Origin of the sequence: Bradyrhizobium sp. WD16 (assembly GCF_024181725.1) — a bacterium.
Taxonomy (GTDB): domain Bacteria; phylum Pseudomonadota; class Alphaproteobacteria; order Rhizobiales; family Xanthobacteraceae; genus Bradyrhizobium_A.
In genome coordinates, this window is the sequence record NZ_CP028908.1 from 2394607 (window position 1) to 2451514 (window position 56908).

Here is a 56908-nt window from a genome sequence, read left to right on the forward strand (position 1 = left end):
ATCCCGACAGAATAATCGCATCGCGTTGCGAAAGACTTAGGGCCGGGCCGCAGTGCTGCAAGTCTGGTCTGAAAAGAAAGACGTCGCAAAAGCCCCTTGAGGCCGGTGCCGGGCACGTGGCACTGCTCGTGGGGCAGGATAGGAGATGGGGAGGCGCGAAATGGTCGAGCCGGATTGGATCGCAGTGGATTGGGGCACCTCCAGCATGCGCGCCTGGGGCATCGCCATCGACGGATCAGTGCTGTTCTCGGTGGCCAGCGATCGCGGCATGGCGCGCCTCGCTCCGGGCGAATATCCGGCCGTGCTCACGGCGCTGGTCGCGGATCATCTCGAGAGCGCCGGGCCGCGGCGCGATGTGGTGATTTGCGGCATGGCCGGTGCCCGCCAGGGCTGGGCCGAGGCCCCTTATCTCGATGTGCCGGTGGCACTCGACGAACTCCTCGCCGGTGCGGTCGCGCCGGTGCCGGCCGTCGGACGCCTGTTGCCGCGCATCCTGCCCGGGCTTTGCCAGCGGCGCGCGGGCGCAGAGGACGTGATGCGCGGCGAAGAAACCCAGCTACTCGGACTGGCGACCCTCCTGCCGGACTTCGACGGGGTGGTGGCACTGCCCGGCACGCACTGCAAATGGGTGCGGCTAGCTGGCCGCCGTGTCGAGGGCTTCTCGTCGGCGATGACCGGCGAGATCTTCGAAATCCTGCGACTGCATTCGGTGCTGCGGCACTCGCTCGGCGGCGAGATCGATCCAGCAGAACGTTGGCGGGGCATTGCCGAGGGGCTTGCGGCGGGTGTCGCGGCGCCAGAGAAACTGCTGAGCCAGCTATTCCGGGTGCGCGCGGCGGCACTCCTCTCCGGCAAGACGCCATCCTGGTGTGCGGGGTATCTTTCAGGTCTGCTGGTCGGCGCCGATATCGGGGGCCAGCAGTCTGCGCTGGCGGGAATGCCGGTGGCGCTGATCGGCGCGCCGGAATTGTCGCGGCTCTACGCCGAAGGCCTGAAGCTGATCGGTGGGACCGCGCAGATCGTCGACGCCAGCGCCGCGGTGCTGGCAGGGTTGACGGCGGCGCGGCGGGCTGCGACGTGAAACACGCCAGCTGATCGCCCGCGTTGGCCAGTGCGGTGGATCTGACGCTCGTATCAGCATTGCCGCGAATTCGTCGTACGCGCGTCAGATCCAAAACCGCATTAGAATCATAATGATGCTAGTGTGGCGTCTCGCAATTGCCTATGCCCTTTGCGGCAAGCCCCTGTAGGCAATTGCGAGACATAAGCCGCACTAGCTTTTTGATTTTGCTAGTGTCCTGATGTCTCCGAATTACCGTGCGAGGGTGAGGCAAATGAAGCGGTAATTCGGAGACAGGACACTAGTGTCCCCTTGTTTCCAACGTTCGTATGAGCGCCTGCTGCAAATGGGATACGAACGTTGGAAACGCCACACTAGGGAATTGCCGCCAGGGATCGTTTCGGGGAATCGTCATGACCGGCCATCGTCGTCTCGTCGCCATCCTGCGCGGTATCTCGTCCGCCGAAATCGTGCCGGCCTGCGAGGAATTGGTCGCGGCCGGCATCACCATGATCGAGGTGCCGCTGAATTCGCCGCGGCCGCTGGAGAGCATCGCCTTGGCGGCGCGCAGCATGACCGGACGGGCGGCGATCGGTGCTGGCACGGTGCTGGAGCCGGCCGAGGTTGAGGCGGTCGCCGCAGCAGGCGGCAGCTTTGTCGTGTCGCCGGATTGCCACGACGAGGTGGTGCGGCGAACGCTGGCGCTCGGGCTGAAGTCCTATCCCGGGGTGATGACGCCAAGCGAAGCCTTCCGCGCGATCCGTCTCGGCGCTACGGCGTTGAAGCTCTTCCCCGCCGAAATTCTCGGCGCCGCCGGAGTTCGCGCCATCAAGGCAGTGCTGCCGCGCCAGATGCCGCTTTACGCGGTCGGCGGCGCCGTACCGGGCAATTTCGCGGATTTCGCCGCGGCCGGCTGTCATGGCTTCGGCCTCGGCAGCTTCCTCTATAAGCCGGGCGTCACGGTGGCGCAGATCGGCGCCGCCGCCCGCGCCTCGGTCGAGGCCTATGATGCCATCAGCTTCCCGGACGAGCCGCGGCCGGAGTGAGTGTGTTGACCGTGCGCGGCGCGCAGGGCCGGGCACGACGATCTGAATGAGTGGCAGCCGAAGAGCTTGGGTCCCCAGCTCCTGATCATATCAATACGTCGCCCGCCCGCCCGAGATGTCGAAGACCGCGCCGGTGGTGAAGGCGCATTCCTCCGATGCCATCCACGCCACCATGGCGGCGAGTTCCTCGACCAGCACGAAACGGCCGCGTGGAATCTTCGACAGCATGAAGTCGATATGCGACTGGGTCATCTGGTCGAAGATCGCGGTGCGCGCCGCCGCCGGCGTCACCGCATTGACGGCGATCGGCGTGGCGGCGAGCTCCTTGCCGAGCGACTTGGTCAGCGCGATCACGCCCGCTTTCGAAGCGGAGTAGTGCGCCGCGTTAGGGTTGCCCTCCTTGCCGGCGATCGAGGCGATGTTGATGATGCGGCCGTAATCCTGCTTGATCATCACCGGCACGATCGCCTTGCAGCACAGGAACGGGCCGTCGAGATTGATGCGCATCACCTTGCGCCACTCGTCGACCTCGGTCTCCCACACCGTGCGATTGATGCCGGCGATACCGGCGTTGTTGACGAGGATGTCGATGCGGCCGAACGCGGCGAGGGTCTCCTCGCGCGCCGCTTCGATGGCGGCAAAATCGGCAATGTCCGCATGCACCGGCAACACCGCATCTCCGATCTCCTGGGCGGTCTTGTCCATCAGATTGCGGTCGAGGTCCCAGATTGCCACCTTGGCGCCGGATGCGACGAAGCGCTCGGTGATGGCGCGGCCAAAACCCTGGGCGCCGCCGGTGACCACGGCGCAACGACCCTTCAGATCGATGTCATTCACGTTCGTTCCTCCTTGCGTCCGGGGCAAGCCGGTGACGGATCAAAGCGTCCAGCCGCCGTCGATGATGTGGGCCACGCCGGTGGTGAAGGCGCTTTCGTCGCTGGCGAGATAGAGCGCGAGCGCCGCGATCTCCTCGGCGGTGCCGAGCCGGCCCATGGGCTGACGGCTGATGAACATTTCGCGACCGCCCGGCCCGGCCGCCGCGGCGCGGCCGAGCATCGAGGGGGTTTCGATCGTGCCGGGGCAGATGCAGTTGCACCGGATGCCCTTGGCAATGAAGTCGACCGCGATGGCGCGGGTCAGTCCCGCCACCGCCGCCTTGGTGGCGCTGTAGACGTAACGGTTGGGCGCTGCCTTGGTGACCCCGGCAGCCGAGGCGATGTTGACGATGCTGCCGCCTCCGCCCGTCAGCATTGCCGGCAGGAAGGCGCGCAGGATGCGGTGCATCGACTTGACGTTCAGATCGAAGGAGAAGTCCCAGTCCGCCTCGGAGCAGTCCAGGATGGTGCCGTTGTGGACAAAACCGGCGGCATTGAGCAGCACATCCACCTTGCCGACCCTGGCGGCCATGGCGTCAACCGCGGCGGTGTCACGGACATCGAGGCGGGCGACTTCGGCAATGCCTTCGCTCTTGAGCGAGGCGAGGGCCTCCTCGTCGATGTCGGTTGCGAAGACGGTGGCGCCCTCGCGGGTGAAGGCGATGGCCGAGGCGCGGCCGATGCCGGCGGCGGCGGCGGTGACGAAGGCGCGCTTGCCCTTGAGGCGATCTGACATGGACTTAATCTTCTCCCTGGGAATCCGGCCCATGAGACGCCGTCGTGGACCGTGACGGCGGCCTGGACCGGTCTTGATGCGAGCTGGTCATCGCACCCACGCTCGAGCTCACGAGCCTCGAAGGATGAGCCGCCCGCCGCTGAGGGCCACGTCGTCCTTCGAGGCCCGGCTCCGCCGGGTGCCTCGGGACGACGTGAAGCGGATCGGGCGGGCCATTCCGTCCGCCGGCGCGCTCAATGGTTGTCGCGGGCGACGCCAAAGTGGCCGGCGATGTCCTGGTAGCGGGTGGCGAGTTCCATGCACGCTCCGGTGGCATGCTGGCCCACGGTGTTGCGATAGAGTTCCTGCCACGGCGTCTGGTTCTCCGGGTGGCCGAAGCCGCCTTTGGCCTTGAGCGCGGCGCGGCGTTCGGCAAGCTCGGCGTCGCTGATCAGGAGATTGGCCTCGCCTTTGTTGAGGTCGATGCGGACGCGGTCGCCGGTCTTGAGCAGCGCGAGGCCGCCATCGGCCGCCGCCTCCGGCGAGGCGTTGAGAATCGAGGGCGAACCGGACGTGCCGGATTGCCGGCCATCGCCGATGCAGGGCAGGGCGTGAATGCCGCGTTTGATCAGTGCCGCCGGCGGCTGCATGTTGACCACCTCGGCGCCCCCGGGGTAGCCGATCGGGCCGACGCCTCGGATGAAGAGCATGCAGTTTTCATCGATATCGAGCGACGGATCGTCGATGCGGTGGTGATAGTCCTCCGGGCCCTCGAAAACGATGGCTCGGCCCTCGAAGGCATTGGGCTCCTTGGCGTTGGACAGATAGCGGTCACGGAACTCTTTGGAGATCACGCTGGTCTTCATGATCGCGGAATCGAACAGGTTGCCGCGCAGCACCAGGAAGCCGGCGTCATTCACCAGCGGCTTGTCGTAGCTCCAGATCACGTCGCCGTCGGGCAGAGCGGCGTCCTGGCAATTTTCGCCGATGCCCTTGCCGGTCACCGTCAGTGCGTCGGCATGAATACGCTTGTGCTTCATCAGCTCGCGCACCACTGCCGGCACGCCGCCGGCGCGGTGATATTCTTCGCCGAGATAGACGCCGGCCGGCTGCAGATTGACCAGCAGCGGTACGTCATGGCCCACCGTCTGCCAGTCCTCGATAGTGAGCTCGACGCCGATATGGCGAGCCAGCGCATTGAGGTGGATCGGCGCATTGGTCGAGCCGCCGATGGCGGAATTGACCACGATGGCGTTCTCGAAGGCCTTGCGGGTGAGGATGTCGGACGGCTTGAGATCGTCCCAGACCATCTCGACGATGCGCTTGCCGGTCTCGTAGGCGATCTGGCCGCGCTCGCGATAGGGCGCCGGGATGGCGGCGCAGCCCGGTAGCGACATGCCGAGCGCCTCCGCCAGCGAATTCATGGTGGAGGCGGTGCCCATGGTGTTGCAGTGGCCGACGGAGGGCGCCGAGGACGCCACGATCTGCATGAATTCCTCATAGCCGATCTCGCCGGCGGCGAGGCGCTCCCGCGACTTCCAGACCACGGTTCCCGAACCGGTGCGTTCGCCGTTGAACCAGCCGTTCAGCATCGGCCCGCCGGACAGGACGATGGCCGGCAGGTTGACGGTCGCCGCGGCCATCAGGCAGGCCGGCGTGGTCTTGTCGCAACCGGTGGTCAGCACCACCCCGTCGAGCGGGTACCCGAACAGGACCTCGACCAGACCGAGATAGGCGAGATTGCGGTCGAGCGCCGCGGTCGGCCGCTTGCCGGTCTCCTGGATGGGGTGGGTGGGAAATTCCATGGCGATGCCGCCGGCGGCGCGGATGCCCTCCCGAACCCGGTGGGCGAGTTCGATGTGGTGGCGGTTGCAGGGCGACAGGTCATTGCCGGTCTGGGCGATCCCGATGATCGGCTTGCCGGACTGGAGTTCCTCGCGCGTCAGCCCGTAATTGAGATAGCGTTCCAGGTAGAGCGCGGTCATTCCGGGATTGGTCGGATCGTTGAACCAGCGCTCGGACCGCAGCGTGCGTTTTTTTGAGGCAGTAGCCGGCGTCGTCATCGTTTCTCCCGCAGTGCACACGTCGTTTTTTAAGATGCTGGATGTTCGCATTTCGATTTTGTCTTCGCAACGCTTGCCAGCGGGCGCGCTTTAGACTTTTATCGAGCTGCGCGAAAGCGATATTCGGGCATGCTAGCCATCGGTTCGGATGCCGGACGGATCGGATCGAATGCGGTTGGTGCTGCACCTTCCGAACGGGATAGCTATCTGAAGTCGTATTTTCGCCAAGCAAACAAGAACGACACCACAAACAAAACAAGCAAATAACAATAGGTCAGAACAGCTCGCGGCGACGTCGGCTTCCGTCACGCCTCGCCTGGACCAATTGGAGGAAATGAATGGCGCCAGTGCAGATTCACGACGTTCGCAAGTCGTTTGCCGGATTCGAAGTCCTTCACGGGGTCTCGATTCCGATCGAGGACGGCGAGTTCGTCGTGTTGGTCGGGCCGTCGGGCTGCGGCAAATCGACCCTGCTGCGCATGCTGGCGGGGCTGGAAAACATCACCTCGGGCACGATTTCGATCGGCGAGCGGGTGGTCAACAACGTCCATCCCAAAGAGCGCGACATCGCCATGGTGTTTCAGAATTACGCGCTCTACCCGCACATGACCGTCAGCGACAACATGGCCTTCTCCATGAAGCTGCGCGGCGCGCCCAAGGGCGAGATCGAGACGCGGGTGGCGAAGGCCGCCGACATCCTCGGGCTCAAGCCGCTGCTCGACCGCTATCCGCGCCAGCTGTCCGGCGGCCAGCGCCAGCGTGTCGCCATGGGGCGGGCCATCGTTCGCGATCCGCAGGTCTTCCTGTTCGACGAGCCGTTGTCGAACCTCGACGCCAAGCTGCGCGTCGCCATGCGCACCGAGATCAAGGAACTGCACCAGCGACTGAAGACGACGACGGTTTACGTCACCCATGACCAGATCGAGGCCATGACCATGGCCGACAAGATCGTGGTGATGCACGACGGCATCATCGAGCAGATGGGCGCCCCGCTCGAGCTCTATGACAGGCCGGCCAACCAGTTCGTCGCGGGCTTCATCGGTTCGCCGGCGATGAATTTCATCGATGGCAAGGTGGTCGGCGGCGCGACGCCGGCGGTCGAGACCGCCAACGGCACCCGCCTGCCGCTCGCCACCGCGCCTGCCGCCTCCGAGGGCAAGCCGGTGGTCTACGGCATCCGCCCCGAGCATCTCGAACTCGCCGACGACGGCGTCCTGGCCGAGGTGGTGGTGGTCGAGCCGACAGGCTCGGAGACGCAGGTGGTCGCGCGTATCGGCAATCAGGACATCATCTCGGTGTTCCGCGAGCGCCAGCATGTGGGGCCGGGCGAGAATATCCGCTTGCGGCCGCGCATCAGCGCCGTCCATCTGTTCGACAAGGAGAGCGGCAAGCGCCTCTGAGATCGGATGCGCGCCGATGTCTCGCAACGACGGCTCTCGGAACGCCCTTGAGGTCGTGGTCGAGGCCGGTCGTTGCGGCCGTTTCTGACTGCAACGCCGGACATCATCAACGATCCGGACACTGGAGGATACCTAGGATGACCGATTTTATCCCGAGCCGGCGTTCCCTGCTGCTGGGCGGCGCCGCCGCAGCAGCCGGCCTCACGACGATGTCCGCCGACCAGTTGTTCGGCTTCGCCAAGGCGTGGGCGCAGGCCGCACAGTGGAAGCCGGAGGCCGGCGCCAAGATCAACCTGCTGCGCTGGAAGCGCTTCGTCGAGGCCGAGGACGTCGCGTTCATGGCGATGGTCGAGGCCTTCAAGAAGGCGACCGGAGTAGAGGTCAGCGTCTCCAATGAATCCTACGACGACGTTCAGCCGAAAGCCTCGGTGGCGGCCAATACCGGGCAGGGGCTCGACATGGTGTGGGGCCTCTATTCGCTGCCGCATCTGTTTCCCGACAAGTGCCTCGATGTGACCGACGTCGCCGACTACCTCGGCAAGAAATATGGTGGCTGGACGCCGTCGGCCGAGGCCTACGGCAAGACCGGCGACAAATGGATCTGCATTCCCGTCGCCACCACCGGTTCGCTGATGAACTACCGCATCTCGGCGATGGAGAAGGCCGGCTTCAAGGAGTTCCCCAAGGACACTGCCGGCTTCCTCGAGCTCTGCAAGGCGCTGAAGAAGAACAACACCCCGGCCGGCATGGCGCTCGGCCACGCTTCGGGCGACGCCAACGGCTGGGTGCACTGGGCGCTGTGGGCTTTCGGCGGCAATCTCGTCGATCGCGACAACAAGGTGGTGATCAATTCGCCGGAGACCGCCAAGGCACTTGAATACGTCAAGCCGCTCTACGACACCTTCATTCCCGGCACCGCGTCGTGGAACGACTCGTCGAACAACAAGGCATTTCTCGCCGGCGAGCTCTACTGCACCAACAACGGTATCTCGATCTATGTCACCGCGAAGAAGGAGAACAAGGCGATCGCGGAGGACATGAATCACGCCTATATGCCGGTCGGCCCGATCGGCCGGCCGACTGAGCTGCATCTCGCCTTCCCGATCCTGACGTTCAAATTCACGAAGTATCCGCAGGCCTGCAAGGCGTTCTCCGCCTTCATGCAGGAAGCGCCGCAGTTCAATCCCTGGATCGAGGCTGCCCAGGGGTATCTGTCGCCCTTCCTGCTGGACTACGACAAGAACCCGATCTGGACCTCGGATCCGAAGGTGACACCTTATCGCGATGTCGCCAAGCGCACCCTGACGCCGGCCGGCCTCGGCACGCTCGGGGAAAAGGCTGCGGCGGCAGTCGCCGACTTCATCGTCGTCGACATGTTCGCCAATTACTGCACAGGACGTGAGGACCTGAAGGGGTCGATCGCCAATGCCGAGCGCCAGGCGAAGCGCATCTATCGCTAAGAATTGAAGCCGCCGGCGCGGAACAATCCGCGTCGGCGGGCGGTTTCTTTACGATCAAGTATCGCATTCGGAGTTGTTCGCCCTATGGCCGTTCTCGAAGTCATGCCTGCATCCCGCCAAGGCTCGTCCGGGCTGCAGCATGCCTGGCAGCGGTTGCGCTCCAACCGCAACTGGCTGTCGTTCTGGTTCATGCTGCCAGCGGCGGGCTTCCTGATCCTGTTCCTTGCCTATCCGCTCGGCCTCGGCCTGTGGCTCAGCCTGACCGATGCCCGCATCGGGCGGGGCGGCGAATTCATCGGTCTGGAGAATTACGAGTGGTTGTGGGACGACAGCGTCTTCTGGCTGTCGGTATTCAACACCCTTCTCTATACGATCGTCGCCAGCGCCATCAAATTCGCCGTCGGGCTCTATCTCGCGCTGCTGCTCAACCGCCACATGCCGTTCAAGGCGATGATCCGGGCCGCGGTGCTGATCCCGTTCATCGTGCCGACCGTGCTGTCGGCAATCGCCTTCTGGTGGATCTACGACGCCCAGTTCTCGATCATCTCCTGGTCGCTGCGCAAGATGCACATCATCACCGAGAACATCAACTTCCTCGGGGACGGCAACTGGGCGCGCGGCAGCGTCATCTTCGCCAATATCTGGCGCGGCGTTCCCTTCGTTGCGATCACGCTGCTGGCCGGCCTGCAGACGGTGTCACCTTCGCTCTACGAGGCGGCGACGCTCGACGGCGCGACGGCCTGGCAGCGCTTCCGCTATATCACCTACCCGCTGCTCACCCCGATCATTGCCGTGGTGATGACTTTCTCGGTCCTCTTCACCTTCACCGATTTTCAGCTGATCTGGGCCATGACCCGCGGCGGCCCGGTGAACGCGACGCACCTGATGGCGACGCTGAGCTACCAGCGCGCGATTCTTTCCGGCCGGCTCGGGGAGGGCGCGGCCATCGCCACGGCGATGATCCCGTTCCTGCTTGCCGCGATCGCCGTATCGTGGTTCGGGCTGCAGCAGCGCAAGTGGCAGCAGGGTGGAAACAACAATGACTGAAACCGCCGCCGGACATATCGTCGAGGGCCGCCCCGCGATCGACAACGCTGAAGGCATGTCCTACCTGGAGTCGCTGCCGTCGCGGCTGATCACGCTCTATTTGCCGCTCGGCATCATCCTGGTGATCCTGCTGTTTCCGTTCTACTGGATGGCGCTTACGGCGATCAAACCCGATGCCCAGCTGATCGATATGGACACCTACAACCCGTTCTGGGTCGTCCACCCGACGCTCAAGCACATCAGCAAGCTGCTGTTCGAGACGGAGTACCCGCGCTGGCTGTGGAATACGATGTATGTCGCCACCGGTGCCACGGTCATCTCCATCGCCGCCAGCGTGCTTGCCGCCTATTCCATCGTCCGCCTGCAGTTCAAGGGCGCTCGAGTGGTCGGCGCGGCGATCTTCTTCGCCTATCTGGTTCCGCCATCGATCCTCTTCATTCCGATGGCGACGGTGATCCAGGCTTACGGGCTGTTCGATTCGCCGCTGGCGCTGATCCTCGTCTATCCAACGCTGCTGATCCCGTTCTCGACCTGGCTGCTGATGGGCTACTTCAAGACCATCCCCTTCGAGCTCGAGGAGTGCGCCCTGATCGATGGTGCCAGCCGCTGGCAGATCCTGGTCAAGATCATCCTGCCGCTGGCGGTGCCGGGCCTGATCTCGGCCTTCATCTTCTCCTTCACCCTGTGCTGGAACGAATTCATTTACGCGCTGACGCTGTTGTCCTCGACGCCGAACAAGACGGTGCCGGTGGCGATCGTCAACGAATTCGTCGATGGCGACATCTATCGCTGGGGTGCGCTGATGGCGGGAGCGCTGGTCGGTTCGCTGCCGCTGGTCATCCTTTACGCCTTCTTTGTCGAACACTATGTGTCGGCGATGACCGGAGCGGTGAAGGAATAGCGGGTTCAGCACCGGTCGTGCGGTGGATTCGACGCGCATGGCAGCTTTGCGCTGCGTCCGTCGTACGAGCACCAAATCCAAAACCGGACTACAGTCTCAACCATGCCGGTGGCGTTAGAACCGGGACACCAGGACGCAAAAGGGCAGGACCTTGCATATTCTCATTCTCGGCGCGGCCGGCATGGTCGGTCGCAAGCTTACCGAACGATTGGTGCGTGACGGGCGTCTCGGCGACGCGGCGATTACCAAGCTGACGCTGCAGGACGTCGTGGCCCCGGCCAAGCCGTCGGGCGCGGCCATGCCCGTCGACTGCATCACCTGCGATTTCGCCGAGCCCGGCGCCGCGGCACCGCTGGTCGTCGGCCGGCCGGATACCATCTTCCACCTCGCGGCGATCGTCTCCGGCGAGGCCGAGGCCGATTTCGACAAGGGCTACCGTATCAATCTCGACGGCACGAGGCAGTTGCTCGAGGCGATCCGCGCCGTCGGCGGCGGCTACAGGCCGCGGATGGTCTTTACCTCGTCGATCGCGGTGTTCGGTGCACCCTTCCACGAAAAGATCGAGGATGAATTCTTCCATACCCCGCTCACCAGCTACGGCACCCAGAAGGCGATCTGCGAACTTCTGATTACCGATTTTTCGCGGCGTGGCTTCCTCGACGGCATTTCGATCCGTCTGCCGACGGTCTGCGTGCGGCCAGGCCGGCCCAACAAGGCGGCGTCAGGCTTCTTTTCCAACATCATCCGCGAGCCGCTCAACGGCGAGGAAGCCGTGCTGCCGGTCGCGGAGGACGTCCGCCATTGGCACGCGACGCCGCGCTCCACTGTCGGATTCCTGCTCCATGCCGGAACCATGGACCTCGTCCAAATGGGTTGGCGCCGCGGCCTCACCATGCCGGGCCTGTCCTGCACGGTGGGCGAGCAGATTGCTGCGCTCGCACGGGTCGCCGGGTCCAAGGTCGCCGCGCGCGTCCGCCGCGAGCCCGATCCCACGATCATCGGTATCGTCGCCGGCTGGCCACGCGATTTCTCCCCGGTGCGCGCCCGCGAACTCGGCTTCACCACCATTGAGAAGACGTTCGATGACATCATCCGCATTCATATCGAGGATGAACTGCAAGGCCGCTTTGTCAGCTGAGGCCGCGCCGGATGACGCCCACCTTGTGTCGATATCGGCTTGGCTGGCTTCGTCGCCGCTTCGGCGCTGACGACTTGGCGCGACGGCATCAGTCGGCATCGGTGCGCGGCTTCAATCCGACATGAAGATCGCCTGCATCGGCGAATGCATGATCGAGCTGACCCCGGCTCCGGCTGGGCAGCTGCAGCGTGGCTATGGCGGCGATACATTGAACACTGCGATCTATTTTGCCCGCCTCGGCACCGAGGTCGATTATGTCACCGCCCTCGGCGACGACGTCTGGAGCGGGGGGATGGTCGCAGCCTGGACGGCGGAGGGTGTCGGCACCCGGCATGTCGCCCGCATTCCGGGCAAATTGCCCGGGCTCTATATCATTGAGACAGCGGCCGATGGCGAACGGCGCTTTCATTACTGGCGCGACAGTTCGGCCGCACGCGCCCTGCTCGATCTGCCGGGCAGTGCGGCCATGCTGGCAGACCTCTCGGCTTACGACCTCATCTATCTCTCCGGGATTACGCTGTCGCTTTATGATGCCGGTGGCCGGGCTCGCCTGCTCGCGGCACTGGCTGCGGCGCGGCAGGCCGGTACCCGCGTGGCCTTCGATACCAATTTCAGGCCGCGCAACTGGCCGGATCGCGCGGCGGCGCAGATGGCCTATGGCGAAGCGTTTGCGGTGAGCGACATCGTGCTTGCCTCGATCGAGGATCTCGATCTGCTCTACGGCGGCGGAGAGGGAAACAAGGCGGCGGATCGTCTCGTGGTCGGAGAATTGGTGCTCAAGCTGCACGAGCCGGCGTGTCGCGTGCGGCTTCCTGGTTTCGACACGGTCGTCACGGCGACGCCGGTCGAGCGGGTGGTCGATACCACGGCGGCGGGCGACAGTTTTGCCGCGGCCTATCTCGCGGCACGGCTCGGTGGTGCCGACCCCGTCGTCGCCGCCACTGCCGGTCACCGGCTTGCCGGCATCGTGGTCGGTCATCGCGGGGCGATCATTCCCCGCCCCGCGATGCCGGCCGACCTCGCAGGTCCGCGAGACCAGGAAAAGGAGGTCTCGTCATGACCACGATTCATAGCGACCGCGGTCCGCTGCTGCCATTGCTGAAAGCGGCGCGGGTCATTCCCGTGATTACCCTTGAGCGTGTCGAGGATGCGGTGCCGCTCGCTCGCGCATTGGTCCTCGGCGGCATCAGGACGCTGGAAGTGACGCTGCGCACCGCCGCGGCGCTCGAGGCGGCGCAAGCGATCATGGCGGAGGTGCCGGAGGCCATCGTCGGTCTTGGTACCGTGCTCGACGCCGCCGCGTCCAACGGGTTGCCTTTCGTCCCCGGCATCGCCACGGCAGGCGGAACTGATGGCGGCGCTGGCGCGCGGCTTTGACATCTTCAAGTTCTTTCCAGCCCGCGAGGCTGGCGGTATCGCGGCGCTGCGGGCGCTTGCCGGCCCGTTCCCGCAGGCGTGGTTTTCTGCCCGACCGGCGGCATCAATGCGGGCAACGCCGCCGACTGGTTTGCCGAGGCCAATGTGGCGGCGGTGGGCGGCTCCTGGCTGTGTCCCGCGGCCGAAATCCGTGCCGGAAACTGGGCAGCGATCGAGCAGCTCGCCCGTGCCGCGAGCGGGCTCTAGTGTGGCGTCTCGCAATTGCCTACCGCCTTTGCGGCAAGCCCCTCGTAGGCAATTGCGAGACATAAGCCACACTAGCACTTTGATTTTGCTAGTGTCCCGTTTCCAACGTTCGTATCCCATTGCAGCAGGCTGCTCGTACGAACGTTGGAAACAAGGGGACACTAGTGTCCTGACTCTCAATTGCCTTGCAATAACTCACGCTGCCTCGATTTTGTCGAGGGCGGCGCGGGCGCGGTTGATTTTTTCGAGGATGGCCGCGCCCTCGGCCCTCCACGTGTAGGGCTTCGGGGCGGCATTGCGATCGGAGAGATAGGCTTCGATGTCGCGGACGAGTTCGCCGATGGAAGCGAAGCTGCCCGAGCGTATCACGTCGGCGGTTAAATCAGCGAAGAAGCGTTCGACGAGGTTCATCCAGGACGAAGATGTCGGCGTGAAGTGCGACTTGAAGCGCGGGTGACGGGCGAGCCAAGCCTTGACCTTTGGATGCTTATGCGTGGCATAGTTGTCCTGGATCAGATGGATGTCGAGTTCCTCGGGCGTTTCGCGATTGATCTGTTTCAGGAACCTGAGCCATTCGATGTGAGTGTGACGCGCCTCGGTGCGCGCGATCAACTTGCCTTTCATCGCATCGAGGGCAGCAAACAACGTAATCGTGCCATGCCGGGTGTAATCGTGAGTCATTGTCCGGGGACGCTTCGGGGCAAGCGGCAAGCCAAGTTGAGTGCGTTCCAGAGCCTGGCATTGGCTCTTCTCGTCGCAGCATAACACCAGCGCCTTCGCTGGCGGATCGAGGTAGAGCCCGATCACGTCCCAGAACTTTTTCTCAAACTCCGGATCATTCGAGAGCTTGAACGTCTTTACAATGTGGGGCTTCAAGTCATTCTTTGACCAGATCCGCTGCACAGTACTGTGCGATACTCCGGCATGGCGGCCCATGCTGCGCACGCTCCAACGCTTGCGGTTCTTCGGCGGACGCGTGGCATCGGTGATGACACGCTCGATTTTCTTCTCTGTAATCGAGGGCTTGCGTCCGCGTCCGCCCTTGTCGTCGAGGCCGTCGAGCCCGTGTGCCTCGAACCGGCTGGACCATGTCGACACCGTTGGCATCGATGTATCCATCTGCTCGGCGACGAGCTCGATTTTCACCCCCTCCAGACGCAGCAGAATAATTTTTGCTCGAAAACGATCGCGATGCGCACTGGTCGGAGCATTGGCCCTCCGTTGGAGTTCAGCCCGTGTCTCCGCATCGGCGGTAAGTACCTTGACGGGACGCGCCATCCTCTCAGCTCCTGCTTGCCCGAAGCAACCAAGATTATTTAAACTGATTTGCGAGACGGAACACTAGCATCATTATGATTCTAGTGTGGTTTCGGATCTGACGCTCGTTCGAAGAACTCGCTGCAATACTGAAACGAGCGTCAGATCCACCACACTAGTGTCCTTATGTCTCCGAACGACCGTGCGAGCATGAGGCAAATGGAGCGGTAATTCGGAGACAGGACACTAGTCTGTTGAAATTAAACGGACACCAGCATCGTTATGATTCTGGCGCGGTTTTCGATCTGGCGCTCGCCCCTGAGCGCTCGATCAGGACGCGCGGACCGACGCCAGAAAGCTCTCGACCTCCGACCGAAGCAGACCGCTGTCAGCCGAAAGCGACTGCGCGGCCGCCAGAACCTGCGCCGTTGCCGAGCCGGTCTGCGTCGCACCGAGCTTCACGTCCGCAATGTTCGACGCCACCTGATTGGACCCATGCGACGCCTGCTGGACGTTGCGGGAGATCTCCCTTGTCGCCGCGCCTTGCTCTTCGATCGCCGCCGCGATCGCCGAGGAGATCTCCGCGAGCCTGTCGATGGTCCGCGATATGGCTGCGATGGCTGCGGCCGACTCCGCCGTTTCGCTCTGGATTCCCGAAATATGCTGTCCGATCTCACTGGTTGCGTTTGCGGTCTGGGTCGCCAGCGCCTTGACCTCCGATGCCACGACCGCAAATCCACGGCCGGATTCGCCGGCCCGGGCGGCCTCGATGGTGGCATTCAGGGCGAGAAGATTTGTCTGGCCCGCGATGGCATTGATCAATTCGACGACGTCGCCGATTCGGCTTGCTGCGCCTGACAGGGCGGTTACGCGATCATTGATGCGTAGCGCCTCTGCGACGGCTGCGGCCGCGATCCGGGCTGATTCCTGAACCTGACGGCTGATCTCGTCGATCGATGACGACAGTTCTTCCGTCGCCGATGCGACCGATTGGACGTTGACGGATGCCTCCTCGGAGCCCTGGGCGACGGTCGCGGCCAGTCTCTCCGAGTTGCTTGCCGTCGACGCCAATGATCGCGCGGACGATTCCAGCTTGGCGGAGGCTGAGGAAACCGTATGGACAATGTCGCCGATGGCTGACTCGAACGTCTCGGCGAGGCGCTGTGTGTCCGCCTTCCGCTGTGCCGCGGCCACGACGACATCCCGCGCCTTCTGCTCGACGTCGTTGCGGGCCTTGATCTCGGCGTTCTGCCGCACCATGCCGATGGCGCAGGCGAGTTCGCCGACCTCATCGGACCGATCTCGACCCGGAACAGTGGCGTTGAGATTGCCCGAAGCGATGTCGGTCACGGCGGACGTCAAGCGGACTACCGGACGGACAATGCCGAACACGATGGCGCCGATACCCAGGGCGATCACGAGGATCGCCACACCGCAGATTGTCCAGGTCAGATAGATGAACACGGAAATCCGCGCGGCCGCCGAGTTCTCGAGGTCGGCATCGTAGGCCTTGGCTCTATCGACGAGGTCGTCGATGATCGCTCGATGGCTGGCGTAGATGCCCGCGAGGCGGCTATAGGCCGATTTGGCCTGGGCGATATCCTGCCTTTCGAGCGCCGGCACCAGCTCTCGCTCGACGACGCTCCAGAACTGCCGGACCTGAGCCGCCGAATCCTGCGTCAGCCGGCTCTTGAGGTCAGGGCTGAGAGAAGAACTCTTCCAAAACGACTGCCGATCTTCGAAATCGCGACGCAGCTGCTCAAGGCGCCGCTTGTGCTCGGCCGACTTCGCCGGCTCCTGAACGGCGAGCGTCGCCTCGAGATAGCCCTCGACCACATACATCGGCGGCGGCAAAATGTCGGCCAACAGATCGGCGCCGAGCTTGATGTCGCCATAGAGCGGGCCGCCCACCCGCAACTGGCTGTTCGAATAGGCGCATATGCCGAGAATCGACAGAAGGGCGACGGTCGTAAACAGGCCGAACAGCAGCACCTTCGCCAGGAGAGACATACGCGGCCTCATCACGAATCCTTTGGTCGGCGTCGGAGACGCGTGCTCGCCTGACATTTGCTTCACGAGCTCGCGCCCGGGTGGGCAGCGAATGTCAAATCCGACAGTGCGGCAAGTGATGCGGTCATTCGAAGACAGGACACCAGTATAGTTATGATTCCAGTGCAGTTTTGGATCTGACGCGCGTACGACGAATTCGCTGCAGTGCTGATACGAGCGTCAGATCCACCGCACTCGCCGCTCTGTTGCGACGGCCTGTCGGCTTCTGAGGTAAAAGCCTTTAAGTTGGGTTAGCAAAAAATACACGCGGTGCAAGAAAATCGCTTCTGTGCAACTGATGATAATAGGTCCGGCCTCGCATGCGAGTTCACACGCCTTCGGCGGCATGCCGCTCGACTTGGCTAGTGTCCCGTCTCCGAATTACCGCTTCGTTTGCCTCACTTTCGCACGGTCATTCGGAGACATCGGGACACTAGCAAAATCAAAGCGCTAGTTTGGCTTATGTCTCGCAATTGCCTACGAGAGGGTTGCCGCGAAGGCGGTAGGCAATTGCGAGACGCCACACTAGTGCGGTGGATCTGACGCTCGTATCAGCACTGCAGCGAATTCGTCGTGCGCGCGTCAGATCCAAAACCACACTAGAATCATAGCGATGCTGGTGTCCCTTTGGTCCTAACGTTCGTACGAGCGCTCGCACGATCGGCGCTGTCGGCAGCCGCGCATGCTCGCCTGCCGGCCGAGTGGATCAGTCCGAGGTATCGGCAGGCTTCCAATCACGGTAATAGGTCGCCTGGATACTGGTGGTGAGCAGGCGGCCGTCCGGCGCCCACAGCTCGACCGACTGATCGCCGAAGCCGTTGCGGAAGACGCTGGCGCCGGCGCGCCCCAGCACCCAGTCGTTCTCGGCCACCATGTCTTGGGCGCCGCCGTGAAAATAAGTGGTCAGCGTCACCGTGCCGAACGGCACCAGGACGCCGAGGATGTGGAAGACGCGGCCGAAGAAGGCGTCCGACATGGAAACCAGCGATAGATAATCAAGTCGCCGCGGCTCGGCATCGCGCAGCCAGAGTAGCGTGTCGGCCGGTTGCGGCTCGCTCTGCGGTGTGGCGCCGAAGGCCGGGTTGCCGCCGACGAAGCGCATGTCGTAGCGGTCGATCCAGCTCGATCGGCTGAGCTTGTTCTCGAAGCGCGCCAGCGTCTGCGGCGCCGGCGCGTGCGGTATGCGCGCTACCGCGTGATTCCAGGTCGGTCGCCGGACGGCAAATACCGCAGTGGCGGTGGCCAGCGCCTCGCCATCCTGCTGACAGAGCTCCATGGTCCAGTGCTGGGTCGAGCGGTTGGTTTTTGCGGCCCTGATCGCAATCTGGAATTGCCCCTCGGCGATCGGCGCACAGTAGTTGACGGTCAACGCCAGGGGATCGCCGATGCGATCGGGATGGTCGAGCACGGCGCGCAGCAGCGTTGCGGCGGTGGCGCCGCCGAACGGGCCGATGAAGGCCCAGTAGTCGGGGGAGGTGTGCCCGCGCCAGTGTCCGTCATGCCAGGTGAGGCGTGTGGCGTTTTCGAGCGGATGAAGATCGTTCTCGCTCTGCGACATCATTTCAACCTCGATGAATGCAGCGAAATCTAGTGTCCTGTCTCCGAATTACCGTGCGAGGGTGAGGCAAATGAAGCGGTAATTCGGAGACAGGGCACTAGCGCGGCGGTGAGGTCGTGCAAAATTCCCGGCATGGAGAAAGAATTCCGGCTGCCGGCATAATCGCGCCGGCAGCCGCATGCTACGCCTTAGCCCGGGATCTGGTCGAGAAACCCGGTAACGCTGCGGATTCGCCCCGCTTCGGTGACGACGAAATCGGTGCCCTTGATCGGGCCATCGGCGCCACGAGGGCCAAGAGCCCACGAAAAGCGCAGATAAGCGCCGTGTCCGTCCGGCTTGCCGGTCAGGGCGAAGGAAAAATCGGGAAAACGCTGCTGCACGCCGGCGATCAGCGCGTCGATGCCTTCGCAGCCGGTGCCCTGCATCAGCGGGTCGGCATATTTCGCGTCTTCGGTCCATTGGCTGGAGAGCTTGGCGCGGCGACGCGTTGCATCGCGCTCGTTCCACAGTGCGATGTAGTTGTCGGCAATCCTCATGATGTCGAGAGCGTCGATCATCGTGGTTTCTCCTGTGTGTTGTATTGGGTTGTGCCGTCGAGGCGGTGCGAGCGTGACATCGGCAGTGGCGCCGATCGATTACGTGACAGGTAAGGGAAGGGAAATTCAGGCAGGCGCGAACGAGACGGCGTGATCGGCAGCAGGTTGAGCCTGCGGTACGGGCCATGATGGCTTGGCCATGCGCCCCGGGCGGCTTCCAGCCCTTTCTCGCAGATGTTAGGATTCGTCGGGCGACTGAAAACAACGTGTGTTGGCGCTGTCCGGGAGGGGAACGTTGCGGATGAAGTTAACGCCGGTGCCGCTCTTCGTCGACGAGATTTCGATCCGCCACAGCGGCTGGCGCGTGGTCGCCGTCTGCTTCGTCATGGCCGCCTTCGCCTGGGCCCTCGGCTTCTACGGCCAGGCCGTCTATCTTGCCGAGTTGCAGAAGCTCCATGGCTGGCCAGCCTCGACGATCACCGTCGCCACGACCTTCTTTTATCTCCTCAGTGCCGCGCTGGTGGTCTTTGTCGGCGACGTGATTCGTGCGCTCGGTCCCAGGCCATGCCTTGCGATCGCGTCGTCAGCTTCGGCATGGCATTCGCGTCCGTCGTCAGCGCCTTCGGTCCGGTGCTCTCCGGTTCCCTGCATGATCTGAGCGGTGGCTACGCGCTGCCGTTCGGGGTCTGTATCCTGCTCGAAATAGTCGCGGCGATCGGCATTCTGATCCGCGGTCGCCGCATCCCCGACGTCTAGTGCCCTGTCTCCGAATGACCGCTTCATTTGCCGCACGGTCGGACGGTCATCGCGCGAGCGATCCTGCTTGATGAGCCGAGGCGCACGGGCACGAGCGTGTTGAAATCCGCCGGCCGGCAGGTAAAGTCGCCGCGCGCACGCAAAGACTATCAAACGCGCGTTTAAAACAATCGTCGCGTCTCGGCGCGCGAGCAGGACATGCGAGGGGAAAACGCCATGGCCGATCTCGAACTCTTCCGTCAGGAAACCCGCGTCTGGCTCGAGGCCAATTGCCCGCCGGAAATGCGCCGGCCGATGACGCGGGAGGACGACACCTTCTGGGGCGGCCGCAATGCCCATTTTGCTTGCGAAGCTCAGCGGGTATGGTTCGAGCGCATGCGCGACAAGGGTTGGACCGTGCCGCATTGGCCGACCGAATATGGCGGCGGCGGTCTCGATGGCGAGGAAACCAAGATTCTGCGCCAGGAAATGGCGGCGATCGGTGCTCGCTTGCCGCTGGTCAGCTTCGGCATTTCGATGCTGGGGCCGGCGCTGCTGAAATACGGCACCGAGGCGCAGAAGCGCGAACACCTGCCCAAGATCACTGCAGGCCTGATCCGCTGGTGCCAGGGCTACTCTGAGCCCAATGCCGGATCGGATCTGGCGTCGCTGCAGACCCGTGCCGTGCTTGACGGCGACGATTTCATTATCAACGGCCAGAAGATCTGGACGTCCTATGCCAACTATGCCGACTGGATCTTCTGCCTGGTACGGACCGACACCGCGGCCAAAAAGCACGAAGGCATCAGCTTCATCCTGTTCGACATGACCACGCCCGGAGTCTCGACCAAGCCGATCCTGCTGATCTCGGGCAAGTCGCCGTTCTGCGAGACCTTCTTCGACAATGTCCGGGTGCCGCAGGCCAATGTGCTCGGACAGCTCAATCGCGGCTGGGACGTGGCGAAGTATCTTCTGCAGCACGAGCGCGCCATGATCAGCGGCATGGGCGAGCGGGCCGGCGGCCGGCCGCTCGGCCAGGTGGCGGCGGATTGCGTCGGCACCGACGTGGAGGGCCATCTCGACGACCCGGTGCTGCGCGGCCAGATCGCAATCTTTGATATCGACGAGGCGGCGCTCGGCTGTGCCGCCGAACGCGCCGTTGATCTCGCCAAGGCCGGTCTGGCGCATCCCGCCTTCTCGTCGGCGCTAAAATATTACGGCACCGAACTCAACAAGCGCCGCCACGAGATTCTGATGGCGGCCGGCGGCATCGAAGCCCTCGAATGGGAGAGCGAACGCTCGCGGGATGGTGAAGCGGCCCGCGCCTGGCTTCGCACCAAGGCCAATTCCATCGAGGGCGGCACCAGCGAGGTAATGCTCGGGATTATCGCCAAGCGCATCCTCGATCTGCCGGGTGCCTGATGCGCTGCGCTACGCGGATCTGACTGCACCTGCGACCCGTTTTCCTGCGACGATCGGACTCTTAGCAAATGGCTCTCGTCCTCACCGAAGAACAATCCATGCTGCGCGATAGCGCCCGCGGCCTGATCGGCGGCAAAGCGTCCGTGTCGCATCTGCGCCAGCTCCGCGACAGCCGCGACGCGACCGGCTTCTCCCGCGAATTGTGGAAGAGCTTCGCCGAAATGGGGTTTGCCGGGCTCCTGGTGCCCGAGGAGTTCGGCGGCAGCGCCCTCGGCTGCGTCGAAGCCGGAGTGATCATGGAGGAGATCGGGCGCACGTTGATGCCATCACCGTTCCTGTCGACCGCCGTGGTTGCCGCCTCGGCGCTGAGTCGCGGCGGTTCCAGGGCGCAGAAGTCCGAACATCTCGGCCGGATCGTCAGCGGCGACCTTGTCGCCGCGCTCGCCGTCGACGAAGGCCCGAAACACCGTCCGCTGCGCACCGCCATGGGGGCGATCCGCGCCGGCAACGGGTTCCGGCTCTCCGGTGCCAAGGGCATGGTCGTCGACGGCCATGTCGCTGATCTCTTGATTGTCGTAGCACGCACCTCCGGCGCACCAGGCGATGCCGCGGGCCTGACCCTGTTCCTGGTCGATCCCAAGGCCAAGGGTATCGAGGTCGAGCGCACCATCATGGTGGATGCCCACAACGCGGCGCGGGTCACCTTCGACAGCGTCGACGTCACCGCCGACAGCGTGCTCGGCGAGGTCGACCAGGGCGGGCGGCTGCTCGAAGGCGTGCTCAATGTCGGCCGTGGTGCGGTCGCCTCCGAGATGCTCGGCGCCGCCGAGGAGGCGTTCGGCCGGACCGTCGGCTATCTCAAGGAGCGCAAGCAATTCGGCAAATATATCGGCGAATTCCAGGCCCTGCAGCATCGGGCGGCCCATCTCTATTGCGAGGTCGAGCTGACGCGCGCCGCCGTGCTCAAAGCCCTGCAATGGCTCGACCAGGATTTCGACGCGGCCGGTCCCGCGGTGGCGGTCGCCAAGGCGAAGGCCGGCACCACCGGCACCCTGGCGGTGCAGGAGGCGGTCCAGATGCATGGCGGCATGGGCATGACCGACCAGTTCGACATCGGCTTCTTCATGAAGCGAATGCGGGTTTGCCAGGAATTTTTTGGCGATTCAAACTTTCATGCCGACCAACTTGCGCGGCTGAAGAGTTTCTGATCGGCGGGCAACGCCAAGCCGCGACTCTAGTGTCCTGTCTCCGAATTACCGTCCCATGTGCCTCACGCTCGCACGGTAATTCGGAGACATAAAGGACACTAGCATTGATCATGATTCTAGCGCGGTTTTGGATCTGACGCTCGTATGAAGAGCTCGCTGCAACGCTGATACGAGCGTCAGATCCATCACACTAGCGGATCGGCGGCGCGTACTGGATGCCGCCGGCGTTCCACAGCTCGTTCATGCCGCGCGGAATGCCGAGTTTGGAGCCGGTGCCGACATTGCGCTCGTAGACCTCGCCGTAATTGCCGACGTGACGGATGATGCGCGCCGCCCAATCCTTGGTGAGATCGAGTTCCTCGCCATAAGCGCCCTCGGTGCCCATCAGGCGCTTGACGTCCGGCTTGTCGGATTTGAGCGCCGCGTCGATGTTCTTCGAGGTGATGCCGAGCTCCTCGGCATTGATCATGGCATAGAGCGCCCAGCGTACGATGAGCTGCCATTCGTCGTCACGCTGACGGACCACCGGGGCCAGCGGCTCCTTCGAGATCACGTCCGGCAGGATGGTGTGGTCGCCGGGCTTGGCGAATTTCAATCTGATCGCATAGAGCTGCGACACATCGGTGGTGATGGTGTCGCATTGGCCGCTTTCATAGGCCTTCAGAAGATCGTCCAGGTGGTCCATCTTGACCTCCTGATACGTCATGTGATTGGCCCGGAAATAATCGGCGAGGTTGAGCAGTGTCGTGGTGTTGCTCTGGACGCAGACCTTGCTGCCGTCGAGTTCGAGCGCGGAATCGATCTTGCGCGTCTTGGGCAGCATGAAGCCCTGGCCGTCATAGTAGGACACACCGGCGAAGTGCAATTCGTAGCCGGTCTCACGCGCCATGCTCCAGGTGGAATTGCGCGACAGGACGTCGATCTTGCGGCTCTGCAATTCCTTGAAGCGCTCGTTGGCGTCAAGCGGCACGAATCTGACCTTGGTGGGATCGTCGAAGATCGCCGCGGAGATGGCGCGGCAGAAATCGACGTCGAAGCCGCTCCAGTTACCCTTGTCGTCGGGATTGGAGAAGCCGGGCAGGCCGGTATTGACGCCGCACAGCAGTTCGCCCCGGCGTTTGACCCGCTTCAGCGTCTGAGTGTCGTAGCGTTCATAGGTAATGGCGGCAGCACCCACCGCGACAGCAATGGTGCAGCCGATCAGCAGGCCGGTTCGAAACGTCCACATCAGTCGCCCCGTTCAATGAATGGCGGAATGGATTTGGCGGGAAGTCTTACAGTTCAGGCCTCTGCCGAACGACGACCTTGGTGCCGACCGGCACACGGCCGTAGAGATCAACCACGTCGGCATTGACGAGGCGGAAGCAGCCCGACGAGACGGCGGTGCCGATCGTCTGCGGCTGGTTGGTGCCATGGATGCGATAGACCGTGGCGCCGAGGTAGAACGCGCGTGCGCCGAGCGGATTGCCCGGACCACCGGCCATGAAACGTGGCAGATAGGGCTGACGCTCGATCATTTCCGGTGGTGGCGTCCAGTCGGGCCACTCGGCCTTGCGCGAGATCTTGAGCAGCCCCTGCCATTGGAAGCCGTCGCGGCCGACGCCGATGCCGTAGCGCAGTGCGCGGTTGTTGCCCTGGACCAGATAGAGATAACGTTCCGACGTCTGGATGACGATCGTGCCCGGGGGCTCCGCCGTGCGGAAGAACACCATCTGGCGCTGGAACTGCGGCGACAACTGCTCGTCGGCGTCGTCCGCAATATAGCCTGGTTGGTCGGCGCCGCTCATGTCGACCTGTTGCGCCGAGGCGGCGCCGGGCAGAGTGATGAGAGCGAGAATGGCGAAGGCTAGGGTGGGAAGAAGCCGGCTGGCAGTCATTTTAAATTCCGTCCAATCAATAGCGGTTCGGGTGCCAGACGAGATTAAATTGTGCATCGCCGAGCAAAATCATCAAACCCCAGCCGTCCGGAGCTGGCAAGCCGCTTTGCCGAATCCTTTCGCTGCCTCAAAGATGAACGGAACCGTGGTGGTCATTCGCGGGGATCGTCAGTGCGGCGCGATCCACTGCCGCAGCACAAACGACAGCAGGGCAACGCTGCCGACCCCGCCGCACCACAGCACGACGAACCACATGACGCGACTGCGCCACCCTGCCGGCAAAAGTCGCGCCATCAATGGTATCCGGATTCCGCGTTGACCTTGCCGCGAAACACCCAATAGGCGAACCCGGTATAGATCAGGATGATCGGGATCATGATCGCGACGCCGACCAGCATGAATTGCTGGCTGTTGGCCGGAGCCGCGGCCTGCCAGATGGTGATGCTCTGCGGCACGACGTAGGGATAGATGCTGATGCCGAGGCCGGCATAGGACAGCGCGAACAGCACCAGCGTCAGGAAGAAGGGCCGCCGGTCGTCTCGTGCGGCGAGGCTGCGCACGATCAACGCGGCGACAATCGCCACTGCGATCGGCACCGGCGCGGTCGCCAGGATATTCGGCCAGGCGAACCAGCGACGCCAATAGGCGACTTCCAGGAACGGTGTTGCCGCGCTCACCAGGACGATGGCAAGCAGGGTGGCGACGAGGAAACGCCAGGTCATGGCGTAGGCCCGCTCGCGCAGGTCGCCTTCGGTCTTCATCACCAGCCAGGCTGCCCCGAGCAGGCCGTAGCCGGCGACCACCGAGCAGCCGGTCAGAATGCTGAACGGCGTCAGCCAGTCCCACCAGCCGCCGCCATACAGCCGGCCGTCGACCTTGACGCCTTGCAGGATGGCGCCAAGGGCGATGCCCTGGGCCAGCGCAGCGACGAACGAGCCGCCGGCGAAGGCGAGGTCCCACAGGCTGCGTTCGTGCGGACTGCGCCATCGGAATTCAAAAGCGACGCCACGAAACACGAGGCCGAGCAGCATGGCGACGATCGGCGTATAGAGCGCCGGCATCAGCACGGCATAGGCGAGCGGGAACGCGGCGAATAGCCCGCCGCCGCCGAGCACCAGCCAGGTTTCGTTGCCGTCCCATACCGGTGCGACTGAATTCATCATCAGGTCGCGATCGCGCTTGTCCCGGAAGAGGGGGAACAGCAGGCCGAGCCCGAGGTCGAAGCCGTCCATCACCACATAGGCAAATACCGCGAAGGCGATGATGAAGGCCCAGATGGTGGCGAGGTCACCGGGGATATTCATGCGCGCCTCCCCACGCCTGTGCCGCTGAGCGCCACGGCGGCCGCCGGCGTCAGCCCGGCGCTGCGCCCCGGCATGTGGCTCTCCGGGCCCCCCTCGCCCCGATGCGGTGGCGCAGCCATCAGGCGCAGGATGTAGATCACGCCAGCGGCGAAGACGATGAAATAGACGACGACGAACGCGAGCAGCGACGACGCGATCGCGGGAGCGGCGAGCGGCGAGGCGGCCTCGGCCGTGCGCAGCAAACCATAGATAGTGAAGGGCTGACGGCCGACCTCGGTGGTGACCCAGCCGGCGAGCACCGCGACGAAGCCCGACGGGCCCATGGCCAGCGCGAACCAGTGCAGTCGTCGCGATTGAAATAACGAGCCGCGAAGGCGCGCATAGAGGCTGGCAAGTCCGAGTGCCAGCATCAGCAGGCCGATGCCGACCATGATGCGGAACGACCAGAACACCACCGGCACGTAAGGCCAGTTCTCCCTCGGCACCGTGTCGAGCCCGGCGAGCGGCGCGTTGGGATCGTGCTTGAGGATCAGCGACGAGGCCTTCGGGATCTCGACCGCGTAATCGACGGTGGCGCGGCTCTGGCTCGGCAGCCCGAACAGGATCAGCGGTGCACCGCCGCTGCTGCTGTGAAAATGGCCCTCCATGGCCATCACCTTGGCCGGCTGGTGGGCGAGCGTATTGAGGCCGTGCTGGTCGCCGGCCAGGATCTGCACCGGCGCCACCAGAGCCGCCATCCACATCGCCATCGAAAACATCACCCGCGGCCCGTCGCTGACGCTGTCGCGCAACAGATGGAAGGCGCCGACAGCGCCGACGACGAAGGCGGTGGTCAGATAGGCCGCCAGCACCATATGGACCAGGCGATAAGGGAAGGACGGATTGAATATCAGCGTCCACCAGTCTGCGGCGATGAACTGTCCCTCAGCGTTGACCGCATAGCCCGCCGGTGTCTGCATCCAGGAATTGGCCGATAAAATCCAGAACGCCGATAACAGCGTGCCCACCGCCACCATCAGTGTGGCGAAGAAATGCAAACCCTTGCCGACGCGCTTGAGGCCGAACAGCATCACCCCGAGAAAACCGGCCTCGAGGAAGAAGGCGGTCAGGACCTCGTAGGCCATCAACGGTCCGATCACCGCGCCGGCCTTGTCGGAGAAGCCCGACCAGTTGATACCGAACTGGTAGCTCATCACGATTCCCGAGACGACGCCCATGCCGAAGGCCACCGCGAAGATCTTCAGCCAGTAGTGGAACAGGGTGATGAAAACCTCGCGACCGGTGATCAGCCACAGCGCCTCCAACACGGCGAGGTAACTCGCAAGGCCGATCGAAAAGGCAGGGAAGATGATGTGGAACGACATTGTGAATGCGAACTGCGCGCGGGCGAGGACGATGGCGTCGAGACCAGAAAGCATCGGGAAGCAACCGTTGGTTGGAGGACGAAGACGCAGCGCCACGCTGCGCCGCCCTGTGGTGATCCGATGCGCGGGCGCGGCGGGACATCGAACGATCCGGCCGGGCGGGCGCTGCGTGGTCTTATCATGCTCCGACCCCGATGGGGATGGCAGGAACGCGCGGCCGCCCGCCGCAGCGGCATTGCAGCCTTGCCATTGCGGCCGACGTAAGTCGACACATGCGCTCACCATGTAACGGCTGCGCTCCAGAGGCGATCTCAACGGAAATTGAACCCGGTCCGCTCGCGGGGCGTCGTCTCCCGGGGCATCGTCTTGCGCCCAGGACAAAACGACAACCTGGGGCGAAGCCGCGGGTTGTCTTCGATCGATCCGATGTGGCGTCGCGGCTCACGCGGCCAGACTGTCGATGCCCTCGTTCCTGAGCAGCCCCGCCAGCGCCTTGCGAGCGTAGAACATGCGGGTCTTCACCGTCGCCTGCGGGATGCCGATGACGCGGCCGGCCTCCTCGACGCTCATCTCGTGATAGTAGACGAGTTCGATCACTTCGCGGTGAGCCGGTGACAGCTTCTTGAGGCAGGTTCGCAGCACGTCCGAGGTGCGGGCGCGGTTGAAGGCGGTCTCCGGATCGTCGCGGTCGTCGGCGATCTGCAGCACCTCGTCCTGTTCGATGTCCTCGAAGCGACGCTGACGGAGCGCGCTCAGCGCCTTGAAGCGAGCGATGGACAGGATCCAGGTCGAGACCTGACAGCGGCGCTCGAACTGGCTGGCGGTCCGCCAGACATCGAGAAACACCTGGCTGACGAGGTCCTCGGCGAGGGTGGTGTCACGCACGATGCGCAGGATGAACCGATAGGTCCGCACATGATGGCGGGCATAAAGGATGTGCATCGCGCTCTTTTCACCGTCGGCGATGCCGTCGATCAGCATTTCGTCCGACGTGGCCTGCACAGCCAGGACGCAGTGGCGAGCTGCGGTTTTGATGGCGAAAGCGGTCTGCATTGTCATCTCCCCCAACGCGTAACCAGCACGTTGCAGGGGATTGATAGGACCACCTGGTTTCCGGCCGTTGGCGTGCCAAGTGGAAAATGGTTTCGTCGGTCGGGAATTTTGTTTCGTCGGGCCGGGCGACGACATATTAGGCCGAAAAACCAAACGATTTCAGTGCCCGGCCCGGCGTTCGGCGGTATGTTCGGAGGCGTTTTTTCGTCGCCGGGCCGGGTCCCATGTCGCTCGAGAAGGCTCTGCTCAGGCCTTCTCGTCGACGGGCGCAAACAGGTAACCGCCGCCCCGGACGGTGCGAATCACCGAGGGTCGGGCAGGGTCGGGCTCGATCTTGCGCCGGATGCGCATGATTCGCAGGTCGACGGCGCGGTCGAAGGCCTCGGCGTCCCGGGCATTGGCGAGTTCGAGCAGCCGTTCGCGGGACAGCACCCGTTTCGGGTTAGCGGCGAACACCTTGAGCAGGCCGAATTCGGACGCCGTCAGCGGATGTTCGATGCCTTCCTCGTCGCGGAGCGCCTGGGCCTCGAGGTCGAGCCATTTGGTGCCGAAGCGGACCAAGGCCGGCTTCTCGGTCTTGGCCGGCGGCTCGGCGGCGCGTGGCGGTCCGCTCCGTCGCAGCACCGAACGGATGCGCGCCATCAATTCGCGCAGCTCGCACGGCTTGGCCAGATAGTCGTCGGCGCCGAGCTCGAGTCCGACGACGCGATCGATCGGGCTCGCCGTGGCGGTGAGCATGATTACGGGAACGTTGTCGCGGCTCTTGAGATCGCGAATGATCGACAAGCCGTCCTCTTCGGGCATATTGAGATCAAGGACCACGAGATCGGGCTTGGCGCCGTCGATGGCGAGGCGCAGGCTCTTGCCGCCATCGCACAAGGTCACGCCGAAGCCGTGCATGCGCAGATAATCGCCAACCATTTCGCGCGCCGGCGCCTCGTCGTCGACGATGAAGATATGGGGTGACTGGCTCACGGTCTTGCTTCCGGCCTCAAGTCCTTCAATGACTCGCCTATCATGTCGGGGACAGTCGGAAGAGTGATGGTGAAAGTCGATCCGAGGCCGGCTCCGTCGCTGTGCGCGGTCACCGCGCCGCCGTGCATGTCAACGATACGCTTGACGATCGACAGACCCAGTCCGGTCGAGCTCTCGCCCGCGGTCGGCTTGGCGGACAGCCGCTGGAAACGGCCGAACAGCCGGCCGATATCTTCCGGCGACAGCCCCGCACCCTCGTCGCTGATGCTGACGACGATGCCGTCGTCGGTCTGATCGACAGCGACGCCGATGCGGCCGCCTATCGGGCTGTATTTGATCGCGTTGCTGATCAGATTGTCGATGGCCTCGCGCATGCGGTCGGAATCGCACATCGCGATCCGGTCAGAGGGCGCGCTCACCGCCAGCCGTTGCCGCTTGTTGAGGGCCGAGGGCTGATTGGCTTCGACCACCTCGGTCACCAGCGCGGTGACATCGACCGGCTCGCGGCGGATGGTGATGTCGAAAGCATCGGCCATGGCGTCGGCGATCAGATGGTCGACCATGGCGGTCAGGCGCTTGGTGGCATGCCGGATATGTTCGACCTGGGCGGCGATCTGGTCGCGATCAGCGTCCAGGCTGATCAACTCGCTCAGCATTTCGGTGCGGCCGAGGATCACGCCGAGCGGGTTCTTGAGGTCGTGCGCCACCGTGCCCAGCACCTCGTTCTTGAAGGCATTGGCGCGCTGCAGCCGCAGCCATTGCGCCGACAGGCGGCGGTTGGCGGTCATGAGAGCCCGGGTGCGTTCGGTGACCCGGTCCTCGAGCTGGGTATTGGCGTCCTGGAGCTGCTGGTAAAGGATCACGTTATCGAAGGCGATCGACAGGCGACTGCCGAAGATTTCGATCAGCGAACGGTCGGTCTCCGACAGTTCTCGCGCCGATTCGATCAGGACCACCACCTCGCGGCCGCTGCCGGTGCGGATATAGAGCACGGTGCGGTGCCCTGCGAACTCATGTTGGCGGCGCAAAAAGGCCATTTCGACGGTGCGGCGCAGGTTATCATCCAGCCCCGGTCCGTGGTCGCCGGTATATCGGCTGTAGCACCCCGAGCCGGCCAGCACCGAAAAGGCGTCGCCATGGTCGCTGCCGTCGCGCAGCACGAGGATGCCGACGCAGTCGATGTTGAGCAGGGAGGCGATCTGGGTCAGCACGCCTTCGGCGAGGCGCTGCATCGACTTGAAGTCGTAGAGGGTCGAGGCCGCGTCAATGATGATCTCGAGGCCGCGTCGCGTCTGCAACATGCGCTCGAGCTGCTGATAGCTGCGCAGCGCCGCCGTGAGCGAGGTGAAGAGCTTGTCCGCAGTGAGCTCGGTCTTCGCCTTGTAGTCGTTGATGTCGTAGTCGACGATGATCCTGCGTTCCGGCGCCTGGCCGGGCTGGCCTGTGCGCAGGATGATCCGCACCGTCTCGTTCTTCAGCTCGTTACGGATATATTGCACGAGTTCGAGGCCGGCCGCATCGGTCTCCATGATGACGTCGAGCAGCACCGCGGCGATGTCCGGGTGCTGGCGCATCAGCTCGCGGCCTTCGGCGGCGGAATAGGCCGACAGGATCTCGAGCCTCTGGCCATTGAGGGCGTAATCGCTTAGTGCGAACCGCGTGCCCTCGTGCACCGCACGATCGTCGTCAATGATGGCGATCTTCCAGCGCCGGCAAGGGCCGGTGTCGGCGGCAACGCCGGTATCGTCGATCAGGTGGAGGACGTCGTCCTGGTCGGCCATGATGCTGTTCCGCGTTCGGTAATCTTGCCGGGCGTTCCGCGGCTCGGGTTCCGCGGCATGATAATGCGAAAGATGGTCCCCTGTCCCGGTGCCGTTTCCATCCTGATACGACCGCCGAGCTGCTGGGCAATCAGATTATAGACGATATGCAGGCCAAGCCCGGTGCCGCCCTCGGCGCGTCGGGTGGTGAAGAACGGGTCGAAGGCCTGGCGCTGTACCTCGGGCGCCATGCCGACACCGTCATCGCCGAACTGGACCTCGATGGTGTCGTCGGGGAGCGGGGCTGCGGCAATGCGGATGGTGCCGACCCGACCGTCCGGGAAGGCATGGCTTGCGGCGTTGAGAAAGAGATTGGTCAGCACCTGGCCGTAGGATCCGGGATAGCTGTTGACGGAAAGATCCGTAGGCACTTCGATCGCCACGGTGACCGGGGCTTTTTTCAGCACCGGCCTGAGGCTGGCGACGATCTGGTCGGTGGCCTCGCGCAGGTCGAAGATGCGTTGCTCTGCCTGGGAGCGATCCACCGCGACCTGCTTGAACGACTGCACCAGTTCGCCGGCGCGCTGCAGATTTCCGACGAGCTGCTGCGCGGCGTCGCCGGCGACGCGCACGAATTCGTCGAGCTGTGAGCGTCGGAGCGGCCGGCCGGAGCCGATGTCGTCAGCGAAGGCTTCGCTCCGCCGGGCAAGGCTCGAGGCGACGGTCAGACTGATGCCGATAGGATTGTTGACCTCATGCGCGACGCCGGCCACGAGACCGCCTAGGGCCGCGAGGCGCTCGGCGTCAATCAGGTTCTGCTGCGCGGCGCTGAGCTCGGCGAGGGCGGTTTCGGCCTTTTCCTTGGCGGCGCGCAATTCGTCCTCGGCAGCGCGCTTGGCGATGGCATTTTCCCGGAACACTTCCACCGAGCGCGCCATGTCACCGACCTCGTCCTGGGCCTGGGTGTCCTGCACCTTGCGTCCGAGATCGCCGGACGTGATGGCATGCATCGCCGTCATGATCTGTTGCAGCGGCAGGCGGATGCTCACCGCGATGACGACCCCGACGCCGATGACGACGGCGAGAAAGACCAGCGAGATCGTCAGGACCTTGCGCGAAATGTCGGTCAGGGTCTGATCGAAGGTGGTCTGAGCCTGTTGTTCGCGCTGGCGCATCTTCACCGACAACTCGTCGATCTCGCCGATCGTCTCCGCTTGATTGGCGTCGATGGCGTTGCGCAAAAGCGCGGTCCGCGTCGCGAATTGCTCCGCGAGCGTCGCCAGCCCGCCGCGCAGCGCCTGGGAGCGCTGCTGCAGGCGTTTCAGCGCCGATCTCTGCACATCATTCTCGGCGAGATTCATCATCACCGGAATCGTGTGCTCGATCGTTTGCGAGTTCTTGCGAGCCTCCTCGGCCGCATCGGAGGCGAGCGAAAGGTAATAGGAATTGGCTGCTACCAGCAGCGCCGTGAAAGCCTCGCGGGATTTGCCGAGCGGCGGCCAGATCGGCGCGTCGCGGCGTTCGGTGGCGCCCTCGATGATGGCGTAGAGCCCCGCGATGTCCTTGGCGGGGGCCAGGACCTGCTGCTCGTAGGTCTTGCTGATGGCGGCCTGAACGCTGCGCAATTCGCCGAAGCCGTTGAGAAACGATTCGGTGACGCGTTCGAGTTCGGCCACCGAGCCCGAGAGCATAGGGTCGGTTGAGGCACGATTCTTCAAGGTGCCGAGCACCGCTTCGCGGAGCAGCAGGATTTCAGCGAACAGGTCCGGGCTTGGCTGGTTGATGTAGCGATGGATGAGATTTTGCAGCCGGCCGGTTTCGCTTTCGAGCAGGGCCAGGATCTTGTCGGATTCGCGGACCTGGCGGACGTCCTGCCAGGCGGAATCCAGCACTCGGGCACCGCTCCAGATCAGGCCCGCAAGGATCACCACCACCGCGGAATTGAGCGCTGCGATCGAGAGGATGCGCCAGCGGATCGGGACTGCGCGGACCAGCCTGACGATGCCGAAACGGCCGCGTGCAACGAGGCCGTCAGCCTTGGTTTCCCGGGTCGCCTCCCTGGTCGGCACCACGGACAAGTCAGGGCCTTTCATGCCGGCCCGGCGAACCGGAGCACGGCTGCCCGCCGCCCGACTGCAGCGCCGCAACTGATCCGTTCGGCCCGTCGCCGCAAAGGCCATCGTTCCCCGACCGCACCACGTCTCCTCGCCTCGATCGTGTCAAAGCCGAAAATCGCTGATAAGTATGTACTTTACCAGAAAGTCCCGGAGACTGGCTATCGTGCGTCCCGGGCGAGGAACGGTGTGCCGTGAAGGTGGCGGAAGCGGGGAGATCATCGATGAAGGCCGGGTTTGCGGGATCGCGGCGCGGGGCGCGCTGTGGCTTGCAATCCTTGGCGCAGCCCTGTCGGCCGCCGCCGTCTCGGCGCGGACGGCAACCACGGTCTACTGATGGTAGGCCAAGCAGGGCGAGCTCGGCCGGGAGGTCGACAAGCTGGCTGCAGACTTCAACGCTCGCCAGAGCGACTATCGGGCCGTTCCCGTCGACAAGGGCAGCTACACGGAAACCGCCGGCGCAGGCCGCGCTTGATGCCGCGATCGAGAAGCGCAACCGGTTGCTGCGCTAGTGTCCTGTCTCCGAATTACCGCTCCATTTGCCTCATGCTCGCACGGTCATTCGGAGACATAAGGACACTAGCAAAATCAAAGTGCTAGCGTGGCTTATGTCTCGCAATTGCCTACGAGAGACTGGCTGCAAAGGCGGTAGGCAATTGCGAGACGCCACACTAGTGTCCCGGTTCCAACGTTCGTATTCCCTTGCAGCGAGCACTTCTACGAACGTTAGAATCAAAGGGACACTAGCATCATGATGATTCTAGTGCGGTTTTGGATCTGACGCGCGTACGAAGAACTCGCTGCAATACTGGTACGAGCGTCAGATCCACCGCACTAGTTCGAGCGCGCGGATCAGTAATGCGGCATCGGAATTCCGTGCGCTCAACGGCAGGCTAAATTTCAGGCAAAACTATCTATTTGTATGCAATTCGGTCAGTTGGCGTGCCGCCAAGAGTCATCGGCGAAATTCCGGATTGTCTTTTTATTTCAATTGATTGAGCGACGGCTGCCGGCTCGTGGCGCGGTGGCACAAAGCTTGCGAAGTCATGATCAGCTGTTCCGCTGGAGATGATCATGAAGCGTCGCGATTTTCTGAAGATGTCCGGCCTCGCCGCCGGAGCTCTCGTTCAGGCTCCGGCCGTCTTTTCCCCGGCGAAGGCAGATGCCCGGTCCGAGACGCTGCTGGTCATCTCGGAGAGCGGACCCAACAATCTCGATATCCATGGCGTCGGCACCAACGTCCCGAGCTATGAAGTGTCGTGGAATTGCTATGACCGCCTGATCAGCCACGAGATGAAGAGCGGTCCGGGCGGCGTGCCCTATTATGACCGCGACAAGTTCAAGCCAGAACTCGCCGAGGACATGAAGGTCGGCGACATGTCGGCGACCTTCAGGCTGAAGAAGAGCGCAACCTTCCATGACGGCACGCCGGTCACCGCCAAGGACGTCAAGTGGTCGCTCGACCGTGCTGTCAGTGTCGGCGGTTTTCCGACCTTTCAGATGAGCGCGGGCTCCCTCACCAAGCCCGAGCAATTCGTCGTCGTCGATGACCATACGGTTCGGGTCGATTTTGCCCGAAAGGATCGCCTTACCATCCCCGATCTCGCGGTGATCGTGCCCTGTGTCGTCAATTCCGAGCTGGTGAAGAAGAACGCGACCGAGAAGGACCCCTGGGGTCTCGAATACACCAAGCAGCAGACCGCCGGCTCCGGCGCCTACAAGGTGACCAAATGGACCGCCGGCACCGAAGTGATCATGGAGCGCAACGATGCCTGGGTCGGCGGCCCGCTGCCGAAGATCAAGCGCGTGATCTGGCGGATGGTGCCGCAGGCCGGCAATCGTCGCGCACTGCTGGAGCGCGGTGATGCCGACGTGTCGTTCGAGCTGCCCTATCGCGACTTCGCCGAGCTCAAGCAGGCCGGCAAGCTCAACGTCACCTCGCTGCCGATCAGCAACGGCATCCAGTATATCGGCATGAATGTCACCAAGCCGCCGTTCGACAATCCTAAGGTTCGGCTCGCCGTGGCCTATGCCATTCCCTATCAGAAGATCGTCGACGCGGTGATGTTCGGGCTCGCCAATCCGATGTTCGGTGCGCCCGCCGACAAGCCCACCGAAGTGGCCTGGCCGCAGCCCCACAAGTTCAACACCGACATCGCCAAGGCGAAGGCGCTGCTGGCGGAAGCCGGCTATCCGAGTGGCTTCGACACCACGCTGTCGTTCGATCTCGGCTTCGCCGTGGTCAACGAGCCGCTCTGCGTCCTCGTGCAGGAGAGCCTTGCCCAGATCGGCATCAGGACCACCATCAACAAGATTCCCGGCGCCAACTGGCGCACCGAACTGAACAAGAAGGAGATGCCGCTCTACACCAACGTGTTCTCGGGCTGGCTCGATTACCCCGAATACTTCTTCTACTGGTGCTATCACGGCAACAATTCCGTCTTCAACACCATGAGCTACAAGTCGCCGGCCATGGATCAATTGATCGACGGCGCCCGTGCCGCAGCTGCGGTGGGCGACGCAGCGGCCTATGACCGCGACGTCAAGGGCTTCGTCGACCTCGCCTTTACCGACATGCCGCGGGTGCCGCTCTATCAACCCTATGTCAACGTCGCGATGCAGAAGAACGTGTCCGGCTATCAGTACTGGTTCCATCGGCGGCTCGACTATCGCGCGATGGTGAAAGGCTGAAGGCGGCACAAGCCATGCTCGCTCTCATCGGCAGGCGCCTGATGTTCGCGATCCCGTCGCTGGTCGGGGTCGTGATCGTCACCTTCCTTCTGACCCGTGCTCTGCCCGGCGATCCGGCGGCCTATTTCGCCGGTCCCGCGGCTACCCAGGAGGCGATCGAGCAGATCCGCAAGAAGCTCGGCCTCGACCAGCCGCTGATGCAGCAATTCGTCCGCTACACCACCGACCTCGCCCATGGCGATCTCGGCTCGTCGCTGACCACGGGCCAACCGGTCGCGACCGAACTGCGCAACCGCCTGCCGGCCTCCGCCGAGCTCACCCTCACCGGACTGCTGCTGGCGGTGATGATCGCGATGCCGCTCGGCATCCTTGCGGCGACGCGGCCGGGGTCGTGGATCGATCATCTCTGCCGCGTCACCACCACGGCCGGGGTGTCGCTGCCGGTATTCTTTACCGGCCTCGTGCTGATCTATGTGTTCTATTTCCAGCTTGGGCTCGCGCCGGCGCCGCTCGGCCGCCTCGACGTGTTCGCCCCGACGCCGCCGACGGTGACGGGGTTCTTCCTGCTCGACGCTCTGATCGCCCGTGACGCCGGGACGTTCCGCGCCGTCGTGGGTCAGCTGGTGCTGCCAGCCACGACACTGGCGCTGTTCTCGCTCGCGCCGATCGCCCGGATGACCAGGGCTTCCATGCTCGCGGTGCTGGCATCGGATTTCGTGCGCACCGCCCGCGCCAGCGGCCTGTCGCCGGGAACGGTGATCGTCACCTATGCCTTCCGCAACGCCATGCTGCCGGTGGTTACCACGCTGAGCATGGTGTTCTCGTTCCTGCTCGGCGCCAATGTGCTGGTCGAGAAGGTGTTCTCCTGGCCAGGCATCGGCTCCTATGCCGTCGAGGCGCTGATTGCCTCCGACTTCGCGCCGGTCCAGGGCTTCGTTCTGACCATGGCGGTGATGTACGTGGCGCTCAATCTCGCCATCGACATCCTTTACGGCGTGATCGACCCGCGGGTGAGGATGGAAGGATGACGATCATCGCGCCGACCTCCGAAACCGCTCCGCCCCGCCGCGACTCCCGTATCGCGGCCAACCTGCAGCACGCGCGCTACGTGCTCGGCGAGAACCCGGTGACCGCCGGGGCCTTTGCCCTGCTGGTCGTCATCCTGCTCGCGGCGGTGGCCGGGCCCTGGGTCGTGCCCTACGACCCGATGGCCTCTTCGACCAGCACGGCGCTCAGTCCGCCATCTGCGTCGCACTGGTTCGGCACAGACCAGCTCGGCCGTGACATCTTCAGTCGCGTCGTTGTCGCGACGAGGCTGGACGTCTTCATCGCCGTCGCCTCGGTGGTGCTCGTCTTTCTGATGGGCGGCCTTGCCGGCGTCGCCGCCGGCTATTTCGGCGGCTGGACCGATCGGATCGTCGGCCGCATTGCCGACACCATCATGGCATTTCCATTGTTCGTGCTGGCCATGGGCATCGTCGCCGCACTCGGCAATACGGTGCAGAATATCGTCATCGCGACCGCCATCGTCAATTTCCCGCTCTATGCCCGAGTTGCCCGCGCCGAAGCCAACGTCCGCCGCGAGGCCGGATTCGTCCAGGCGGCGCGGCTCGCCGGCAACACCGAACTGCGGATCCTGCTCGGCCATATCCTCCCCAACATCATGCCGATCATGATCGTGCAGATGTCGCTCACCATGGGCTACGCCATCCTCAATGCCGCGGGCCTGTCCTTCATCGGGCTTGGCGTCCGTCCGCCGACCGCTGAATGGGGCATCATGGTCGCCGAAGGCGCGGCGTTCATGGTGTCGGGCGAGTGGTGGATCGCGCTGTTCCCCGGGCTGGCGCTGATGATCGCGGTGTTCTGCTTCAACCTGCTCGGCGACGGTCTGCGCGACATCGTCGATCCGCAGCGGAGGACGTAAGATGGCGCCGCAGCCGTTGCTCGAGGTCCATGATCTCACCGTTGAATTCGCCACCCGTCGCGGTACCGTGCGCGCCGTCGAGGCTGTCGATATTTCCGTGGCCAGGGGCGAGACCCTTGCCATCGTCGGCGAGAGTGGATCGGGTAAATCGGTCACCTCCTACGCGGTGATGCGGATTCTCGATCGTGCCGGCCGCATCGCCGACGGTTCGGTGACGTTCTCCGGGGTCGATCTGCGCCAGGCCAGCGAGACCCAGATGCGCGACCTGCGCGGCCGCGAGATCTCGATGATCTTCCAGAATCCGCGCGCGGCGCTCAACCCGATCCGCAAGGTCGGCGAACAGATCGCGGACGTGCTGCGCCAGCACGCCCAGGCCTCCTCGGCCGAACGTGTCGAGAAGGCCATCGCCGCGCTCGAACAGGTGCGGATCGCGCGGCCTCGCGAGCGCTACCATGCCTATCCGTTCGAACTCTCCGGCGGCATGTGCCAGCGCGTCGTCATCGCCCTGGCGCTTGCCTGCAATCCCCAGCTCCTGATCGCCGACGAGCCGACGACCGGTCTCGACGTCACTACCCAGAAGGCGGTGATGGATCTCGTCGTCGAACTGACGCGGCAGCGCGGCATGTCGACCATCCTGATCACCCACGATCTCGGCCTTGCGGCGGCCTATTGCGATCGCGTCGTGGTGATGGAGAAGGGCAGGGTGGTCGAAACCGCCCGGGCCGCGGAAATCTTCGCCAACCCGGCCCATCCCTATACCCGCAAGCTGATGCGCTCGACGCCGCGAACAGGGGCGTCGCTGCGCGATCTGCTGCCCGAGGACGAGCCGGATTCGAGCGCCGGCGACATCGCCCCACCGACGACCGCGCCGACGCCGCTGCTGGTGATCGAGAAGCTGGTCAAGGACTATCCGCGCCGCGGCGCCGGTCGCTCGCTGGGGAGGCTGTTCGGGCCGTGGCCGGCGATCGAGCCGGAGACCTTTCGCGCCGTCGACGGCATCAGTTTCACCGTGGGACGCGGCGAATGCGTCGGTCTGGTCGGCGAATCCGGCTGCGGCAAGTCGACGACCTCGATGATGCTGATGCGGCTGCTCGACCAGACCTCGGGGAGGATTTCTTTCGACGGGCACGAGATCGGCAGCATGTTGCCCAAGGCCTTCGCCCGCTCGCCGTTGCGCAAGCGAATCCAGATGGTGTTCCAGGACCCGACCGACAGCCTCAATCCGCGTTTCACCGCAGCCCGGGCGATCGCCGATCCGATCCTGCAGATGGGCGGGCCGATGAGCGGCGAAGCGCTGCGCGCACGCTGCGAGGAGCTGGCACGGCAGGTCGGCTTGCCGACGACGCTGCTCGATCGATTTCCGCACCAGCTTTCGGGCGGCCAGAAGGCGAGGGTGGGGATCGCCCGCGCCATCGCCCTTCATCCCGACCTCCTCGTGCTCGACGAGCCGACCGCGGCGCTCGACGTGTCGGTGCAGGCACTCGTGCTCAACCTCCTGAACGATCTCAAGCGCGCTCTCGGGATGAGCTATCTTTTCGTGTCCCACGATCTCAATGTGGTGCGGCTGTTGTGCGATCGTGTCATCGTTATGCAGGCGGGCCGAATCATCGAGCAGGGTGCTGCCGAGACCGTGCTCGACGCGCCACGGCACGACTACACCCGCGAGCTTCTGGCGGCGATTCCGCACCCGCCGCTGCCGGTTCACTGAAGGCGCGGCCCGCGGAGGCTGCAATGAATGGCCAAGGACGATTTCCATGAATAACCCCACGACCAGCGCGGCCGAGTCTCCCGAGGCGCTCGATCAGGCGATCGACCAGGCGGCGGCTGCGTTGGGCTTTCACATCGCCGAGGCCTGGCGCCCGGCGGTGCGCGCCAATCTTGCCGTCTCGCTCAGATTCGCTCGGTTTGTCGATGATTTCGTGCTGCCCGACGAGACCGAGCCGGCCAGCATCTTCAAGGCGTGACAACAATGGATACGTCCTGGAGTGGAGCGGCGGAGATTGCATCCGCGGTCGGCACCGGCAAGGTCACCGCGCGCGCGGTGGTCGACGGCGCCCTGCAGAAGATTGATGATCACAACGGTGCGCTGAACGCCTTTACCGATGTGGTGGCGGAGCGGGCACGGGCGCGCGCCAAGGCTGTCGATGCGGCCTTTGCGCGCGGCGAGAAACTGGGCCCGCTGGCCGGCGTGCCCTTCGCGGTCAAGAACCTGTTCGACGTCGCCGGTCTTCCGACGCGGGCGGGATCGAAGATCGGCCGCGACCTGCCGCCGGCGCCGCGCGACGCGACCCTGATCGAGCGGCTGGAAGCGGCCGGCGCGATCCTGGTCGGCGCGCTCAATATGGGCGAATATGCCTATGACTTCACCGGCGAAAACATCCACGACGGGCCCTCGCGCAATCCCCATGACCTCACCCGCATGACCGGCGGCTCGTCGGGCGGTTCGGGTGCTGCCGTGGCGGGCGGGCTTGTGCCGCTGGCGCTCGGCTCCGACACCAATGGCTCGATCCGGGTGCCCTCGTCGTTCTGCGGCATTTTCGGCCTCAAGCCGACCTATGGCCGGCTGTCGCGGGCGCGCTCGTTTCCCTTCGTCTTCAGCCTCGATCATCTCGGCCCTCTGGCCCGTTCCACCCGCGATCTCGCCCTCGCCTATGATGCGATGCAGGGGCCGGACGAGGGCGACCCGGGCTGCGCAGTCCATGCGGTCCAGCCGGTCGGCGGCAAGTTGACCCGCGGTCTTGGCGATCTGCGGATTGCCCGCGCCGGCGGTCATTTCTGCACCGCCCTGTTCGCCGAGGCGGAGGAAGCGGTGTCCCGTGTCTGCACCGCGCTCGGCGTTAGCCGCGAGATCGACATTCCCGAAGCGGCTCGCGCCCGCGCCGCCGCCTACGTCATCACGACGATCGAGGGTGCCTCGCTGCACCTCGAGCGCCTGCGCCGGCGTCCGGACGATTTCGATCCGGCGGTACGTGATCGCCTGCTCGCCGGGGCCATGCTTCCCGCCGTCTATCTCGATCGCGCGCAGAAGTTCCGGCGCTGGTATCGCGCCCGGGTGCTAGAGCTGTTCAAGGACGTCGACGTCCTGATCGCGCCGGCGACGCCTTGCACCGCTCCGGAGCTCGGCCAGGTCACGTTCAAGCTCGAGGGCGTCGAATTGCCGGTGCGCGCCAATATCGGCATTCACACCCAGCCGATCTCATTCATCGGCCTGCCGGTGGTGGTCGTGCCGGTGCCGCTGTCGCCGATGCCGATCGGCGTACAGATCATCACTGCCCCGTGGCGCGAGGACATTGCCTTGCGGGTGGCCCAGACGCTGGAGGCTGCAGGCGCTGTGGCGGCGCCGCGCCCTCTCCAATTCTGACCGACGACAAGGATACGAGTGCTGCCATGGAGATCGATCTGCCCGACGTCGTCGCCGAAGTCACCGCCGCCTTCGACCGCTACGAGGCGGCGCTGGTGTCCAACGACGTCGCGACCCTCGACGCCCTGTTTCGTGACGACCCTCGCACGTTGCGCTACGGTGGCGGCGAGAATCTCTACGGCTACGCCGCCATCAAGGCGTTCCGCGCCGGCCGCTCGCCGGCCGGCCTTTCAAGAGAGTTGAGCAAGACGGTCGTTACGACTTATGGTCGCGATATGGCCGTCGCCTCGACGTTGTTCCATCGTGCTTCCGCGCCCGGCAGGATCGGGCGCCAGATGCAGACCTGGGTGCGTTTTCCGGATGGCTGGTCGATCGTGGCCGCCCATGTCAGCGTAATCGACCAGCCGAAGGACTGATGCGGCATGAGCGTCAACGATGCAGCGCCGGAACGGACAGCCGCGGTGCGGCCGAATGGCCGCGAGACCGGCAAGGTCACGCTGGCCGAGGAATTGCGTCTGCAGCTTGCCGATGACATCGTCCGCGGTGCGCTGGCGCCCGGTGCGCCGCTCGATGAGAGCGATCTCGCCCGTCGCTTCAATGTGTCCCGCACCCCGGTTCGCGAAGCCCTGCGCCAGCTTGTGGCTTCGGGTCTCGTCGAAGCGCAGCCGCATCGCGGCGCGGTGGTGGCGCGCCCCGATGCCGAGCGGCTCAACAGCATGTTCGAGGCGATGGCCGAACTCGAAGCGCTCTGCGCCGGATTCGCCGCGGAGCGAATGCCGCCGGCGGAACGGCGCGGGCTCGAGGCGCTGCACGAACAGCTTCGCCTGCTAAGCCACGCCGGCGATGCCCCGCGCTATCTCCAGGTCAATGAGCAGTTTCACAACGCCATCTATGTCGGGTCGCGCAACACCTACGTGGCGGAGATGACATTGGCGACGCGGGTGCGGGTCCAGCCGTTCCGTCGCGCCCAGTTCCGCAATCTCGGCCGCCTCGCCAAGTCCCAGGCCGAGCACGATCGCGTGGTGGTCGCCATCATGCGCGGCGACCGCAACGGCGCCGCGGCGGCGATGCGCGATCACATTGAACTGGTGCGCGACGAATACGAGATCTACGCCGTGTCGGTGTGAGGCGAATTGTCGATGCGTGCCGCCGGGTGCTTCGCCTATTGCTCGGCGAAGGTGGCGCGGAAGGGGTGCGCCGGATAGACGCCGACGATGCGCAGTTCACGCGAGAAGAAGCGCAGCTCTTCGAGCGCATTGGCGAGGCTGCGCTCGTCCGGATGGCCGTCGACGTCGGCATAGAACTGGGTCGCGAAGAAATTGCCGTCGACCATGTAGCTCTCGAGCTTGGTCATGTTGACGCCGTTGGTCGCGAAGCCGCCGAGCGCCTTGTAGAGCGCCGCGGGCAGGTTGCGCACCCGGAAGATGAAACTCGTCACCAGCGGACCCGAGCCGACCGGCGCCCATTTCTCCTCGCGCGACAGCACCACGAAACGCGTGGTGTTGTGGGTCTCGTCCTCGATATTCTCGGCGAGGATGTCGAGGCCGTAGATCTCGGCGGCGAGGCGCGAGGCGATTGCGGCGCAGCTCTTGTCGCCGCGCTCGGCGACGATCCGCGCCGAGCCGGCGGTGTCGCCGGCGACGATGGGGCGGATGCCGAGCTTGCGGATGATCTTGCGGCACTGGCCGAGGGCATGAACGTGGCTCTCCACGCTCTTGATGTCCGCCAGGGTGCTGCCGCGCGGCGCCATGAGCTGATGGTGGATCGGCAGGAACCATTCGCCGATGATGAACAGCCCGGAATGCGGCAACAAGTGGTGGATGTCGGCGACCCGGCCGGCGACCGAATTCTCGATCGGGATCATGCCGAGATCGGCCTCACCCGAGGAGATCGCCGACAGCGCGTCCTCGAAGGTGGCGCAGGGTACCGCTTCGGCGTCGGGATAGGCTTCGGCGATCGCGAGGTGGGAGTTGGCCCCCCCCTCGCCCTGGAATGCGATCTTCATCATGTCTCTCGCTGCGAATCCGTGCCGGGCATCCGCCCGGCGAGCACGCGCCGGGCAATGTCCAGATCATGGGGCGTATCGACGCCCAGCGGCACGCTGTCAACCAGCGCCACGTCGATGCGCATGCCGGCTTCGAGGGCGCGGAGCTGTTCGAGTCGCTCGCGCTGCTCCAGCACGGATGGCGGCATGGCGACGAAGCGCTCCAGCGCGGTGCGGCGGTAGGCGTAGAGGCCGATGTGATGATAACGCGGGCCTTCGCCGTGCGGAGCGGTGGCCCGGGTGAAATAGAGGGCGCGCAGCAGGGTCGGCCCGCGCGGCGAGCCGACGACCTTCACCACATTGGGGTTGATGTGCTCCTCGGCGATGCGGATTTCCGCGGCCAGCGTTGCGATATCAACCTCCGGATCGTCGAGCGGATCAAGCGCGGCGCGGATGTCTTTCGGCGCGATGGTCGGCAGGTCGCCCTGGACATTGACCACGATCTCCACCATCCGGTCCGGATCGAGGGTCTGCAGCGCTTCATGGATGCGATCGGAGCCCGAAGGGTGGTCGGCACGGGTCATCACGGCTTCGCCGCCATGGGCCCGAACCGCCTCGGCGATTTCCGGCGAATCGGTCGCGACCACGGTGCGGCCGATCTCGGCCTCGGCGGCGCGCCGCCAGACATGGACGATCATCGGCAGGTCGGCGATCTCCTTCAGCGGCTTGCCGGGCAACCGGCTTGCCGCCATGCGGGCGGGGATCAGGACCAGAGCGTTACGTTGCGCCATTCTCACGAGGCCAAGTTGGACGGCAGGTCGGTGTCCGCAGTTGGTTGATCTGCGGGGTCGAAATCGGCGGAGGGCGATCCCCGCAGGGGACGAAGCCGGCGCGGGGTGGGCCCGTGCGATCCGGCTCCGGGTGAAATCGAGGGGAAAAAGCCCGGCCTTTTCAATGTCGCCGGCGGTTATACGGGTTGCCAGGGCTGAGGCAAATCTTTATCTCGGGAGCCGCCGCCGCGTATCGGCGCGAGGCGGCGGCTACAACTTGATTTTTGGGCCATTTTTTGGTCTTCAGTCTTCCCGCTCGCGCCGTCCGACGCGCGCTTGCCATCCCTTTCCCGGCGTGGGGCCAGATCCGACATGGATTCCTTCGAACTGAACAAAATCATGGGCGCAATCCTGGGCACCTGCCTGGTCTTGCTGGTGACCAACTTCACCGCCGGGGCCATCTTCGCGCCCAAGGCGCCTGAAAAGCCGGGTTACGAGATCGCCGTGAAGAGCAGCGAGGGCGAAGCCGCCAAGGGTGGCGCGCCGGCCGCGGCCGAACCGATCGAGAAGCTGCTGCAGACCGCCTCGGCGGAAAAGGGCGCCACAGCCGCCAAGAAGTGCGCGGCCTGCCACACCTTCGAGAAGGGCGGTCCGAACCGGGTCGGCCCGAATCTGTGGGGCATTGTCGACCGCGATCGCGCCTCGGAGGCCGGCTTCAACTATTCGGCAGCCATGAAGGCCAAGAGCGGCAAGTGGACCTACGACGAACTCAACAAGTTCCTTACCAATCCCAAGGGCTACATCGCCGGGACGGCCATGGGCTTCGCCGGTCTGCCCAAGGACAGCGAGCGCGCCGACGTGATCGCTTATCTGCGCAGCCTGGCCGACAAACCGGCGCCGCTGCCGACCGCCGCCAAGTAACCGCGCGGTCGGTCCGCACCGCACATCTCGACGGAACGGCCAGGCTTGCCTGGCCGTTTTGTTTTTGCGCGGGCCTGTCGGTGGTGTCGGCGTGGCCCTTGGCCGCGTGCCCAGAGCGCTTGAGGGGTGGAATCCCATCCAAAAACCGACATAATCGCTGCGGACCTTGGACTTGGGGGCTCACCCCGCCGCGCGCCGGCAAACACAGGATTTGGTTTTTTGACAATTTCCCGCCGCCGCCTGCTTTCGAGCGGAGCTTTTGTCGCCGCCGCTCCGTTTCTCCAACTGATCCCGCCCGGCCTGATCGATCGGGCCTCCGTGCAAGCCGCGCCGGCCGGGGCCGGCACTGGCGAATGGCGCCACGCATTGTCACTGTTCAATGACATCAAGTATCCGGCCGGGTTCAAGCACTTCGACTATGTCAATCCGGACGCCCCGAAAGGTGGCACGGTCCGGCAGATCGCCATCGGCACCTTCGACAATTTCAATGTGACGATATCCGGCGTGAAGGGCGTCGTCGCTGCCGGCATCGAGCTGATCTACGACAGCTTGATGGTGCCGGCGCTTGACGAAGTGGCGACGGCATACGGGCTTCTGGCCGAGACCGTGCGATATCCGGAAGACTTCTCGTCCGCGACCTACCGGCTGCGCGCCGAGGCGAAATGGCACGACGGCACGCCGGTTTCAGTCGACGATGTGGTCTTCTCCTTTGCGGCGTTCCGCAACAACAGTCCGCAACTCTCCGCATATTATCGCCATGTCGTCAAAGTCGAAAAGACCGGCGAGCGCGAGGTGACATTCACCTTTGACGGCCCCGGCAACCGTGAACTGCCGCAGATCGTCGGCGAGATGATGATCCTGCCCAAACACTGGTGGGAAGGCACCGACGCATCCGGACGCAAGCGCGACATCGGCCAGACCACGCTCGAAAAGCCGCTGGGCTGCGGCGCCTACCGGATCAAGGACTTCGTGCCGGGCAGGAGCGTCGTCTATGAGCGCGTCCCCGACTATTGGGGGGCGAAGCTCAATGTGAATGTCGGCCGCGACAATTTTGCCGAGCAGGGCTTCGAATATTTCCGCGACCTGACCGTCGGCCTCGAAGCCTTCAAGGGCGATCAGATCGACTTCCGGACGGAGAACAGCGCGAAATTCTGGGCGACCGCCTATGACTTTCCGGCCGTCAAGGACAAGCGCGTGCTGCTCGAGGAGTTCGAGATCCGCAGCCGCGGCGTCATGCAGGCCTTTGCCTTCAATGTGCGCCGCGACAAGTTCAAGGATGCCAGGCTGCGCCGCGCCTTCAATCTCGCTTTCGATTTCGAGGAGATGAACAAGCAGCTGTTCTACGGTCAGTACAAGCGGATCAACAGCTATTTCGACGGCACCGAACTCGCCTGTTCCGGCCTGCCGCAGGGCGCCGAGCTCGCCATTCTCGAAACGGTCCGGGCCAAGGTGCCGGCGGAGGTCTTCACCACGCCCTACACCAATCCGGTCAACGGTAATCCGGAAGCCGTCCGCAGCAATCTGCGCGAGGCCATGCGATTGGCGAAGGAGGCGGGTTACGAGGTGCGCGATCGCCGCCTGACCAATGCCGCGACCGGCGAGGTTCTCAAGGTCGAATTCCTGGTGTCCGATCCGACTTTCGAGCGCATCGCCCTGTTCTATAAACCATCGCTCGAACGGCTCGGCGTCGAGGTCACGGTGCGCATCGTCGACGATGCGCAATACGAGAACCGCACCCGCCAGTGGGATTTCGATGTGATCATCAAGAGTTGGGGCGAATCGCTATCGCCGGGCAACGAGCAGCGCGCTCGTTGGGGTTCGCAGGCTGCCGATCAGCCCGGGTCGGACAATCTGATCGGCATCAAGAACGAGGCGGTCGATGCCCTGATCGACCGGGTGATCTTCGCCAAGAACCGCGAGGAGCTCGAGGCCGCGACCAGGGCGCTCGATCGCGTCCTCCTGTGGCACAACTATGTCGTGCCGCAATGGACCTACAACAAGCAGCGCACCGCGCGCTGGGACCGCTTCAGCCGGCCGGCGCAATTGCCGAAATACGGAGCTGCCGCCTTCCCCACCGTATGGTGGTACGACGCGGACAAGGCGGCGCGCGTGGGCAAACGCTCTTGAGCGCGACGCGGCGCAGCCTGCCGTCCCGACGCGAGGTCCTGGTCCTCGGCGCCGGCACCGCGGCGCTTGCCGCAACGCGCCGGGCGGTCGCGGCGGAGGGCGAGGTGCACGGCCTCTCCGTGTTCGGCGACCTGAAATATCCGGCGGATTTCCCCCGCTTCGATTACGTCACCCCCGACGCGCCGAAGGGCGGTACGTTCTCGACCATCCCGTGGAGCAGATCCTACAATCAGTCCTTTCTCACCTTCAATTCGCTCAATGCCTTCATTCTCAAAGGTGACGGTGCCCAGGGCATGGAGATGACTTTCGCGCCGCTGATGGTGCGCGCCGCCGACGAGCCCGACGCCGTCTATGGCCTCGTCGCCCGCTCGGTGGCGGTGTCGCCGGACCGGCTGACCTACCGCTTCTCGCTGCGGCCTGAAGCTCGTTTCCATGACGGCAGCCGGCTGACCGCACAGGACGCCGCCTTCTCGCTCAACGTGCTCAAGGACAAGGGCCATCCCAACATCCAGCAGCAGATGCGCGATATGGAGCGCGCCGAAGCGCTGGACGATGCGACGCTCGTCGTTACCTTTGCCGCGCGACGGGCGCGCGACGTGCCGCTCTTTGTCGCCACCCTGCCGATCTTCTCGAAGGCCTATTACAGCAAGCATCCGTTCGAGGAATCGACTCTGGAGGTGCCGCTCGGCTCCGGCCCCTACAAGGTCGGGCGGTTCGAGGCGGGGCGCAATATCGAGTTCGACAGGGTCAAGGACTGGTGGGCGGCGGATCTGCCCGTCGCTCGCGGCATGTACAATTTCGATAGCGTGCGCTTCGAATTCTATCGCGACCGCGACGTCGCCTTCGAAGGCTTCACCGGCCGCAGCTATCTGTTCCGCGAGGAATTCACGTCGCGCGTCTGGGCGACGCGTTATGATTTTCCGGCCGTGAAGGACGGCCGGATCAAGCGCGAGACCCTGCCGGACGAGACGCCGTCGGGCGCCCAGGGCTGGTTCATCAATACCCGCCGCGACCGCTTCAAGGATCGTCGGGTGCGAGAAGCCCTGATCGACGCCTTTGACTTCGAATGGACCAACAAGACGATCATGTATGGCGCCTATGCCCGTACGGTTTCCCCGTTCCAGAATTCGGACATGATGGCCAAGGGCCTGCCGACTGCGGAGGAGCTCAAGCTGCTGGAGCCGTTCCGTGCCCAGCTGCCGGCGGAGGTTTTTGGCGAGCCTTACCTGCCCCCGGTGACCGACGGTTCGGGCCAGGACCGCTCGCTGCTGCGCCGCGCCTCGCAGCTGCTGAGTGAAGCGGGGTTTCCGATCAAGGACGGCAAGCGCATGACGCCGCAGGGCGAGGCGTTTCGCCTGGAATTCCTGATGGACGAGCCGACGTTCCAGCCGCACCATATGCCGTATATCAAGAATCTGGCGACGCTCGGCATCGAGGCTAATTTCCGCCTCGTCGATCCGGTGCAGTACCGCGCCCGGCTCGACGAGTTCGATTTCGATCTCACCGTCCAGCGTTTTTCGATGTCGGCAACCCCTGGCGACGGCATGCGGCCGTTCTTCTCGTCCCAGGCCGCAGCGACCAAGGGCTCGTACAATCTCGCCGGCATCGCCGATCCGGCGATCGACGCGCTGATCGACCGGATCATCGGCGCCAACAGCCGAAGCGGGCTGACGGTCGCCTGCAGCGCCTTCGATCGCGTCTTCCGCGCCGGCCGCTACTGGGTGCCGCATTGGTACCGCGCCAGCCATCCGATCGCCTATTGGGACGTGTTCGGCCGCCCGGCCAAGCTGCCGCGCTACGCCAATGGCGTCGGCGCCCCGGAGCTGTGGTGGAGCGACCCGACCAAGGCGGCCGCCGCCGCACCTGCGGGGCAGCCGTGACGCGTGTCGCGACGACATCGAGAACCAGCATCACGAGGGAGCCATGAGCGCCTATATCGCCCGCCGCCTGCTCCTGATGGTGCCGACGCTGCTTGGCATCCTGTTCGTCTCCTTCATCGTGGTGCAGTTTGCCCCCGGCGGGCCGGTGGAGCGGGTGATTGCCCAGCTGTCCGGCTCCGACACCGGCGCGACATCGCGGATCTCGGGGGGCGGCGGCGGTGATTTCGCCAGTCGCACCCAGATCGGCGCTGCGGCCGACGCGGTGAATTCCAAGTACCGCGGCGCTCAGGGCCTCGATCCGGAGTTCGTCAAGAGCCTCGAGAAACAGTTCGGCTTCGACAAGCCGGCACCCGAGCGCTTCTTGCTGATGCTTTGGAATTTCGCCCGCTTCGATTTCGGCAAAAGCTATTTCCGCGACATCGGCGTGCTGCAGCTGATCAAGGAGAAGCTGCCGGTCTCGATGTCGCTCGGCATCTGGATGACCCTGCTGACCTATCTGATCTCGATCCCGCTCGGGATCCGCAAGGCGGTGAGCGATGGGTCGCGATTTGACGTCTGGACCTCCGCAGTCGTCATCGTCGGCTTCGCCATTCCCGGATTCCTGTTCGCGATTCTGCTGATCATCCTGTTCGCCGGCGGCTCCTTCCTGACCATCTTTCCGCTGCGCGGCCTCACCTCCGATGGCTGGTCGCAGTTCCCCTGGTACTGGAAGATCATCGACTATTTCTGGCACCTGACGCTGCCGATGATCTCCATGGCGCTTGGTGCCTTCGCCACCATGACGCTGCTGACCAAGAACTCGTTCCTGGACGAGATTCGCAAGCAGTATGTCATGACCGCGCGAGCCAAGGGCTGCAGCGAGAACCAGGTTCTCTATAATCACGTCTTTCGCAACGCCATGCTGATCGTGATCGCCGGCTTCCCGGGCGCCTTCATCCACGCGTTCTTCTCCGGATCGCTGCTGATCGAGACGATCTTCTCCCTCGACGGGCTTGGGCTTCTGGGCTTCGAGAGCGTGCTCAACCGCGATTATCCGGTGGTGTTCGGAACCCTCTACATCTTCTCGCTGGTGGGGCTGGTCGTGAACCTTGTCTCCGACCTTGCCTATATGTGGATTGATCCGCGGATCGATTTCGAGGCGCGAGAGGTCTGATGACGGTCACAGCTCCCGAGCCGATCGAAACCAAAGCGCTCACGCCGCTGGGCGATGCCGTGCCGCCGACCCGCAAGGCGTTCGAGCCTTCGCCGCTGAACCGGCGCCGGTGGGAGAACTTCAAGGCCAACCGCCGCGGCTACTGGTCGTTCTGGCTGTTCCTGGTGCTGTTCGCGGTGTCGCTGTTCGCCGAATTCATTGCCAACGATCGCCCACTGCTGATTCGCTATGACGGCCACTTCTACTGGTCGGCTTTCGTGGCCTATCCGGAGACCACCTTCGGCGGCGATTTCGAAACCGCGGCGGACTACCGCGATCCCTATCTGCGGAAGCTGATCGCCGACAAGGGCGGCTGGATCGTCTGGGCGCCGATCCGTTATTCCTACGACACCCATAATCTCGATCTGCCGACGCCGGCGCCCTCCAAGCCGACCTGGCTGCTCACCGAGGCGGAGTGCAAGCCGGTGGTCGAGCGCAAGGGGCTCAAGAGCTGCCGCGACCTCGAATACAACTGGCTGGGCACCGACGATCAGGGACGCGACGTGGTGGCGAGGCTGATCTACGGCTTCCGCCTGTCGGTGCTGTTTGGCCTCGCACTCACGCTGGTGTCGTCGGTGATCGGCATCGCCGCGGGCGGGGTGCAGGGCTATTTCGGCGGCTGGATCGATCTCGGCTTCCAGCGCTTCATCGAGATCTGGACCGCGATCCCCTCGCTCTATCTGCTGCTGATCCTCTCCTCGGTTCTCGTGCCCGGCTTCTTCGTGCTGCTCGGCATTCTGTCGCTGTTCTCATGGGTGTCGCTGGTCGGACTGGTCCGCGCCGAATTCCTGCGCGGGCGCAATTTCGAATATATCCAGGCGGCACGGGCGCTCGGCGTGTCCAACTGGGTGATCATGGCGCGGCATCTGTTGCCCAACGCCATGGTCGCGACCATGACATTCCTGCCCTTCATCGTGTCGTCCTCGGTGATGACGCTGACGGCTCTGGATTTTCTCGGCTTCGGCCTGCCGCCCGGCTCGCCGTCGCTGGGCGAATTGCTGTCCCAGGGCAAGGCCAACGTCCAGGCGCCCTGGCTCGGCTTTACCGGGTTCTTCGCGGTGGCCATCATGCTGTCGCTCCTGATCTTCATCGGCGAGGCGGTGCGCGACGCCTTTGATCCACGCAAGACATTCAGATGAGGACCGCCAAGGCCATGGATGTCGTCAATCAGCCGCTGCTCAGCGTCCGCGAGTTGTCGGTCGGCTTTCGCCACGGCGATGGCCTGTCGCTGGCGGTGGATCGCGTTTCCTTCGATGTCGGCCGCGGCGAATGTGTCGCGCTGGTCGGCGAATCCGGTTCGGGCAAGTCGGTTACCGCGCTCTCGGTGCTCAGGCTGCTGCCTTACCCGGCGGCCAGCCATCCGTCCGGCGCCATCGTCTTCAATGGGCGCGACCTGCTGACGCTTGGCGAACGCGAGATGCGGGCCGTGCGCGGCGGCGACATCGGCATCGTCTTCCAGGAGCCGATGACGTCGCTCAATCCCCTGCATACGGTCGGCGCACAGATCGGCGAGATCCTGCTGCTTCATCGCGGCATACGGGGCGCCGCGGCGCATCGGCGTACTGTCGAGCTGTTGAGCCAGGTCGGCATTCCCGATCCGGAAACGCGCCTCGACAGCTATCCGCATCAGCTCTCCGGCGGGCAACGCCAACGGGTGATGATTGCCATGGCGCTGGCCAACGAGCCGGACCTCTTGATCGCCGACGAGCCGACCACTGCGCTCGACGTCACTGTGCAGGCCCAGATCCTCAAGCTGCTGGGCGATATTCGCGCCCGGCTCGGCATGAGCCTGTTGTTCATCACCCACGATCTCGGCATCGTTCGACGCATCGCCGATCGGGTCTGTGTGATGAATCACGGCAAGATCGTCGAGCACGGCGCGGTCGAACAGGTGTTCAGTGCGCCTCAGCATCCCTACACCAAAGCTCTGCTCGCCGCCGAGCCGAAACCCGATCCGGCGCCGCCTCAGCCGGACCAGCCGGTGGTGGTATCGGCCGAGAACCTCAAGGTCTGGTTCCCGATCAAGCGCGGCTTCCTGCGGCGTACCGTCGGCCAGATCAAGGCGGTGGACGGCGTCAGCATCGCCGTCCGCAAGGGTGAAACCCTCGGTGTCGTCGGCGAATCCGGCTCGGGCAAGACCACGCTGGGGCTGGCGCTGTTGCGGCTGATCTCGTCGGATGGGCCGATCGTCTTCCTCGGCAAGAACATCCAGGGCCTGCGCTTTGCCGAAATGCTTCCCTTCCGCCGCAACATGCAGATCGTCTTCCAGGATCCGTTCGGCTCGCTCAGTCCGCGCATGTCGGTCGGCGATATCGTCGCCGAGGGGTTGAGCGTTCACCAGCCGCAGCTCAGCCGCGCCGAGCGCGATGAGCGGGTGGTACGAGCGCTGACCGATGTCGGCCTCGATCCGCAGACGCGTTTCCGCTACCCGCACGAATTCTCCGGCGGGCAGCGCCAGCGCATCAGCATCGCCCGCGCCGCGGTGCTGGAGCCGAGTTTCGTCGTGCTCGACGAACCGACCAGCGCGCTCGATATGCTGTTCCAGGCGCAGATGGTCGACTTGTTGCGCGAGCTGCAGCGCAAGCGCGTGCTGACCTACATGTTCATCTCGCACGATCTGCGGGTGGTGGCTTCGCTCGCCAGTCACCTGATCGTCATGCGTCACGGCAAGGTCGTGGAGGAAGGGCCCGCGGCCAGTCTGTTCAAGGCGCCGAAGACCGAATACACCCGGGCACTGTTCGCCGCCGCATTTCACAACGAGGCCGCGCCGGGCGTGTGATCCCCTCTGTCGTTCAGGTCGGCGACAGACGGCGAAGGCTGGTTACTGCGCTGCCGGCAGCGGCGATCCGCGCGATTGCCGCGCGCAGCGGTTCGATCGCGGCCGCCATGTGGAAGGCGTTGGCATGGACGATGCTGTCGTCGCCGCGAACGATCGCGACATGACCCTTCCAGAAGATCAGGTCGCCGCGGCGGAGTTCACTGACGGCTTCCGGTGGCAGCGCGGTGCCGAGCGCCGCTTCCTGCAGGTCGCTGTCTCGTGGTGCAGCGATGCCGGCGGCCGCAAGCGAAACCTGGACGAGGCCCGAGCAGTCGATGCCGAGGCTGGTCTTGCCGCCCCACAGATAGGGCGTGCCGACGAAGCGTTCGGCCACCGCGACGAAATCCTCCTCGCACGTGCCAAGCGGGGCGACATGGCACAACGGCAGATAATGTCGCTGGGGCGTGATGGCGAAGGTGCCGTCGCTGCGCGCCACTTCGATGCGCGCGCCGAGTGGCAGGGTTTCCACCGGCGGCAATTTGATCGACGGTCCCGGAAACGCGAAGGTCCGTAGCGCGGTGACCTGATGGCTCGCGGCCGTGCGCGGCTTCACCAGCGCGAGGTCGGGCATCCAGCCGACATAACCGTCGCCGAGGAGCTGGCCCCAGGCCCAGCCCTCGATAGTGCGGTCATAGATCATGACCCGCTCGCCCTTGAGCGCCTCGGTGTCGAGCGGCGCGTCGTGCGACGGCTCGCGGCGCAGTGGCACCACGGCATCGAAAACCTCGAGTTCCTCGCCTTCGACGAAGCGCTCGGCCGCGACGTTGCCTTCGAGGTATTTGGCAGCGAGATCGGGCCGGGCCGGGGTCAGACGCGGATCAGCCATAGCGCTGGCTCAGCAGGCGGAAGATGGCGCGCGCCGCCTGGCACTCGCCACCCTCGGGGCGGCCGGGTTTCGCCGTCGGAGTCCAGCCGTAGATGTCGACATGGAGCCAGCGCTTCGGGTCAGTGACGAAGCGCTGCAGAAACAGGGCGCAGGTGATCGAACCGGCAAAGCCGTTGGACGGGGCGTTGTTGAGGTCGGCGGTCTTGGAATCGAGCCACTTGTCGTAGGCCGGCCACAGCGGTAGTCGCCACAGCGGATCATTTTCCGCTTCCGCGCAGCGTGACAGCTCGGCGGCGAGCGCGTCGTCGCCGGTGTAGAACGGAGGCAGATCGGGACCGAGCGCGGTGCGCGCCGCGCCGGTGAGCGTGCCGAGATCGATTACAAGATCGGGTTTGTCCTCGCAGGCCAGCGCCAGTGCGTCGGCGAGGATCAGCCGGCCCTCGGCGTCGGTATTGCCCACTTCGACGCTCATGCCCTTGCGCGAGGCCAGGATGTCGAGCGGCCGGAAGGCATCGCCCGACACGGCGTTCTCCACCGCCGGGATCAACACCCGCAGCCGGACCTTCAGCCTGGCCGCCATCACCAGCTGCGCCAGCGCCAGCACATTGGCGGCGCCGCCCATGTCCTTCTTCATCAGCAGCATCGAGCTCGACGGCTTCAAATCCAGTCCGCCGGAATCGAATGCCACGCCTTTGCCGACCAGCGTCACCTTCGGATGGGTCGGATCGCCGTGACTGAAATCGATCAGCCGCGGCGGTCGCGATGCCGCCCGGCCAACGGCGTGGATCAGCGGAAAGTTGCTGGTCTTGAGGTCGTCACCGACCGTGCAGGTGAATTGCGCGCCGAAGCGCGCCGCCACCTGATGGGCCGCCTCGGCGATCTCGGCCGGACCCATGTCATTGGCCGGAGTGTTGATGAGATCGCGCGCCAGCACCACAGCCTCGACAAGGCGCGTCACCTCCTCAGTGTCGACGTCGTCCGGCGGCACCAGGCGCGCCAGGCTCGGTTCGGCCTTGCGGTAGCGGCCGAAGCGGTAGCTGGCGAGAGCAAAGGCAAGCGTCGCGAGGCGCGGATCGTGCGGTGCATTGGCAAAGCGGAAACTGCCGGCAGGCAGCAGCCCGGCGAGCAGCCCCGGCCGGAACGGATCGCGCCCGGCGTCGTCGGCCTCTTCCAGCCCGAACAGGATTTCGGCAATGGCGCCGTCAGTGCCAGGCAGCGCCAGATACTGTCCCGGCTTCGCCGCAAAGCCGCTGGCCTCGGCGAAGGCGCGTCCGGCCGGAGCGAGCTTGCCCCGGATTGCCTCCCAGCTGGATTTGGTCGCCAAAGTGATCGGCGTGGCCGGTTCGGTGCGGGGAGCGAAAAAGCTTGTCATGTTGGTATCCGGAGCAGGAAGGCGAGTGCGGTGGATCTGACGCTCGTTTCAGCATTGCAGCAAGTTCTTCATACGCGCGTCAGATCCAAGACCGCACCAGAATCATAATGATGCTGGTGTCCCTTTGTTTCCAAGGTTCGTAGCAGCGCCCGCTGCAATGGAATACGAACGTTGGAAACGCTCAGCTATATCCGATTAACCGGGTGTTAGGGTTAACACTCTATTGATGAGCCCATCGACCGCCGACCCGGCGGCGCTGCGAGCCGAAGTGCGATGCGTGATCTTTCTGCTGTTGCCGCCGCCTGTCCATCCCTTGCCGCCATTGCGCTGTTCGCCCTGGCGCTGGGCGGCTGCCAGACCACGGCGCGCTCGACCGACGTCACCGGCTCGCTCGGCGGTCCGCTTGCCGCACGGGCGGAACTGCCGCCGGCAGGTCAGGGGCGCGTCGGCGTCGATGCGCTCGGCGAGCGTTATCGAGCGAGTCCGAAGAATGTCGAGGCCGCGCTCGCCTACGGCCAGGCCCTCCGTGCCAACGGTCAGACCGCCCAGGCGGTTGCTGTGCTCCAAGCGGCCAATCTGGCCAATCCCGGCACCAAGCCGCTGCTGGCGCTTTACGGCCGCGTGCTGGTGGAGAGCGGCGATTTCAAGCAGGGCTTCGAAACCCTGTCGCTGGCGCATAGTCCCGCCAATCCGGACTGGCGCATTCTCTCGGTCCAGGGCACCGCGCTCGACCAGATGGGCAATCACGCCGAGGCGCGACGCTACTATGCCAGCGCGCTCAAGATCGTGCCGGACGAACCTTCCGTGCTCTCCAATCTTGGCCTGTCCTACATGCTGACGCGGGACTTGCCGCGCGCCGAAGAGGTGCTGCGCCGCGCCTATTCCAACCCGAGCGCGGATTCGCGCGTGCGCCAGAATCTCGCGCTGGTGGTCGGGCTGCAGGGCCGCTTCGGCGAAGCCGAGACGATCGTACGCGCCGATCTGCCGCCGGAAGAGGCCGCGGCAAACGTCGCCTATCTCAAGCAGATGCTGAGCCGCGACGGCTCCTCGTCCGCACGGTCCTCGTAAGTTTCCATCGCTTGTCCCGGGTCAGGCGGGCAGCCCGAACAGCCGCCGGACGGCCGGCTTCCATTCGCCGGTCATGGTGTATTCCAGGCCGAGCCGGGCGCCGCAGGCGATCGCGAGCATGCTGAGCGGTGCCGTGATCGCCAGCGTCGATAACGCCGTCAGCCCCTGGCCGATGGTGCACCCGAGGGACAGGATGCCGCCCGTACCCATCAGCAGGGCGCCCGTCATGTGGCGCTTGAGTTCGCGAGCGTCATCACAGGCTTCCCAGCGGAAGCCACGGGCCGACAGCGCGGCGGCGAAGGAGCCGAGCACCACGCCGGCCACCGAGCCTATGCCGAAATCGAGATGGGAGCCGCTGAAGGTAACGACATAGAGAATGCTGTTGCCGAGCGGCGCGACGAAAGTCAGCGACGCGACGCGCAGCGGATCGAACTCGTCATTGGCGAGCCAGCCCGTGGCGAACCAGCCGAAGGCGACGGCGCCGCCGACGCCGATGCCGGACCACAGAAAGCGGCGCGCGCGCAGCAACTGGCCATCGGTGAGCGCCCAGAATCCCAGCGCGCCGGCAATCGCTAGTACCAGGATGGCGCGGCCGGCCCGGCCGAATGCGCCTCCGAGCAGTGAATCGAGCGCCTGGGATGTTCCCTCGGGCAGGGCGATCGACAGCGGGTCCACCAGCGAGAGGCGCAGCATGCCGGTCAGGCCGCGCATGGCGGCAAGCGCGGACAGGCCGAGAACGAGATAGACCACGATGGCACGCAGATCGCCGCCGCCGATCCGCACCAGGGTGCCGAAGCTGCAGGTGCCGACCAGTGCCATGCCGATGCCGAACATCAGCCCGCCGATGATTGCGCCGCCAAGGCCGATGGACGATGTCAGGTAGATCGACTGGGACAGGTCGACAAAGCCGAGGGAATCGAGCGCCTGGGTCGCGATCAGCGCGATCGCCGCGGCGAGCGCGAAGGATTTCAGGCGGCGGAAATCCGATGCGAAGAACGCGTCCTCCAGCATCGCGAGCGTGCAGAACCGCCCGGCGCGTCCGGCGACGCCAAGCACGATCCCGGCGGCGAGGCCGCTGCCGACCTCGATGGCCGAAGAGGCGAGCATTCCTCCGAACCTCTGTGTTGTTGTAGTTCTTGTTGTCGTTGGCTTCGTTGTTGTTCTTGCTGGCGACAGTCTGCGCCAGGCACGTCGCAGAATCCAGAGCGCGAATCAGCGCCGACGACGGCGCACCGGCTCGCAGAAGACGTCGTAGATCGCGGTCAGGATCTTGCGGACGTCCTCGCTGGCGAGGCTGTAATAGATGGCCTTGCCGTCGCGGCGGGTGGTCACCAGGCGATCGAGCCGCAGCCGCGCCAGTTGCTGGGAGACGGTCGACTGGCGTTCGCCGAGAAACTGCTCCAGTTCGGTGACGGACTTCTCGCCCTCGGCAAG

The 56908-nt window shown here is 64.5% G+C and carries 48 protein-coding genes and 2 pseudogenes (1 of these 50 cut by a window edge); 27 read left to right on the plus strand and 23 right to left on the minus strand.

What is annotated here, in order from left to right:
• Positions 1 to 160: 160 nt before the first annotated feature.
• Both DB459_RS11075 and DB459_RS11080 read left to right on the plus strand, forming a co-directional pair.
• On the plus strand, positions 161 to 1081 hold the full coding sequence (locus tag DB459_RS11075; RefSeq protein ID WP_253712891.1) for a 2-dehydro-3-deoxygalactonokinase: 921 nt from the start codon (positions 161 to 163) through the stop codon (positions 1079 to 1081).
• Between the two features lie 392 nt (positions 1082 to 1473).
• Positions 1474 to 2106 carry a 2-dehydro-3-deoxy-6-phosphogalactonate aldolase gene (locus tag DB459_RS11080; protein WP_253712892.1) on the plus strand — a complete coding sequence of 211 codons (633 nt, stop codon included), beginning with the start codon at positions 1474 to 1476 and terminating at the stop codon, positions 2104 to 2106.
• 90 nt (positions 2107 to 2196) lie between these two features.
• Here DB459_RS11080 and DB459_RS11085 read toward each other — a convergent pair whose 3' ends face one another.
• The 3 genes from DB459_RS11085 to DB459_RS11095 form a co-directional block, all read right to left on the minus strand.
• Positions 2197 to 2943: an SDR family NAD(P)-dependent oxidoreductase gene (locus DB459_RS11085; RefSeq protein ID WP_253712893.1), complete on the minus strand. Its 747-nt coding sequence runs from the start codon at positions 2941 to 2943 to the stop codon at positions 2197 to 2199.
• A 39-nt stretch (positions 2944 to 2982) separates the two neighbouring features.
• Positions 2983 to 3717: an SDR family oxidoreductase gene (locus DB459_RS11090; RefSeq protein ID WP_253712894.1), complete on the minus strand. Its 735-nt coding sequence runs from the start codon at positions 3715 to 3717 to the stop codon at positions 2983 to 2985.
• 233 nt (positions 3718 to 3950) lie between these two features.
• Positions 3951 to 5759 carry an IlvD/Edd family dehydratase gene (locus DB459_RS11095; protein ID WP_253712895.1) on the minus strand — a complete coding sequence of 603 codons (1809 nt, stop codon included), beginning with the start codon at positions 5757 to 5759 and terminating at the stop codon, positions 3951 to 3953.
• 338 nt (positions 5760 to 6097) lie between these two features.
• Here DB459_RS11095 and DB459_RS11100 point away from each other — a divergent pair, with 338 nt between their 5' ends.
• The 7 genes and pseudogenes from DB459_RS11100 (at position 6098) to DB459_RS11130 (ending at position 13328) form a co-directional block, all read left to right on the plus strand.
• Positions 6098 to 7159 (plus strand): ABC transporter ATP-binding protein, encoded by a 1062-nt coding sequence (locus tag DB459_RS11100; RefSeq protein ID WP_253712896.1) that lies wholly within the window; start codon positions 6098 to 6100, stop codon positions 7157 to 7159.
• 137 nt (positions 7160 to 7296) lie between these two features.
• Positions 7297 to 8619, plus strand: a complete 1323-nt coding sequence (locus tag DB459_RS11105; RefSeq protein WP_253712897.1) for an ABC transporter substrate-binding protein — start codon at positions 7297 to 7299, stop codon at positions 8617 to 8619.
• A gap of 84 nt (positions 8620 to 8703) precedes the next feature.
• Positions 8704 to 9666, plus strand: a complete 963-nt coding sequence (locus tag DB459_RS11110) for a carbohydrate ABC transporter permease (protein WP_253712898.1) — start codon at positions 8704 to 8706, stop codon at positions 9664 to 9666.
• Positions 9659 to 10567, plus strand: a complete 909-nt coding sequence (locus tag DB459_RS11115) for a carbohydrate ABC transporter permease (protein ID WP_253712899.1) — start codon at positions 9659 to 9661, stop codon at positions 10565 to 10567. Before DB459_RS11110 ends, DB459_RS11115 begins: the two co-directional genes overlap by 8 nt.
• A gap of 151 nt (positions 10568 to 10718) precedes the next feature.
• A complete protein-coding gene (gene denD, locus DB459_RS11120) occupies positions 10719 to 11705 on the plus strand; it encodes a D-erythronate dehydrogenase (protein WP_253712900.1) in 987 nt (328 codons plus the stop codon).
• 121 nt (positions 11706 to 11826) lie between these two features.
• A complete protein-coding gene (locus DB459_RS11125) occupies positions 11827 to 12765 on the plus strand; it encodes a sugar kinase (protein ID WP_253712901.1) in 939 nt (312 codons plus the stop codon).
• Positions 12762 to 13328: pseudogene (locus tag DB459_RS11130) on the plus strand (keto-hydroxyglutarate-aldolase/keto-deoxy-phosphogluconate aldolase). The gene DB459_RS11125 and the pseudogene DB459_RS11130 overlap by 4 nt, the downstream one beginning before the upstream one ends.
• A gap of 195 nt (positions 13329 to 13523) precedes the next feature.
• On the opposite strand, the gene DB459_RS11135 reads toward DB459_RS11130, so the two are convergent.
• From DB459_RS11135 to DB459_RS11150, 4 genes are all read right to left on the minus strand, one after another.
• Entirely contained in the window at positions 13524 to 14606 is a 1083-nt protein-coding gene (locus DB459_RS11135) for an IS630 family transposase (protein ID WP_253706553.1), read from the minus strand.
• A 309-nt stretch (positions 14607 to 14915) separates the two neighbouring features.
• Positions 14916 to 16208 (minus strand): methyl-accepting chemotaxis protein, encoded by a 1293-nt coding sequence (locus DB459_RS11140; protein ID WP_253712902.1) that lies wholly within the window; start codon positions 16206 to 16208, stop codon positions 14916 to 14918.
• Positions 16209 to 17340: 1132 nt separating this feature from the next.
• A complete protein-coding gene (locus DB459_RS11145) occupies positions 17341 to 18195 on the minus strand; it encodes an acyl-CoA thioesterase II (RefSeq protein ID WP_253712903.1) in 855 nt (284 codons plus the stop codon).
• Between the two features lie 185 nt (positions 18196 to 18380).
• Complete coding sequence (locus DB459_RS11150; protein WP_253712904.1) at positions 18381 to 18749, minus strand: nuclear transport factor 2 family protein; 369 nt, start codon at positions 18747 to 18749, stop codon at positions 18381 to 18383.
• Between the two features lie 280 nt (positions 18750 to 19029).
• Here DB459_RS11150 and DB459_RS11155 point away from each other — a divergent pair.
• The 3 genes and pseudogenes from DB459_RS11155 to DB459_RS11165 all read left to right on the plus strand — a co-directional run.
• Positions 19030 to 19323: pseudogene (locus tag DB459_RS11155) on the plus strand (MFS transporter); the annotation flags it as partial.
• 377 nt (positions 19324 to 19700) lie between these two features.
• On the plus strand, positions 19701 to 20885 hold the full coding sequence (locus DB459_RS11160) for an acyl-CoA dehydrogenase family protein (RefSeq protein ID WP_253712905.1): 1185 nt from the start codon (positions 19701 to 19703) through the stop codon (positions 20883 to 20885).
• Positions 20886 to 20953: 68 nt separating this feature from the next.
• Entirely contained in the window at positions 20954 to 22093 is a 1140-nt protein-coding gene (locus DB459_RS11165) for an acyl-CoA dehydrogenase family protein (RefSeq protein WP_253712906.1), read from the plus strand.
• Positions 22094 to 22283: 190 nt separating this feature from the next.
• Here the strand turns inward: DB459_RS11165 and DB459_RS11170 are convergent, their stop codons facing one another.
• From DB459_RS11170 to DB459_RS11220, 10 genes are all read right to left on the minus strand, one after another.
• Entirely contained in the window at positions 22284 to 23321 is a 1038-nt protein-coding gene (locus DB459_RS11170; protein ID WP_253712907.1) for an amino acid ABC transporter substrate-binding protein, read from the minus strand.
• Positions 23322 to 23367: 46 nt separating this feature from the next.
• The gene (locus DB459_RS11175; RefSeq protein WP_253712908.1) at positions 23368 to 23970 is read right to left on the minus strand and encodes a L,D-transpeptidase; all 603 of its coding nucleotides are present in this window, start codon (positions 23968 to 23970) and stop codon (positions 23368 to 23370) included.
• Between the two features lie 168 nt (positions 23971 to 24138).
• Positions 24139 to 24264, minus strand: a complete 126-nt coding sequence (locus DB459_RS11180) for a DUF2474 domain-containing protein (protein WP_253712909.1) — start codon at positions 24262 to 24264, stop codon at positions 24139 to 24141.
• On the minus strand, positions 24264 to 25274 hold the full coding sequence (gene cydB, locus DB459_RS11185) for a cytochrome d ubiquinol oxidase subunit II (protein ID WP_253712910.1): 1011 nt from the start codon (positions 25272 to 25274) through the stop codon (positions 24264 to 24266). Before cydB ends, DB459_RS11180 begins: the two co-directional genes overlap by 1 nt.
• Complete coding sequence (locus DB459_RS11190) at positions 25271 to 26692, minus strand: cytochrome ubiquinol oxidase subunit I (RefSeq protein ID WP_253712911.1); 1422 nt, start codon at positions 26690 to 26692, stop codon at positions 25271 to 25273. Before DB459_RS11190 ends, cydB begins: the two co-directional genes overlap by 4 nt.
• 387 nt (positions 26693 to 27079) lie before the next feature.
• Complete coding sequence (locus DB459_RS11195) at positions 27080 to 27691, minus strand: sigma-70 family RNA polymerase sigma factor (RefSeq protein ID WP_253712912.1); 612 nt, start codon at positions 27689 to 27691, stop codon at positions 27080 to 27082.
• Between the two features lie 246 nt (positions 27692 to 27937).
• Positions 27938 to 28666, minus strand: a complete 729-nt coding sequence (locus DB459_RS11200; RefSeq protein ID WP_253712913.1) for a response regulator — start codon at positions 28664 to 28666, stop codon at positions 27938 to 27940.
• Complete coding sequence (locus tag DB459_RS11205; protein ID WP_253712914.1) at positions 28663 to 30447, minus strand: DUF3369 domain-containing protein; 1785 nt, start codon at positions 30445 to 30447, stop codon at positions 28663 to 28665. The genes DB459_RS11200 and DB459_RS11205 overlap by 4 nt, the downstream gene beginning before the upstream one ends.
• The gene (locus tag DB459_RS11210) at positions 30417 to 32519 is read right to left on the minus strand and encodes an ATP-binding protein (protein WP_253712915.1); all 2103 of its coding nucleotides are present in this window, start codon (positions 32517 to 32519) and stop codon (positions 30417 to 30419) included. Before DB459_RS11210 ends, DB459_RS11205 begins: the two co-directional genes overlap by 31 nt.
• A 935-nt stretch (positions 32520 to 33454) precedes the next feature.
• Positions 33455 to 33616 carry a hypothetical protein gene (locus DB459_RS11220; protein WP_253712916.1) on the minus strand — a complete coding sequence of 54 codons (162 nt, stop codon included), beginning with the start codon at positions 33614 to 33616 and terminating at the stop codon, positions 33455 to 33457.
• Between DB459_RS11220 and DB459_RS11225 the strand changes: the two genes are divergently transcribed.
• Genes DB459_RS11225 through DB459_RS11260 form a run of 8 tightly spaced genes read left to right on the plus strand, consistent with a single transcriptional unit; the run spans position 33615 to position 41643 of the window.
• Complete coding sequence (locus tag DB459_RS11225) at positions 33615 to 35231, plus strand: ABC transporter substrate-binding protein (protein ID WP_253712917.1); 1617 nt, start codon at positions 33615 to 33617, stop codon at positions 35229 to 35231. The two genes, DB459_RS11220 and DB459_RS11225, sit on opposite strands and share 2 nt — an antisense overlap.
• A gap of 14 nt (positions 35232 to 35245) precedes the next feature.
• Positions 35246 to 36259, plus strand: a complete 1014-nt coding sequence (locus DB459_RS11230) for an ABC transporter permease (protein ID WP_253712918.1) — start codon at positions 35246 to 35248, stop codon at positions 36257 to 36259.
• Positions 36256 to 37155, plus strand: coding sequence for an ABC transporter permease (locus DB459_RS11235; RefSeq protein WP_253712919.1), 900 nt, complete (start codon positions 36256 to 36258; stop codon positions 37153 to 37155). The genes DB459_RS11230 and DB459_RS11235 overlap by 4 nt, the downstream gene beginning before the upstream one ends.
• Position 37156: 1 nt before the next feature.
• Complete coding sequence (locus DB459_RS11240) at positions 37157 to 38863, plus strand: ABC transporter ATP-binding protein (RefSeq protein ID WP_253712920.1); 1707 nt, start codon at positions 37157 to 37159, stop codon at positions 38861 to 38863.
• A 46-nt stretch (positions 38864 to 38909) separates the two neighbouring features.
• Positions 38910 to 39119 carry a DUF4089 domain-containing protein gene (locus tag DB459_RS11245; protein ID WP_253712921.1) on the plus strand — a complete coding sequence of 70 codons (210 nt, stop codon included), beginning with the start codon at positions 38910 to 38912 and terminating at the stop codon, positions 39117 to 39119.
• Positions 39120 to 39124: 5 nt separating this feature from the next.
• The gene (locus DB459_RS11250) at positions 39125 to 40516 is read left to right on the plus strand and encodes an AtzE family amidohydrolase (RefSeq protein WP_253712922.1); all 1392 of its coding nucleotides are present in this window, start codon (positions 39125 to 39127) and stop codon (positions 40514 to 40516) included.
• Positions 40517 to 40542: 26 nt separating this feature from the next.
• Positions 40543 to 40932, plus strand: a complete 390-nt coding sequence (gene hpxZ, locus DB459_RS11255) for an oxalurate catabolism protein HpxZ (protein ID WP_253712923.1) — start codon at positions 40543 to 40545, stop codon at positions 40930 to 40932.
• Between the two features lie 6 nt (positions 40933 to 40938).
• Positions 40939 to 41643 carry a GntR family transcriptional regulator gene (locus tag DB459_RS11260; RefSeq protein WP_253712924.1) on the plus strand — a complete coding sequence of 235 codons (705 nt, stop codon included), beginning with the start codon at positions 40939 to 40941 and terminating at the stop codon, positions 41641 to 41643.
• A 35-nt stretch (positions 41644 to 41678) separates the two neighbouring features.
• Here DB459_RS11260 and DB459_RS11265 read toward each other — a convergent pair whose 3' ends face one another.
• Positions 41679 to 42524: a prephenate dehydratase gene (locus tag DB459_RS11265; RefSeq protein WP_253712925.1), complete on the minus strand. Its 846-nt coding sequence runs from the start codon at positions 42522 to 42524 to the stop codon at positions 41679 to 41681.
• Positions 42521 to 43291: a 3-deoxy-manno-octulosonate cytidylyltransferase gene (locus DB459_RS11270; RefSeq protein WP_253712926.1), complete on the minus strand. Its 771-nt coding sequence runs from the start codon at positions 43289 to 43291 to the stop codon at positions 42521 to 42523. The genes DB459_RS11265 and DB459_RS11270 overlap by 4 nt, the downstream gene beginning before the upstream one ends.
• A 351-nt stretch (positions 43292 to 43642) precedes the next feature.
• On the opposite strand from DB459_RS11270, the gene DB459_RS11275 reads away from it, so the two are divergent.
• The 6 genes from DB459_RS11275 to DB459_RS11300 all read left to right on the plus strand — a co-directional run bounded on the left by DB459_RS11275 (position 43643) and on the right by DB459_RS11300 (position 52169).
• Positions 43643 to 44191, plus strand: a complete 549-nt coding sequence (locus tag DB459_RS11275) for a cytochrome c family protein (protein ID WP_253712928.1) — start codon at positions 43643 to 43645, stop codon at positions 44189 to 44191.
• Between the two features lie 219 nt (positions 44192 to 44410).
• Entirely contained in the window at positions 44411 to 46318 is a 1908-nt protein-coding gene (locus DB459_RS11280; protein ID WP_253712929.1) for an extracellular solute-binding protein, read from the plus strand.
• Positions 46270 to 48198, plus strand: coding sequence for an extracellular solute-binding protein (locus DB459_RS11285; RefSeq protein ID WP_371926924.1), 1929 nt, complete (start codon positions 46270 to 46272; stop codon positions 48196 to 48198). The genes DB459_RS11280 and DB459_RS11285 overlap by 49 nt, the downstream gene beginning before the upstream one ends.
• Before the next feature lie 43 nt (positions 48199 to 48241).
• On the plus strand, positions 48242 to 49351 hold the full coding sequence (locus tag DB459_RS11290) for a microcin C ABC transporter permease YejB (RefSeq protein ID WP_253712932.1): 1110 nt from the start codon (positions 48242 to 48244) through the stop codon (positions 49349 to 49351).
• Entirely contained in the window at positions 49351 to 50529 is a 1179-nt protein-coding gene (locus DB459_RS11295; protein ID WP_253712934.1) for an ABC transporter permease, read from the plus strand. The genes DB459_RS11290 and DB459_RS11295 overlap by 1 nt, the downstream gene beginning before the upstream one ends.
• 14 nt (positions 50530 to 50543) lie before the next feature.
• The gene (locus tag DB459_RS11300) at positions 50544 to 52169 is read left to right on the plus strand and encodes an ABC transporter ATP-binding protein (RefSeq protein WP_253713522.1); all 1626 of its coding nucleotides are present in this window, start codon (positions 50544 to 50546) and stop codon (positions 52167 to 52169) included.
• A gap of 13 nt (positions 52170 to 52182) precedes the next feature.
• On the opposite strand, the gene DB459_RS11305 is transcribed toward DB459_RS11300, so the two are convergent.
• Entirely contained in the window at positions 52183 to 53034 is an 852-nt protein-coding gene (locus tag DB459_RS11305; protein ID WP_253712935.1) for a C40 family peptidase, read from the minus strand.
• Positions 53027 to 54406, minus strand: a complete 1380-nt coding sequence (locus tag DB459_RS11310; RefSeq protein ID WP_253712937.1) for a M17 family metallopeptidase — start codon at positions 54404 to 54406, stop codon at positions 53027 to 53029. Before DB459_RS11310 ends, DB459_RS11305 begins: the two co-directional genes overlap by 8 nt.
• Positions 54407 to 54679: 273 nt before the next feature.
• Here DB459_RS11310 and DB459_RS11315 point away from each other — a divergent pair, with 273 nt between their 5' ends.
• Complete coding sequence (locus DB459_RS11315) at positions 54680 to 55474, plus strand: tetratricopeptide repeat protein (protein WP_253712938.1); 795 nt, start codon at positions 54680 to 54682, stop codon at positions 55472 to 55474.
• A 21-nt stretch (positions 55475 to 55495) separates the two neighbouring features.
• Here the strand turns inward: DB459_RS11315 and DB459_RS11320 are convergent, their stop codons facing one another.
• Together DB459_RS11320 and DB459_RS11325 are read right to left on the minus strand one after the other, a co-directional pair.
• Positions 55496 to 56581 carry a YeeE/YedE family protein gene (locus DB459_RS11320; RefSeq protein ID WP_253712940.1) on the minus strand — a complete coding sequence of 362 codons (1086 nt, stop codon included), beginning with the start codon at positions 56579 to 56581 and terminating at the stop codon, positions 55496 to 55498.
• Between the two features lie 105 nt (positions 56582 to 56686).
• Positions 56687 to 56908 carry the 3' portion of a helix-turn-helix transcriptional regulator gene (locus tag DB459_RS11325; RefSeq protein ID WP_253712941.1) on the minus strand. The gene runs 129 nt beyond the window's last position, so 222 of the gene's 351 nt are visible here — the last part of the coding sequence; its start codon lies off the right edge, out of view; the stop codon is at positions 56687 to 56689.

What these genes read in the sequence shown, in the direction of transcription:
- DB459_RS11075 (WP_253712891.1), top strand. Translation starts at nt 161, where the DNA reads ATGGTCGAGCCGGATTGGATCGCAGTGGATTGGGGCACCTCCAGCATG.
- DB459_RS11080 (WP_253712892.1), top strand. Translation starts at nt 1,474, where the DNA reads ATGACCGGCCATCGTCGTCTCGTCGCCATCCTGCGCGGTATCTCGTCC.
- DB459_RS11090 (WP_253712894.1), bottom strand. Translation starts at nt 3,717, where the DNA reads ATGTCAGATCGCCTCAAGGGCAAGCGCGCCTTCGTCACCGCCGCCGCC.
- DB459_RS11095 (WP_253712895.1), bottom strand. Translation starts at nt 5,759, where the DNA reads ATGACGACGCCGGCTACTGCCTCAAAAAAACGCACGCTGCGGTCCGAG.
- DB459_RS11100 (WP_253712896.1), top strand. Translation starts at nt 6,098, where the DNA reads ATGGCGCCAGTGCAGATTCACGACGTTCGCAAGTCGTTTGCCGGATTC.
- DB459_RS11105 (WP_253712897.1), top strand. Translation starts at nt 7,297, where the DNA reads ATGACCGATTTTATCCCGAGCCGGCGTTCCCTGCTGCTGGGCGGCGCC.
- DB459_RS11110 (WP_253712898.1), top strand. Translation starts at nt 8,704, where the DNA reads ATGGCCGTTCTCGAAGTCATGCCTGCATCCCGCCAAGGCTCGTCCGGG.
- DB459_RS11115 (WP_253712899.1), top strand. Translation starts at nt 9,659, where the DNA reads ATGACTGAAACCGCCGCCGGACATATCGTCGAGGGCCGCCCCGCGATC.
- DB459_RS11125 (WP_253712901.1), top strand. Translation starts at nt 11,827, where the DNA reads ATGAAGATCGCCTGCATCGGCGAATGCATGATCGAGCTGACCCCGGCT.
- DB459_RS11135 (WP_253706553.1), bottom strand. Translation starts at nt 14,606, where the DNA reads ATGGCGCGTCCCGTCAAGGTACTTACCGCCGATGCGGAGACACGGGCT.
- DB459_RS11145 (WP_253712903.1), bottom strand. Translation starts at nt 18,195, where the DNA reads ATGATGTCGCAGAGCGAGAACGATCTTCATCCGCTCGAAAACGCCACA.
- DB459_RS11150 (WP_253712904.1), bottom strand. Translation starts at nt 18,749, where the DNA reads ATGATCGACGCTCTCGACATCATGAGGATTGCCGACAACTACATCGCA.
- DB459_RS11160 (WP_253712905.1), top strand. Translation starts at nt 19,701, where the DNA reads ATGGCCGATCTCGAACTCTTCCGTCAGGAAACCCGCGTCTGGCTCGAG.
- DB459_RS11165 (WP_253712906.1), top strand. Translation starts at nt 20,954, where the DNA reads ATGGCTCTCGTCCTCACCGAAGAACAATCCATGCTGCGCGATAGCGCC.
- DB459_RS11170 (WP_253712907.1), bottom strand. Translation starts at nt 23,321, where the DNA reads ATGTGGACGTTTCGAACCGGCCTGCTGATCGGCTGCACCATTGCTGTC.
- DB459_RS11175 (WP_253712908.1), bottom strand. Translation starts at nt 23,970, where the DNA reads ATGACTGCCAGCCGGCTTCTTCCCACCCTAGCCTTCGCCATTCTCGCT.
- DB459_RS11180 (WP_253712909.1), bottom strand. Translation starts at nt 24,264, where the DNA reads ATGGCGCGACTTTTGCCGGCAGGGTGGCGCAGTCGCGTCATGTGGTTC.
- cydB (WP_253712910.1), bottom strand. Translation starts at nt 25,274, where the DNA reads ATGAATATCCCCGGTGACCTCGCCACCATCTGGGCCTTCATCATCGCC.
- DB459_RS11190 (WP_253712911.1), bottom strand. Translation starts at nt 26,692, where the DNA reads ATGCTTTCTGGTCTCGACGCCATCGTCCTCGCCCGCGCGCAGTTCGCA.
- DB459_RS11195 (WP_253712912.1), bottom strand. Translation starts at nt 27,691, where the DNA reads ATGCAGACCGCTTTCGCCATCAAAACCGCAGCTCGCCACTGCGTCCTG.
- DB459_RS11205 (WP_253712914.1), bottom strand. Translation starts at nt 30,447, where the DNA reads ATGGCCGACCAGGACGACGTCCTCCACCTGATCGACGATACCGGCGTT.
- DB459_RS11210 (WP_253712915.1), bottom strand. Translation starts at nt 32,519, where the DNA reads ATGAAAGGCCCTGACTTGTCCGTGGTGCCGACCAGGGAGGCGACCCGG.
- DB459_RS11225 (WP_253712917.1), top strand. Translation starts at nt 33,615, where the DNA reads ATGAAGCGTCGCGATTTTCTGAAGATGTCCGGCCTCGCCGCCGGAGCT.
- DB459_RS11220 (WP_253712916.1), bottom strand. Translation starts at nt 33,616, where the DNA reads ATGATCATCTCCAGCGGAACAGCTGATCATGACTTCGCAAGCTTTGTG.
- DB459_RS11230 (WP_253712918.1), top strand. Translation starts at nt 35,246, where the DNA reads ATGCTCGCTCTCATCGGCAGGCGCCTGATGTTCGCGATCCCGTCGCTG.
- DB459_RS11235 (WP_253712919.1), top strand. Translation starts at nt 36,256, where the DNA reads ATGACGATCATCGCGCCGACCTCCGAAACCGCTCCGCCCCGCCGCGAC.
- DB459_RS11240 (WP_253712920.1), top strand. Translation starts at nt 37,157, where the DNA reads ATGGCGCCGCAGCCGTTGCTCGAGGTCCATGATCTCACCGTTGAATTC.
- DB459_RS11245 (WP_253712921.1), top strand. Translation starts at nt 38,910, where the DNA reads ATGAATAACCCCACGACCAGCGCGGCCGAGTCTCCCGAGGCGCTCGAT.
- DB459_RS11250 (WP_253712922.1), top strand. Translation starts at nt 39,125, where the DNA reads ATGGATACGTCCTGGAGTGGAGCGGCGGAGATTGCATCCGCGGTCGGC.
- hpxZ (WP_253712923.1), top strand. Translation starts at nt 40,543, where the DNA reads ATGGAGATCGATCTGCCCGACGTCGTCGCCGAAGTCACCGCCGCCTTC.
- DB459_RS11260 (WP_253712924.1), top strand. Translation starts at nt 40,939, where the DNA reads ATGAGCGTCAACGATGCAGCGCCGGAACGGACAGCCGCGGTGCGGCCG.
- DB459_RS11265 (WP_253712925.1), bottom strand. Translation starts at nt 42,524, where the DNA reads ATGATGAAGATCGCATTCCAGGGCGAGGGGGGGGCCAACTCCCACCTC.
- DB459_RS11270 (WP_253712926.1), bottom strand. Translation starts at nt 43,291, where the DNA reads ATGGCGCAACGTAACGCTCTGGTCCTGATCCCCGCCCGCATGGCGGCA.
- DB459_RS11275 (WP_253712928.1), top strand. Translation starts at nt 43,643, where the DNA reads ATGGATTCCTTCGAACTGAACAAAATCATGGGCGCAATCCTGGGCACC.
- DB459_RS11285 (WP_371926924.1), top strand. Translation starts at nt 46,270, where the DNA reads ATGGTGGTACGACGCGGACAAGGCGGCGCGCGTGGGCAAACGCTCTTG.
- DB459_RS11290 (WP_253712932.1), top strand. Translation starts at nt 48,242, where the DNA reads ATGAGCGCCTATATCGCCCGCCGCCTGCTCCTGATGGTGCCGACGCTG.
- DB459_RS11295 (WP_253712934.1), top strand. Translation starts at nt 49,351, where the DNA reads ATGACGGTCACAGCTCCCGAGCCGATCGAAACCAAAGCGCTCACGCCG.
- DB459_RS11300 (WP_253713522.1), top strand. Translation starts at nt 50,544, where the DNA reads ATGGATGTCGTCAATCAGCCGCTGCTCAGCGTCCGCGAGTTGTCGGTC.
- DB459_RS11305 (WP_253712935.1), bottom strand. Translation starts at nt 53,034, where the DNA reads ATGGCTGATCCGCGTCTGACCCCGGCCCGGCCCGATCTCGCTGCCAAA.
- DB459_RS11310 (WP_253712937.1), bottom strand. Translation starts at nt 54,406, where the DNA reads ATGACAAGCTTTTTCGCTCCCCGCACCGAACCGGCCACGCCGATCACT.
- DB459_RS11315 (WP_253712938.1), top strand. Translation starts at nt 54,680, where the DNA reads ATGCGTGATCTTTCTGCTGTTGCCGCCGCCTGTCCATCCCTTGCCGCC.
- DB459_RS11320 (WP_253712940.1), bottom strand. Translation starts at nt 56,581, where the DNA reads ATGCTCGCCTCTTCGGCCATCGAGGTCGGCAGCGGCCTCGCCGCCGGG.